The 55,800-nt window shown below is 70.7% G+C and carries 51 protein-coding genes (2 of these 51 only partly in view); 30 read left to right on the top strand and 21 right to left on the bottom strand.

Annotated elements, in window-relative coordinates:
- Positions 1 to 94, bottom strand: the start of a protein-coding gene (locus tag AC0IWM_RS04535; protein WP_471753270.1) for a response regulator. 341 nt of this gene lie to the left of the window's left edge; the window shows 94 of its 435 coding nt (coding positions 1-94); its start codon is at positions 92 to 94; its stop codon lies beyond the left edge, outside the window.
- A gap of 354 nt (positions 95 to 448) precedes the next feature.
- Here AC0IWM_RS04535 and argJ point away from each other — a divergent pair, with 354 nt between their 5' ends.
- The 4 genes from argJ to AC0IWM_RS04515 all read left to right on the top strand — a co-directional run bounded on the left by argJ (position 449) and on the right by AC0IWM_RS04515 (position 4,533).
- Positions 449 to 1,699 (top strand): bifunctional glutamate N-acetyltransferase/amino-acid acetyltransferase ArgJ, encoded by a 1,251-nt coding sequence (gene argJ, locus AC0IWM_RS04530; protein ID WP_471753269.1) that lies wholly within the window; start codon positions 449 to 451, stop codon positions 1,697 to 1,699.
- The gene (locus AC0IWM_RS04525) at positions 1,696 to 2,430 is read left to right on the top strand and encodes an SIMPL domain-containing protein (RefSeq protein ID WP_471753268.1); all 735 of its coding nucleotides are present in this window, start codon (positions 1,696 to 1,698) and stop codon (positions 2,428 to 2,430) included. The genes argJ and AC0IWM_RS04525 overlap by 4 nt, the downstream gene beginning before the upstream one ends.
- Positions 2,427 to 2,855, top strand: a complete 429-nt coding sequence (mutT, locus tag AC0IWM_RS04520; RefSeq protein WP_471753267.1) for an 8-oxo-dGTP diphosphatase MutT — start codon at positions 2,427 to 2,429, stop codon at positions 2,853 to 2,855. Before AC0IWM_RS04525 ends, mutT begins: the two co-directional genes overlap by 4 nt.
- A gap of 64 nt (positions 2,856 to 2,919) precedes the next feature.
- On the top strand, positions 2,920 to 4,533 hold the full coding sequence (locus AC0IWM_RS04515) for a DUF6880 family protein (RefSeq protein WP_471753265.1): 1,614 nt from the start codon (positions 2,920 to 2,922) through the stop codon (positions 4,531 to 4,533).
- 13 nt (positions 4,534 to 4,546) lie between these two features.
- Here AC0IWM_RS04515 and AC0IWM_RS04510 read toward each other — a convergent pair whose 3' ends face one another.
- On the bottom strand, positions 4,547 to 4,906 hold the full coding sequence (locus AC0IWM_RS04510; RefSeq protein WP_471753264.1) for a DUF427 domain-containing protein: 360 nt from the start codon (positions 4,904 to 4,906) through the stop codon (positions 4,547 to 4,549).
- 10 nt (positions 4,907 to 4,916) lie between these two features.
- Entirely contained in the window at positions 4,917 to 5,795 is an 879-nt protein-coding gene (locus AC0IWM_RS04505; protein WP_471753263.1) for a methyltransferase domain-containing protein, read from the bottom strand.
- A gap of 118 nt (positions 5,796 to 5,913) precedes the next feature.
- Here AC0IWM_RS04505 and AC0IWM_RS04500 point away from each other — a divergent pair, with 118 nt between their 5' ends.
- Together AC0IWM_RS04500 and AC0IWM_RS04495 are read left to right on the top strand one after the other, a co-directional pair.
- Positions 5,914 to 6,144, top strand: coding sequence for a hypothetical protein (locus AC0IWM_RS04500; RefSeq protein ID WP_056466319.1), 231 nt, complete (start codon positions 5,914 to 5,916; stop codon positions 6,142 to 6,144).
- A gap of 49 nt (positions 6,145 to 6,193) precedes the next feature.
- On the top strand, positions 6,194 to 6,958 hold the full coding sequence (locus tag AC0IWM_RS04495) for a ComF family protein (protein ID WP_471753262.1): 765 nt from the start codon (positions 6,194 to 6,196) through the stop codon (positions 6,956 to 6,958).
- 58 nt (positions 6,959 to 7,016) lie between these two features.
- Here AC0IWM_RS04495 and AC0IWM_RS04490 read toward each other — a convergent pair whose 3' ends face one another.
- The 3 genes from AC0IWM_RS04490 to AC0IWM_RS04480 form a co-directional block, all read right to left on the bottom strand.
- On the bottom strand, positions 7,017 to 8,273 hold the full coding sequence (locus tag AC0IWM_RS04490) for an MFS transporter (RefSeq protein ID WP_056466318.1): 1,257 nt from the start codon (positions 8,271 to 8,273) through the stop codon (positions 7,017 to 7,019).
- 330 nt (positions 8,274 to 8,603) lie between these two features.
- A complete protein-coding gene (locus tag AC0IWM_RS04485; protein ID WP_471753261.1) occupies positions 8,604 to 11,354 on the bottom strand; it encodes a PAS domain S-box protein in 2,751 nt (916 codons plus the stop codon).
- Positions 11,355 to 11,541: 187 nt separating this feature from the next.
- Positions 11,542 to 11,790: a hypothetical protein gene (locus tag AC0IWM_RS04480; protein ID WP_471753260.1), complete on the bottom strand. Its 249-nt coding sequence runs from the start codon at positions 11,788 to 11,790 to the stop codon at positions 11,542 to 11,544.
- 336 nt (positions 11,791 to 12,126) lie between these two features.
- Between AC0IWM_RS04480 and AC0IWM_RS04475 the strand changes: the two genes are divergently transcribed.
- The gene (locus AC0IWM_RS04475; protein ID WP_056466309.1) at positions 12,127 to 13,050 is read left to right on the top strand and encodes a L,D-transpeptidase; all 924 of its coding nucleotides are present in this window, start codon (positions 12,127 to 12,129) and stop codon (positions 13,048 to 13,050) included.
- A 98-nt stretch (positions 13,051 to 13,148) separates the two neighbouring features.
- Here the strand turns inward: AC0IWM_RS04475 and AC0IWM_RS04470 are convergent, their stop codons facing one another.
- From AC0IWM_RS04470 to AC0IWM_RS04460, 3 genes are all read right to left on the bottom strand, one after another.
- A complete protein-coding gene (locus AC0IWM_RS04470) occupies positions 13,149 to 13,343 on the bottom strand; it encodes a hypothetical protein (RefSeq protein WP_056466305.1) in 195 nt (64 codons plus the stop codon).
- A gap of 171 nt (positions 13,344 to 13,514) precedes the next feature.
- Positions 13,515 to 13,892: a DUF6481 family protein gene (locus AC0IWM_RS04465; protein WP_471753259.1), complete on the bottom strand. Its 378-nt coding sequence runs from the start codon at positions 13,890 to 13,892 to the stop codon at positions 13,515 to 13,517.
- Positions 13,893 to 14,011: 119 nt separating this feature from the next.
- Positions 14,012 to 14,221: a cold-shock protein gene (locus AC0IWM_RS04460; protein ID WP_055947623.1), complete on the bottom strand. Its 210-nt coding sequence runs from the start codon at positions 14,219 to 14,221 to the stop codon at positions 14,012 to 14,014.
- 459 nt (positions 14,222 to 14,680) lie between these two features.
- On the opposite strand from AC0IWM_RS04460, the gene AC0IWM_RS04455 reads away from it, so the two are divergent.
- The gene (locus tag AC0IWM_RS04455; protein WP_471753258.1) at positions 14,681 to 15,691 is read left to right on the top strand and encodes a helix-turn-helix domain-containing protein; all 1,011 of its coding nucleotides are present in this window, start codon (positions 14,681 to 14,683) and stop codon (positions 15,689 to 15,691) included.
- A 20-nt stretch (positions 15,692 to 15,711) separates the two neighbouring features.
- Here the strand turns inward: AC0IWM_RS04455 and AC0IWM_RS04450 are convergent, their stop codons facing one another.
- Complete coding sequence (locus tag AC0IWM_RS04450) at positions 15,712 to 18,342, bottom strand: bifunctional acetate--CoA ligase family protein/GNAT family N-acetyltransferase (RefSeq protein ID WP_471753257.1); 2,631 nt, start codon at positions 18,340 to 18,342, stop codon at positions 15,712 to 15,714.
- 197 nt (positions 18,343 to 18,539) lie between these two features.
- Here AC0IWM_RS04450 and AC0IWM_RS04445 point away from each other — a divergent pair, with 197 nt between their 5' ends.
- The 3 genes from AC0IWM_RS04445 (at position 18,540) to AC0IWM_RS04435 (ending at position 21,382) form a co-directional block, all read left to right on the top strand.
- The gene (locus AC0IWM_RS04445; RefSeq protein WP_471753511.1) at positions 18,540 to 19,151 is read left to right on the top strand and encodes a class II aldolase/adducin family protein; all 612 of its coding nucleotides are present in this window, start codon (positions 18,540 to 18,542) and stop codon (positions 19,149 to 19,151) included.
- A gap of 582 nt (positions 19,152 to 19,733) precedes the next feature.
- Positions 19,734 to 20,228 (top strand): Ros/MucR family transcriptional regulator, encoded by a 495-nt coding sequence (locus AC0IWM_RS04440; protein WP_471753256.1) that lies wholly within the window; start codon positions 19,734 to 19,736, stop codon positions 20,226 to 20,228.
- Positions 20,229 to 20,575: 347 nt separating this feature from the next.
- A complete protein-coding gene (locus AC0IWM_RS04435; RefSeq protein ID WP_471753255.1) occupies positions 20,576 to 21,382 on the top strand; it encodes a restriction endonuclease in 807 nt (268 codons plus the stop codon).
- On the opposite strand, the gene zwf is transcribed toward AC0IWM_RS04435, so the two are convergent.
- The 5 genes from zwf to AC0IWM_RS04410 form a co-directional block, all read right to left on the bottom strand.
- Positions 21,362 to 22,888, bottom strand: coding sequence for a glucose-6-phosphate dehydrogenase (gene zwf, locus AC0IWM_RS04430; RefSeq protein ID WP_471753254.1), 1,527 nt, complete (start codon positions 22,886 to 22,888; stop codon positions 21,362 to 21,364). The two genes, AC0IWM_RS04435 and zwf, sit on opposite strands and share 21 nt — an antisense overlap.
- A 124-nt stretch (positions 22,889 to 23,012) precedes the next feature.
- Entirely contained in the window at positions 23,013 to 24,482 is a 1,470-nt protein-coding gene (locus AC0IWM_RS04425) for an efflux transporter outer membrane subunit (RefSeq protein ID WP_471753253.1), read from the bottom strand.
- Between the two features lie 23 nt (positions 24,483 to 24,505).
- Positions 24,506 to 27,811, bottom strand: a complete 3,306-nt coding sequence (locus AC0IWM_RS04420) for an efflux RND transporter permease subunit (protein WP_471753252.1) — start codon at positions 27,809 to 27,811, stop codon at positions 24,506 to 24,508.
- On the bottom strand, positions 27,808 to 30,933 hold the full coding sequence (locus AC0IWM_RS04415; RefSeq protein ID WP_471753251.1) for an MdtB/MuxB family multidrug efflux RND transporter permease subunit: 3,126 nt from the start codon (positions 30,931 to 30,933) through the stop codon (positions 27,808 to 27,810). Before AC0IWM_RS04415 ends, AC0IWM_RS04420 begins: the two co-directional genes overlap by 4 nt.
- Before the next feature lie 70 nt (positions 30,934 to 31,003).
- The gene (locus AC0IWM_RS04410; protein WP_471753250.1) at positions 31,004 to 32,440 is read right to left on the bottom strand and encodes an MdtA/MuxA family multidrug efflux RND transporter periplasmic adaptor subunit; all 1,437 of its coding nucleotides are present in this window, start codon (positions 32,438 to 32,440) and stop codon (positions 31,004 to 31,006) included.
- 705 nt (positions 32,441 to 33,145) lie between these two features.
- On the opposite strand from AC0IWM_RS04410, the gene AC0IWM_RS04405 reads away from it, so the two are divergent.
- From AC0IWM_RS04405 to AC0IWM_RS04395, 3 genes are all read left to right on the top strand, one after another.
- Entirely contained in the window at positions 33,146 to 34,300 is a 1,155-nt protein-coding gene (locus AC0IWM_RS04405; protein ID WP_471753249.1) for an aminotransferase, read from the top strand.
- 111 nt (positions 34,301 to 34,411) lie between these two features.
- Positions 34,412 to 34,852, top strand: a complete 441-nt coding sequence (locus AC0IWM_RS04400; RefSeq protein WP_471753248.1) for a DUF4112 domain-containing protein — start codon at positions 34,412 to 34,414, stop codon at positions 34,850 to 34,852.
- 25 nt (positions 34,853 to 34,877) lie between these two features.
- Positions 34,878 to 36,011, top strand: a complete 1,134-nt coding sequence (locus tag AC0IWM_RS04395; RefSeq protein WP_471753247.1) for an ABC transporter permease — start codon at positions 34,878 to 34,880, stop codon at positions 36,009 to 36,011.
- 49 nt (positions 36,012 to 36,060) lie between these two features.
- Here AC0IWM_RS04395 and AC0IWM_RS04390 read toward each other — a convergent pair whose 3' ends face one another.
- The gene (locus AC0IWM_RS04390) at positions 36,061 to 36,399 is read right to left on the bottom strand and encodes a hypothetical protein (RefSeq protein WP_471753245.1); all 339 of its coding nucleotides are present in this window, start codon (positions 36,397 to 36,399) and stop codon (positions 36,061 to 36,063) included.
- Between the two features lie 93 nt (positions 36,400 to 36,492).
- Positions 36,493 to 37,152, bottom strand: a complete 660-nt coding sequence (locus tag AC0IWM_RS04385; protein ID WP_471753243.1) for a transglutaminase-like cysteine peptidase — start codon at positions 37,150 to 37,152, stop codon at positions 36,493 to 36,495.
- A 392-nt stretch (positions 37,153 to 37,544) separates the two neighbouring features.
- Between AC0IWM_RS04385 and AC0IWM_RS04380 the strand changes: the two genes are divergently transcribed.
- A complete protein-coding gene (locus AC0IWM_RS04380) occupies positions 37,545 to 37,922 on the top strand; it encodes a hypothetical protein (RefSeq protein ID WP_471753242.1) in 378 nt (125 codons plus the stop codon).
- Between the two features lie 48 nt (positions 37,923 to 37,970).
- Here AC0IWM_RS04380 and AC0IWM_RS04375 read toward each other — a convergent pair whose 3' ends face one another.
- Complete coding sequence (locus AC0IWM_RS04375; protein ID WP_471753241.1) at positions 37,971 to 38,369, bottom strand: DUF3775 domain-containing protein; 399 nt, start codon at positions 38,367 to 38,369, stop codon at positions 37,971 to 37,973.
- A gap of 102 nt (positions 38,370 to 38,471) precedes the next feature.
- Between AC0IWM_RS04375 and AC0IWM_RS04370 the strand changes: the two genes are divergently transcribed.
- The 3 genes from AC0IWM_RS04370 to AC0IWM_RS04360 are packed head-to-tail and all read left to right on the top strand — an operon-like array spanning position 38,472 to position 40,517.
- Positions 38,472 to 39,266: a DUF429 domain-containing protein gene (locus AC0IWM_RS04370; protein WP_471753240.1), complete on the top strand. Its 795-nt coding sequence runs from the start codon at positions 38,472 to 38,474 to the stop codon at positions 39,264 to 39,266.
- Positions 39,267 to 39,273: 7 nt separating this feature from the next.
- The gene (locus AC0IWM_RS04365) at positions 39,274 to 39,789 is read left to right on the top strand and encodes an NUDIX hydrolase (RefSeq protein ID WP_471753239.1); all 516 of its coding nucleotides are present in this window, start codon (positions 39,274 to 39,276) and stop codon (positions 39,787 to 39,789) included.
- Positions 39,790 to 39,845: 56 nt separating this feature from the next.
- Positions 39,846 to 40,517, top strand: coding sequence for a carbonic anhydrase (locus AC0IWM_RS04360; protein WP_471753238.1), 672 nt, complete (start codon positions 39,846 to 39,848; stop codon positions 40,515 to 40,517).
- Between the two features lie 90 nt (positions 40,518 to 40,607).
- On the opposite strand, the gene AC0IWM_RS04355 is transcribed toward AC0IWM_RS04360, so the two are convergent.
- Positions 40,608 to 41,318 (bottom strand): DUF4142 domain-containing protein, encoded by a 711-nt coding sequence (locus AC0IWM_RS04355; protein ID WP_471753237.1) that lies wholly within the window; start codon positions 41,316 to 41,318, stop codon positions 40,608 to 40,610.
- Between the two features lie 329 nt (positions 41,319 to 41,647).
- Here AC0IWM_RS04355 and AC0IWM_RS04350 point away from each other — a divergent pair, with 329 nt between their 5' ends.
- The 7 genes from AC0IWM_RS04350 (at position 41,648) to nudC (ending at position 46,856) form a co-directional block, all read left to right on the top strand.
- Positions 41,648 to 42,505 carry a universal stress protein gene (locus AC0IWM_RS04350; RefSeq protein ID WP_471753236.1) on the top strand — a complete coding sequence of 286 codons (858 nt, stop codon included), beginning with the start codon at positions 41,648 to 41,650 and terminating at the stop codon, positions 42,503 to 42,505.
- 156 nt (positions 42,506 to 42,661) lie between these two features.
- Positions 42,662 to 43,261 carry a hypothetical protein gene (locus AC0IWM_RS04345; RefSeq protein ID WP_471753235.1) on the top strand — a complete coding sequence of 200 codons (600 nt, stop codon included), beginning with the start codon at positions 42,662 to 42,664 and terminating at the stop codon, positions 43,259 to 43,261.
- Between the two features lie 98 nt (positions 43,262 to 43,359).
- A complete protein-coding gene (locus tag AC0IWM_RS04340) occupies positions 43,360 to 43,959 on the top strand; it encodes a hypothetical protein (protein WP_447676921.1) in 600 nt (199 codons plus the stop codon).
- Positions 43,960 to 44,068: 109 nt separating this feature from the next.
- A complete protein-coding gene (locus AC0IWM_RS04335) occupies positions 44,069 to 44,701 on the top strand; it encodes a cytochrome b/b6 domain-containing protein (RefSeq protein ID WP_471753510.1) in 633 nt (210 codons plus the stop codon).
- On the top strand, positions 44,701 to 45,480 hold the full coding sequence (locus AC0IWM_RS04330) for a molybdopterin-dependent oxidoreductase (RefSeq protein WP_471753234.1): 780 nt from the start codon (positions 44,701 to 44,703) through the stop codon (positions 45,478 to 45,480). The genes AC0IWM_RS04335 and AC0IWM_RS04330 overlap by 1 nt, the downstream gene beginning before the upstream one ends.
- A gap of 50 nt (positions 45,481 to 45,530) precedes the next feature.
- Positions 45,531 to 45,947 (top strand): HIT domain-containing protein, encoded by a 417-nt coding sequence (locus AC0IWM_RS04325; protein ID WP_471753233.1) that lies wholly within the window; start codon positions 45,531 to 45,533, stop codon positions 45,945 to 45,947.
- Between the two features lie 3 nt (positions 45,948 to 45,950).
- A complete protein-coding gene (gene nudC / locus AC0IWM_RS04320) occupies positions 45,951 to 46,856 on the top strand; it encodes an NAD(+) diphosphatase (RefSeq protein WP_471753232.1) in 906 nt (301 codons plus the stop codon).
- 17 nt (positions 46,857 to 46,873) lie between these two features.
- Here the strand turns inward: nudC and AC0IWM_RS04315 are convergent, their stop codons facing one another.
- Positions 46,874 to 47,830 carry a D-2-hydroxyacid dehydrogenase family protein gene (locus AC0IWM_RS04315; protein ID WP_471753231.1) on the bottom strand — a complete coding sequence of 319 codons (957 nt, stop codon included), beginning with the start codon at positions 47,828 to 47,830 and terminating at the stop codon, positions 46,874 to 46,876.
- A gap of 179 nt (positions 47,831 to 48,009) precedes the next feature.
- Here AC0IWM_RS04315 and AC0IWM_RS04310 point away from each other — a divergent pair, with 179 nt between their 5' ends.
- The 4 genes from AC0IWM_RS04310 (at position 48,010) to AC0IWM_RS04295 (ending at position 54,811) form a co-directional block, all read left to right on the top strand.
- On the top strand, positions 48,010 to 51,315 hold the full coding sequence (locus AC0IWM_RS04310; protein WP_471753509.1) for an error-prone DNA polymerase: 3,306 nt from the start codon (positions 48,010 to 48,012) through the stop codon (positions 51,313 to 51,315).
- 88 nt (positions 51,316 to 51,403) lie between these two features.
- Positions 51,404 to 52,438 (top strand): sensor histidine kinase, encoded by a 1,035-nt coding sequence (locus tag AC0IWM_RS04305; protein WP_471753508.1) that lies wholly within the window; start codon positions 51,404 to 51,406, stop codon positions 52,436 to 52,438.
- 35 nt (positions 52,439 to 52,473) lie between these two features.
- Positions 52,474 to 52,929: a hypothetical protein gene (locus AC0IWM_RS04300; RefSeq protein ID WP_471753230.1), complete on the top strand. Its 456-nt coding sequence runs from the start codon at positions 52,474 to 52,476 to the stop codon at positions 52,927 to 52,929.
- A 265-nt stretch (positions 52,930 to 53,194) separates the two neighbouring features.
- Positions 53,195 to 54,811, top strand: coding sequence for an FAD-dependent oxidoreductase (locus AC0IWM_RS04295; protein ID WP_471753229.1), 1,617 nt, complete (start codon positions 53,195 to 53,197; stop codon positions 54,809 to 54,811).
- A 63-nt stretch (positions 54,812 to 54,874) separates the two neighbouring features.
- Here AC0IWM_RS04295 and fae read toward each other — a convergent pair whose 3' ends face one another.
- A complete protein-coding gene (gene fae, locus AC0IWM_RS04290; RefSeq protein WP_056466213.1) occupies positions 54,875 to 55,414 on the bottom strand; it encodes a formaldehyde-activating enzyme in 540 nt (179 codons plus the stop codon).
- Between the two features lie 204 nt (positions 55,415 to 55,618).
- On the opposite strand from fae, the gene AC0IWM_RS04285 reads away from it, so the two are divergent.
- Positions 55,619 to 55,800: the 5' portion of a hypothetical protein gene (locus AC0IWM_RS04285; protein ID WP_471753228.1), read on the top strand. 34 nt of this gene lie beyond the right edge of the window; only the first 182 of its 216 coding nucleotides appear in the window; its start codon is at positions 55,619 to 55,621; the stop codon falls past the right edge of the window.

Raw genomic sequence — 55,800 nt, 5'->3', positions numbered from 1 at the left:
TCTGGGACGAGACCTCGTCACGCCAATGCTTCTGGCGGCCGGCGATCAGGACCTGGACGCCGTAGGCGCCACCCGGCGAAGTCGGTCGTTCCATCGTCGAGACTCCCCCGCCGCGCCTGGACATCCGTGCCGATCACCTCGGAAACTGTGCGTCGCAGCATGCTATGTCACGTTCGCTCGAACAGACAAGCCCTCTTCCCCGATACGTGGACGACTTTCGGATCCCGCCCTCCCCGTCCCGCCCGGCCCGTCGATCCGGAGGCTCGGGGCGGGCCGCGATGCTGCACCGCCGCGGGCGGGCAAGTGCTTGATCCGCAAGGCCTTGAGGCGCCGGGTCCGGATGCGACGGCCAGATGACGCTCGTCGCGGTTGACGAAGGCGGCGCGGGCGGGGCAACACCGGCCACGCCGCGCGCCCGAGACGGCCGCAGAGAGCCGGAGCCTCGTCCATGTCGTCTGCCAAGAGCCCCCCCGTCTCGCCGCTGGCGCCCCTGACCCAGCCGCAGCTGCCGGCGATTCGCGGCGTCGGGCTCGCGACCGCGCAGGCGGGCATCCGCTATTCCGGCCGTACCGACGTGCTCTACGTGGCGCTCGCCGCGGGCACGCAGGCCGCCGGCGTGTTCACCCGCTCGAAATGCCCCTCGGCCGCGGTGGATTGGTGCCGCGAGGCGCTGGGCAGCGCGGGGGCCCGCGCCCTCGTGGTGAATTCCGGCAACGCCAACGCCTTCACGGGCCTGCGCGGGCGCGAGGCCGTGGCGCTGACGGCCCGAATCGCCGCCGAGGCGGCGCAGTGCCGGCCCGAGGAGATCTTCATCGCCTCGACGGGCGTCATCGGCGAGCCCCTGGACGCCACCAAGTTCGAGAGCGTGCTCGCCGATTGCGCCGGCCGGACCCAGGACGGTGCCGAGGCCTGGGCGGCGGCGGCGCAGGCGATCATGACCACCGACACCTTCCCCAAGCTCGCCACCCGCCGGGCCACGGTCGACGGCGTCACCGTCACCCTCAACGGCATCGCCAAGGGCGCCGGCATGATCGCGCCCGACATGGCCACCATGCTGAGCTTCGTCTTCACCGACGCCACCCTGCCGCAGGACGTGCTCCAGGCACTCCTCTCCGCCGGCACGGCCACGAGCTTCAACTGCGTGACCGTGGACGGCGACACCTCCACCTCCGACACCCTGATGCTGTTCGCGACGGGCACCGCCGGCAACGCCGCGATCTCCACCGCCGACGATCCGCGCCTGTCCGCGTTCCGCGCCGCCCTCGACGACCTCCTGGTGGAGCTGGCCCAGCTCGTCGCCAAGGATGGCGAGGGCGCCCGCAAGTTCGTCACCGTGCGGGTCACGGGCGCGACCAGCGACGCCTCGGCCCATCGGATCGCCATGTCCATCGCCAACTCGCCCCTGGTGAAGACCGCCATCGCGGGCGAGGACGCCAACTGGGGCCGGGTGGTGATGGCCGTCGGCAAGGCCGGCGAACCGGCCGACCGCGACCGCCTCGCGATCTGGTTCGGCGACGTGCGCGTCGCCCGCGAGGGCGCCCGCGACCCGGATTACAGCGAGGACGCTGCGAGCGCGGTGATGCGCGAACCCGACGTCACCGTGCGGGTCGACCTCGGCCTCGGCGAGGGCAGCGCGCGCGTCTGGACCTGCGACCTGACCAAGCTCTACATCGAGATCAACGGAGATTACCGCTCATGAGGCGCGCCGGAGCGTTCGCCCTCCTCGCGCTGGCGCTGCTCGGCGCCGGTGGCGAGGTGCGGGCCGAGGACAGGCCGGGGCCGGCCGAGGGCCGGATCAGCGTCGTCGGGCGCGCCCGCTCCGAGGTGGCGCCGGACTTCGCCTCGGTCGAGATCGGCGTCGAGGCCAAGGGCGCAACCCCCGCCGTCGCCCTCGACGGCGCCAGCACAGCCGCCAAGGCCATCCTGGTCCTGGCCGCCGAGTTTCAGGTGCCGGAGGCGGATCTCGGCACCTCCGCCGTGACGCTGCAGCCGGTCACCCGCTCGGTCCGCCAGGCCGACGGGACCTTCACCGAAAAGCCGGACGGCTACCGGGCCAGCAACACGGTGCGGGTGCGCCTCGCCGATATGGGCCGCCTCGGCGACCTGATGCGCCGGGCCCTCGACGGCGGCGCGAACCGCATCGACGGCGTCAGCTTCGGCCTGCGCGATCCCGATGCGGCCGAGAGCGCCATGCGCAGCGCGGCGATGAAGGACGCGCGGGCCCAGGCCGAGCGGCTGGCCGAGGCGGCCGGCGTCGCCCTCGGGCGGGTGGTGTCGATCCAGTCCCCGGCGGCGGGCAGCTCCCCGCCGGTCGCCTTCGCGGCGCCCGCCCCGATGCGGGCCAAGCGGGGCGGCGCTCCGGTGCCCCTCGTCGCCGGCACGATCGAGACCGCCGCCGACGTCGCCGCGACCTTCGCGATCGCCCCGTGAGCGCCGCGGCGGCCGCGCCCCTGCGCATCCTCCTCGTGGTCGCCGTCGCCCTGGTCGATGCCGACGGACGCGTGCTCCTCGCCCAGCGCCCGCCGGGCAAGCAGCTCGCCGGCCTGTGGGAATTCCCGGGCGGCAAGGTCGACCCGGGCGAGCGGCCGGAGGAGACCCTGATCCGCGAACTCGCCGAGGAGCTCGGCATCAGCGTGCAGGAGGCCTGCCTCGCCCCCCTCACCTTCGCGAGCCACGCCTATCCGGACTTCCACCTCCTGATGCCGCTCTACATCTGCCGGCGCTGGGAAGGCCTGCCGCGCCCCCTGGAAGGCCAGACCCTCAAGTGGGTGCGCCCGCGCGACCTCAAGGACCAGCCGATGCCGCCGGCGGATGCGCCGCTGATCCCCTTCCTGCTGGATCTGCTCGGCCCCTGATCCACTTCTGGGAGACAGATCCCCGGCGGCGCGACCCGCCCCGCCGGGAGAAGGAGCGCGGCGCATGGCACGCAGGGCAGCGGCGAAACCGGCGACGAAGGCGGCTGCCGGTCGGCCGCCCGTCGTCGGCAGGCCCGACGCCGGCAAGTCCGGAGATGGCAAGTCCGGAGATGGCAAGTCCGGAGATGGCAAGTCCGGAGATGGCAAGTCCGGAGATGGCAAGTCCGAAGCTACCAAGTCCACCCCGGCCAAGCCGAAGCGCGCATCGCGAAAGACCACGCCGAGCCCCGAGACCCTGACCGAACTCGGCCTGGAGCGCGTGATCGGCCTCGTCCTGTCCGAGACGGCGCGCAACCCGACCTTCAAGAAGCTGGTGACCGCGGCGGTGGCGAGCCTGCAGGGGCCGGACGCCATCGCGGCGCTGATCGACCGGCGGCTCACCGCCCTGGAGCGGGGCCAGGGCTACATCGACTGGCAGAAGCAGCGCGCCTTCGCGGCCGACCTCGACGCCATGCTCACCACCGTGGTGACCGAGCTCGCCGCCCTGGATCCCCGATCGGCCCTCGACCGGCTGATCCGCTTCCTCGGGGGCGCCGGCGACGTCCTCGGGCGCGCCGAGGATTCGAGCGGACGCATCCACGGCGTCTACGAGCGCGCGGCCGATGCGGCCGCCGCGCTGATCGTCGACCTGCCCGCGGAGGAGGCCGCGGGGGTCGCCACCGGGCTGGTGACCCGCCTTCGCGCGGACGGCCACGGCTTCGTCGAAACCCTGATGCACGATCTGATCCCGCGGCTTCCCGAGGGGGCGCTGGCACCCCTCGATGCCGCCCTCGCGGAGGCTACGCCCCCGGCTCCGGAAGGCCGGACCGGCGGACAGAAGGCCTGGGCGTCCCAGCTGGCCCGCAGCCGCCTCGTGCGGATGCGCCAGGCCCTGGCCGACCGGGCCGGCGACGTCGATGCCTTCATCGCCTTCGAGCAGGCGGTGTCCCCCGAGCAGCCGGACCGGGTGCGGATCGCCGAGCGGCTGCTGGCGGCGGGCCGGGCGGCGGAGGCGCTGGACTGGATCCGCCGGCCGCAGAAGCGCGGGCCGGTGGTGGTCACCCGCGAGGCCCTGCTCACGGGGCATTTCGACCATGACGCTCCGGAGCGGGCGCGCCAGGCCGTGGAGATCCGCATCCTCGACAGCCTCGGGCAGACCGAGGCCGCACAGGCCCTGCGCTGGGAGGCCTTCAGGCGCAACCTCGATCCGGCGATGCTGCGGGCCTACCTCGCCAAGCTGCCCGACTTCGAGGACGACGAGGCGCTGGAGCGCGCCTTCGACCATGCGATGGCCCATCCGGACCGCTACCGAGCGCTGGCCTTCCTGACCCACTGGCCGAATCCGACTCGTGCCGCCCGGCTGGTCATGGCCCATCGCGGCAGCTGGGACGGCACCCGCTACGAGATCCTGGCGCCCGCCGCCGAGGCTCTGGAGCGGACCCAGCCGGAGGCGGCGGCCGAGCTCTACCGCCTGCTCATCGATTCCATCCTCGAGCACGGGCGCAGCGCCGCCTACGGTCACGCCGCCCGCTACCTCGACGCCCTCGAGGGCCTGACGGAGGATCCGGAGGCCTACCGCGGCACGCTGCGCCGCCTGCACGGGCGCAAGGCCGCGTTCTGGTCCCAGGTTCGGGACTGAAGGCCGCGCTCCGTCAGGCTTGCTCGATCGGATCGATCCTGTCCGGGTAGAACGCGAGATGGCCGGCGATGGCGGCCACCGCCGGATAGGGCGCCTCGTAGCTCCAGACCGCGTCCGGCCGCTCGGCCTCCGGTGTGGTCAGCGTGAAGTAGCTGGCATCGCCCTTGTACGGGCAGTGGCTGCGGCGGGCGCTCGGGGCGAAGTGCTCCCAGCGGGCGTCGGCCCGCGGGACGTAGAAGACCGGCGGATAGTCCGCCTCGGTGAGCACGAGGGCGGACTCGGTCTCGGCGAGGAGCGTCCCCGCGAGCCGGATCCGCAGCCGGCCCGGATGCGGCGCGATGGTGATCGGATGGTCGGGTCCGGGCTGTCTCATGGTTCGCGTCTCACGGGTTTCGTCCTTCGGGCTTGCGTTCGGTGGTGCCCAGGGCCTCGGCGAGGCGCGTCTGGGCGCTGCCGGGCTTCAGGGGCTTCTGCTGGCTCTCGTGCGGAGCCCAGCCCGAGAGCCACAGGATCTCGAAGCTGGCGCGGATGCGCCCGTCGGGATCGGCGAAGCGCTCGGCATAGAGGGCGGCGGCACGCAGGAGCGTGTCGCGGCGCAGGGGGGTGCGGCGGCGGTCGACGAGGACGTTGGTCAGCCCCATGGCGCGCAGGTCGTGCATCAGCGCGAACGGGTCGCGGTAGCGCACCGTGACGGTCTCGACATCGGTGACCGGCAGGGCGAAGCCGGCCCGCTGCAGCAGGCTGCCCATCTCGCGGACCTCGGCGAAGGGGGCGACGCGCGGGCTGACACCGCCATCGACCTCGCTCTCCGCCTGCCCGAAGACCTGCCGCAGCTCCGTCAGGGTCCGGCCGCCGAGGAGGCAGCCGACGAACAGCCCGTCGGGGCGCAGGGTCCGGCGCAGCTGCGCCAGGGCGCCGGGCAGGTCGTTGACGTGCTGCAGGGCGAGGAGCGAGACGGCGAGGTCGAACCGGCCCGGCGCCAGCGGCAGGGCCTCGGGGTCGGCGAGAACCGCGCCGGTCTCCGCGCGGGGCGCGAGCCGGGTGAGGTGCCCGACCCGGCCGGAATCGCGCAGGCGCTCGGCGGCGAGCGACGACGGAGTGCCGAGATCGACGGCCTCGGCAAAGGTCCGCAGCACCGCCCCGAGGCGGTCCTCCAGATCGTCGACGACCCTGCGCAGCAGGAAGTCGGCATAGCCGGCCCGATGGGCACGGGCGAGGCGGCGGCGGGCGAGGCCCGTATCGAACAGCGGTGGCGCGGTCATCACGATCTAGATGGCGCGCCGGGATCGTGCGCGCCAGCGGCAAAGGGGACGGAACGTGACTCCGCCCCTCGCTGTTGAGGCCCAGCGATTCGACGACGAATCGAGGAGATCAGACGCCATGAAGTCCATTCTGTTCGGCGCGGCCCTCACCCTCGCGGGGATCAGCCTCGCCGCCACCGGCGCCGAGGCCAAGGGCTGCATCAAGGGTGCCCTCGTCGGCGGCGTCGCCGGCCACGTGGCGGGCCATGGGGTGCTCGGCGCCGCGGCTGGCTGCGTCGTCGGCCGCCACCAGGCCAACAAGCGCGACCGCGAGCAGAACCAGGCTCAGCCGCAGCAGCAGGCCCGCTGAGCACAATCACAGATCGTATCCCGGCGATGCGGGTGGTAGGGTGGCCGTCATGGCTCCCGTCGCCCGCCTCGTCGCGCTCCGACTGCGCGCCTCGCTTCGAGGCGCGCTCGCGTTGGTCTATCCGCCGACCTGCCCGGGCTGCGGCGGCGCCATCGCCGACCCGCACGCCCTCTGCGCGCGCTGCTGGTCGGGTCTGCGACTGATCGAGCAGCCGTGCTGCGCCCGCTTCGGCACGCCCTTCGGCATCGACCACGGCACCGGCACCCTGCTCTCCCCGCGCGCCATCGCGGATCCGCCGGTCTTCGGACAGGCGCGGGCGGTGGCCCTCTACGAGGGCGTCGCCCGCGACCTCGTCCACCGCCTGAAATACGAGGACCGCCTGGATCTCTGTCCCGTGCTCGCCGGGATGATGGCGGGCGCCGGCGCCGACCTCCTGACCCGGGCGGATTGCCTCGTGCCGGTGCCGCTGCACCGGTGGCGCCTGTGGCGGCGGCGCTTCAACCAGGCCGCCCTCCTGGCGCGGCGGATCGGCCGCATCGCCGGGCGGCCTGCCGAGCCGGGCTACCTCGCCCGCGTGAAGGCGACGCGCCCGCAGGTGGGCCTGAGCCGGGTGGCCCGGGCGACGAACCTCCAGGGCGCCTTCCGGGTGCCCAAGGCGATGCGGCCCCGATTGCAGGGCCGACGCCTCCTCCTGATCGACGACGTGATGACCACCGGCGCGACGGCCAACGCCGCCGCGCGGGTCCTCCTGCGCGGCGGCGCGGCTTCGGTGGATGTCCTGACCTTCGCGCTGGTGGCGGAGGAGATCGGCTGAGCGCCGGACCCGAAGGCCGGACATCGTCCGCCCGGGGCGTCCCGGCCGGCGCCGCCGCTCAGGCGGTGAGCGGATCGAGGCGGCCGGCCTCGGCGCGCTCGGGCGTGCTCGGCGCCAGCACCTTGCCGCGCGGGCCGACCCAGGTCCCGACCCATCTGCGCTGCCACACCAGCAGGCAGACCAGGACCAGGGCGGCGAAGACCGCGTAGCCGACGAAGCCGAGGGCGAAGGAGCCGGTATACTGCTTCGACAGGCCCATCACGTTGGGCAGGATCGCGCCGCCGAGGGCCCCGACCTCGCCGATCATCGAGCCGGCCACCGCCGTGTTGGCGGGCCAGCGTAGGGGCACGAGCTGGAACAGGGCGCCGTTGCCGGCCCCGAGGGCAGCGAAGCACAGCATGAACAGCGCCGTGGTCAGCGCCAGCGAGGGCGAGGCCGTGAGGAGCAGGAACGAGCCGACGGCGGCGAGCAGCACCACCGACAGCACCAGGATGCCGCCGAGCCGGTCGGCGAAGTAGCCGCCGACGACGCGGATGCCGGAGCCCATCAGGGCCGCCAGCATGGTGAGGCGGCCGGCCTCGACCTTGGTCACGGCGAACTGCTCGTAGAAGAAGGTCGGCAGGAAGTTCGACAGACCGATGAAGCCGCCGAAGGTGATGATGTAGATGAGGTTGAAGGCCCAGCCGTCCTTCTGGAACAGGCAGGAGACGTGCTCCTTGAAGGACTGGTGCTCGGCGTCCGGCGGTTCCTTGGCGAAGACGATCATCACGATCAGCGGGATCGCCATGACGCAGCCGGCAAAGCCGTAGACGGTCTGCCAGCCATAGGCCTGGGCCAGGGGCGGCGCGAACAGCACGGCGAGCACGGTACCGGAATTGCCGGCTCCGGCGATGCCCATCGCGAGGCCCTTGTGCTCCTTGGGGAACCAGCCCGAGCCGAGGGACAGGGCGACGCCGAAGGAGGCGCCGGCGATGCCGAGGAGCACGCCCATGGCGAGCACCTCGTCGTAGGTGTTCACGTAGAAGAAGCCGAAGGCCATCGCGAACATGATCACCGTCATCTCGGTGATCGCGGCGTTCTTGCGGCCGATATACTGGGCCAGGATCCCGAGCGGGAAGCGCATGATCGCGCCCGCCAGGATCGGCAGCGAGATCATGAACCCGGTCTGGGCAGGGGTCAGCTTGTAGGTCTCGGTGATGAACGGACCCATGGCGCCGTTGAGCACCCAGATCGCGAAGCAGAAATCGAAGTAGAGGAAGGCGGCGAACAAAGTCGGAGGATGACCGGATTTCATCACGGTCTTGAAGCTGGCCATGGAGTGCGTCTCGAGGTTCGCGGCCGCAGGGGCCGTTCATGCCAAGGGATCCGGACTCACGCCGTCCGCGTGCGGAGCGCCTTTGCTCCGCGTGTCGCCGACCGGCGACGAATCGGGCCAAGCACCGAACGTGCCAGAGCTTCGGACGCCGTCCCCGCCCACGCCTGCCCGATCCGCAGGCATCCGATTGCCGTCGGCAGCGGCGCCCGGCTGCCGCACGAGGCGGCACTGCCCAGGAAACGCCCTGGATTCGCGGGTCTCGGACTCAGGCGGGCCTCGGACTCAGGCAGGCCTCGACTCAGACAGGCTTGGGCTCAGACAGGCTTGGGCTCAGCCGTCGGCCTGGAAGGCCGCCAGGGGTGCGCTGATGACGCAGGTGACGCCGTCGGCGGGGAAGTCGAGGGCGATGGTGCCGCCGACCTGCCCGGCGAGCCCGCGCTCGATGAAGCGCGAGCCGAACCCCTTGCGGGTCGGCCGCGTCACCGGCGGGCCGCCGATCTCGGCCCAGGAGAAGGCGAGGCTGGGCTCGCCGGCCTCGTCGCGCACGTCCCAGCGGATCGCCACATGGCCGTTCTCCTCGGAGAGCGCCCCGTACTTGGCCGCGTTGGTGGCGAGTTCGTGCAGCATCAGCGCCAGCGACAGGGCCGGCTTGGCGCCGATCTCGAGTTCGGGTCCTTCGAGGCGGAAACGGCCGTCCCGGTCCTCGTGCAGCTTCAGGGCCCCGCGCACCACCGGGCCGATCAGGGTGCTGCCGAGGGCGCCTCCCATCAGGAGGTCGTGCGCCTGACCCAGCGCGATGAGGCGGCCGGCGAGCACCTCCTTGGCCGTATCGACGTCGACGGCCGTGCGCATGGTCTGGGTCGCGATCGACTGGACCATGGCCAGCAGGTTCTTCATGCGGTGGCTGAGTTCGCGGTTGACCAGTTCCTGCTGCTCCTCGGCCCGCAGGCGGGCCACGGCGGCGCGGGTGCGGTCGACGACGTTGCGCACGAAGTCGAGGATGTCCGGCGTCCAGTCGCGCCACTTCGAATCGTGCAGGCAGAACACCGCCACGAGCTGCCCGCGCTCCATCAGCGGCAGGTTGATCACCGTGCGCACGTCGAGGGCGCGGAAGGCCGCCGACCGGTCCGCGGTGCGCGGATCGGTCTCCACGTCCGCGATGACGACGGCCAGCCCCTGGCGCAACTCCGGCAGGTAGGAGCCGTAATCGGCGTAGCGATGGCGGCCGACCAGGGTGCCGGCCCCCGGCAGGGTCCAGTCCCGGACGATGTCGAGATAGGCCCCGGAATCGTCGAGCACGCCGTAGGCCGCGCGGGTCAGCCCGAGGGTGCGGCCGGCGATCTCGGCGGCCACGAAGGCGATCTCGCCGGGGTCCTGCAATTCGCGCAGGCGTTCGCCGAGCTCAACCAGGGCCGCCTGGCGCTCCTCGGCCCGCTTGCGTTCGGTGATGTCCACCGAGGCCCCCGGAAACCGCAGCGGCGTCCCGTCGGCGGCCCGCACCAGGCTCCCGCGGGCGATCACCCAGCGATGGGAGCCGTCCGGCTGGAGGATGCGGTACTCGCAGGCGAATTCCTTGGCGCCCGCGAAGAGGCGGTCGAGCTCGGCCTGGAACCGCGGCATGTCGTCGGGATGGAAGTTGCGGATGTAATCCGCCAGGGGCGCCCCGAGGGCGGCGCGCTCGGGATCGACGGTGTAGATCCGGGCGAAGTTCGGATCGGCGTAGATCACGTCCTCGCGCAGGTCCCAGTCCCAGGTGCCGATCATGCCGGACGCGTTGAGGGCGAGGCTCAGGCGCTCCTCGCTCCGGCGCAGGCGGGCATTGGCCGCCTTGCGCTCGGTGATGTCCGTCAGGGTCAGGACGGCGCCCTGCACCACGCCGTCCTCGACGATGGGCGCGTTGTTGGTGATGACGGCGATGGGCGAGCCGTCCTGTCGGAAGAAGGTCGCCTCGCGGTCGCGCAGGGCGACGCCGCTGCGCAGAGACCGCACGACCTCGCACTCCTCCCGCGGGAAGGGCCGGCCGTCGGGGTGGTGGTGATGCGCCGTGTCGTGGAGGTTGCGGCCGATCAGGCTGCCGCGGGGCCAGCCCAGCATCGCCTCGGCGGCGGGATTGGCGAAGGTGACGACGTCGTCCTCGCTCAGGCGGACCACCGCCTCGCTGAGGTGGTCGGTGACGGTCTGGAGCAGGGCCGTCTGCTTGCGCAGGGCCTCGGTGGCCCGGCGCTCGGCCGTGCGGTCGCGCAGGATCTTGAGGTAGCCGATGTGGTAGTCCGCCTCGTCCCTGAGGGGCATCATCTCGCCCATGCCCCAGAAGCGCGAGCCGTCCTTGCGCAGGTGCCAACGCTCGTCGTTGGCCCGGCCGAGCTCGCGGGCGACCCGCATCTCGTGCTCGGGCACGCCGCGCGCCCGGTCCTCCGGCGTGAAGAAGAGGTCGGCGGGCCGACCCATCATCTCGGCCTCGCTCCAGCCGAGGACGCTCTCGGCCCCGACATTCCAGCTCGTGATCCGGCCGGCGAGGTCCAGGGTGACGATGCCGTAATCGATGGCGCTGCCGATGATCGCCGCGTTGTGCCGGTCGCTCGCGCGGCGTTCCTTCAGGGCGCGCCGCAGGCCGAGCTCGGTCATGACCCGACCGGCCAAGGTGCGCAGGATGAAGCCCTGCGCCTCGGTCAGCTCGCGCGGCTTCGTGTCGAGGACGCACAGGGTGCCCAGGGCCGTTCCCTCCGGCGTGCGAAGGGGCATGCCGGCATAGAAGCGCACGTGCGGCGCACCGGTGACGAGGGGGTTCGCGTCCGTGCGCGGATCCCGGGTGGTGTCGGGAATGACGAAGAGGCCGTCCTGCTGCACCGCGTGGGCGCAGATCGACTCGGTGAGGGAGGTCTCGGGACGCGGGAAGCCGACCCTGGCCTTGAACCACTGACGGTCGGTATCCACCAGCGAGATCAGGCAGACCGGCATCTCCAGCATCCGGGAGGCCAGCGTGACGATGTCCTCGAACGCGTCCTCGGGGGCAGTGTCCAGGATGTCGTAGCGCGCGAGGGCCTCGGGCCCCGTCTCGGGCGCGTCGCCGATCCTACTCAAGCATTCCTCCGGCCACGCTCCCGCCGACGCGCCTTGCCCCAACCGAGGTGGCCGTTCCCACGATCCGACGCGTGGCCCGACCAGCTTTAACCAAGCCCAGGCGATTGTCCTACGCTCAAGCGCGCACGCGGCATCGATTTCGCGTGAGCCCCTCCTGCGCGGCGCGGATCGCGGCGCCCGTCTCCGGTCACCGGCAGACCGTGACGCCGCGGACCACCCAGCCCTCCCCGGCCTGCCAGAGCTTGCGACGGGTGCGCTGGCAGGTGGGGTTCTCCGGCTCGGTCGAGGTCCAGCTCGTCACCGGTGCGGCCGGCTCCGGCGCGGGTGGGGTGCGGCTGCGGCCGGCCTGGCTCTCGCCAGGCACCAGGGTGACGAGCAGCAACGCCGCGAGCGCCGCATGGGGCGCGCGGTTACGGGGACGCGGAGGGACCGGCACGGGTCGCGTTCCATGTATTCGAGAAGGGGGGTCGGCGTGTGAGCAGCTATGTCGGCACGGCCCGGGATTTTGCAACCGGCCTGCAACCGGATCGCGGCACGGGCCACCATTTTTTCTTCGACATGGTGAAAGCGCGATACCGTCGTATTCGCACGGGTCTTCGAAAGGTTTGCCGGATGGTTTCTAGAGGCGGTGATTGTGCCCGCACTGCATCGCCCGCGAACTTTAGCGCCCTTGCAGGGCTGCCCTTCGTCCGCACGACGTGACGGCCCTGCGTCGACTTGCTAGGCCCGGGCTCGAACGACCCTTCTCTGACGACTTCCCGAGCACCGCCCCATGTCTCACACGACCCGCCGCACGCTTCTCTCCGGGGCGACGACGAGCCTCGCGCTCCTCACGCCCGTCGGGTCCGCCCTCGCGCAGGGACGCGGCCTCTTCGGCGGCGCCATCGACGGCGATGGCGCCTACGACGACGAGCGCCTCTATCGCGACGAGGACGGGCGGCTCTACCGGCGCCGGGGCGGCCAGTACGTGCCCTACTCCGAGCGCGGGGCCGAGCGCGATCTCGACCCGGTGCGGAGCCAGCGCGGCCGGCCCGCCGTGGCGGACGATCCGGATGCGGACCTCTACGCCCCGCGCCAGGTGCCGCCGGCCTCGGCCCAGCAGGCCGCGCCGGCCAAGCCCGTCGACAACGGTCCCATCGACTTCAACCGCGCCTACGCGGCGATCACCGACGAGCCCTTCCCGGTCTATGCCTTCAACTGGCGCAAGGCGAACCCGTCCTTCCTGCGCCAGGAGGTCGCCTATACGGGCTCGGAGACCCCGGGCACGATCGTGATCGATCCCCGGGCCCACCACCTCTTCCTCGTCCAGCCGAACGGCCGGGCGCGACGCTACGGCGTCGGCGTCGGCAAGCAGGGCTTCTCGTGGTCCGGCGCCTCGACGGTGAACTCGAAGCAGATGTGGCCGGACTGGTATCCGCCCAAGGAGATGATCGCGCGCACGCCGAAGCTGGCGCGCTCCGTGTCCCAGCTCCAGAGCGGTCTCGGCGTACCCGGCGGCGCGCGCAATCCCCTCGGCGCGCGGGCGCATTATCTCTGGCAGGGCAACAAGGACACCCTCTACCGCATCCACGGAACCCTCGAGCCGGAATCGATCGGCAAGAGCGTCTCGTCGGGCTGCATCCGGATGATCAACCAGGACGTCATCGACCTCTACGGCCGGGTCGAGATCGGCTCCCGCGTGGTGGTGCTGGGCTGACGCGAACGGCCTCCCCCTCATGGTGTTGAGGGGGAGGCCGTTGCCGTCGAATCTCGCTGGAATGAGCCGCGCCTGCGCCGGGCGCGGCGGCGCGCCCCTCAGGCCTCGGTGATCTCGCCCTCGCGCACCGCGCGCTCGCTGCTGCCGGATTTGATCCGGTAGAACGGCTCGCCAGTCTGGTCCTCGGGAACGAGGCGGATGATCTCGAAGACGTCGGTGATGTCGGTCTTCGGGGCGGTATAGCCGATCTGGGCGCGGCGCACGCGCTGGCCGATCTTGAACTTGTGGGACATGGCGCTGGTCTCCTCGGTGGAGGTCTGGCGGACCGGGGTCGCGCCAAGGGTGGTTCCGCCGGCCGCGGCGGACCCGGTGATGCGAGCCCGTCCCGTGGGACGCGCCGTCGGACGGGTTCGCGCCGAACCCGCCGCGTCTCGTTGCAGGATCACAGGATCCCGCTGCCGTGCTTAACGGCGCGCCTTGGCCTTGCGGGCCGCGTAGCGTGCATCGCGCTGGGCCTTCTGCTCCAGGCGGGCGGCAGCGGCCTGGGCAACCTTCTCCTCGGCGGCGCGGACTTCCTCGGCGGCCTGACGCTCGCGATCGGCCTCGGCCTCGGCGGCGCGCTGAGCCTCAGCCTCGAGCCGGGCCTGCTCGCGAGCCGCTACGCGAATCTCGCGCTCCCGGGCGATTTGCGCCCGCTCCGCCTTGCGGGCGACCACGACCGGATCATCCGCTGCCGGGCGGTCGCGGAAGCGGGCCAGCGCCGCGGCACGGGCTTCGGTCGCGGCCTTGAGGCGGTCGGTCATCGAGTTCGGGTTGAATTGGCTCACACAGGATCCTGTCATGCGGGAGGCCGCCCTCGGCGCGCTCCCCTGGAATCGGGTCTCAGAACACGAGCAAGCCGCCTCCCGTTCGGGAAGCGGCTCTCGAAACAGGTCGGGCTCCACGTGGGAGCCCGCCGTGATCAGACGGTCTGGAGGCTGCCGGCGGACTGCTTGCCGCTGCGCTTGTCGGTTTCCATCTCGTAGGAGACCTTCTGGCCTTCCGCGAGGCCGCGCATGCCGGCGCGCTCGACGGCCGAGATGTGCACGAACACGTCGCTTCCGCCGTTATCCGGCTGGATGAAACCGAAACCCTTTGTCTCGTTGAACCACTTAACAGTACCGACAGCCATCGTATTCCTTCGCCCTTGCGGGCTTCATCTACCGGAGGTCCACGCGATCATGCGCGGCCGTCTCCGTCATCAATTCAAGACATGAGAATCCCTGGCTCGATTTCATAAACGAAACCGCGCCGCCGAGGTTCTGCCGTTGAATTGATATCGAATATGTACGCGCTCAGCCGCCGATTAGCAAATCGAAAGTCAAATCAGGCGCCGCCTTCCGCGAATTTCGATGGAAAAAGGTGCGGCGACGGCAGGTTGTCGATCGCGATCTCCTCGGCAATTCCAGCGTAAATCCGGGTCACGCCGCGTCCTGGGCACCGATCCCGCGGTCCGGGCAGCCGGATCAGACCACACCGACCGCGCGCCGGGACTGTCTCCGCGCGAATCGATCCGGCCACGGCGGCGGAACCGGAGGATGCGAACGTCATTGACCACTCCGACCCTTCGCCCACAGTCGTGATCCCAGCCTTGCAAGACTCGCTTTCGGACCAGCATGTCAAAGACGGGACCTTCCCCCTCCGGCAGGTGCGCTTCTCCAGTCACGACTATCCCGAGGCCGACGCCGCACAGGTCTACCAACTGATGTTCGCCAGCTCGGCGCTGGTGACACCGCTGGTCACGCCGTTCCATGTGGAGATCACCAGTTTCTGGTCGGAGCACCTGCGCTTCCATTTCATGGACGGAATCCCGTTTGTCTTCCATCGGCCGGCGCAGAAGCTCGGCTATGACGGCCTCGACGCGATCGTCCTGCAGCATGTCGAGACGGGCGACATCATCGGCAACTTCGACGGCCAGGAGGTGCGGACCGGGGCCGGCTCGGTCTACGTCATCGACTTTTCGCGTCCGACGATCATTCGCGACGCCCAGGGCATCCCGCGCCAGCGGCGCAACTTCGTCGGCATGCCGCGCGCTTTCGCCCGGCGCTGGTTCGGCCCCCTGGACCGGCTCCACGGCCTCGTCATCCCGCCGGATGTCGCCGCCCCCTACACCACGCATCTCCTGCGGATGCGCGAGCGCCTGCCGCGCCTGACGGCCCTCGATGCCGAGACGATGGCCCACACGGCAACGCTGATGGCCCAGGCCGTCACGGCCGCCCTCGGGCATGGCACATCGCTCAGCGATCCGGCCCGGCTCTACCAGAAAGCCCGTCTCTATATCGAGGCGAACCTCGGCAACCCGGACCTGAGCGCCGCCGAAGTCGCACGGCGCATCGGCGCCTCGCGCTCCAAGCTGTTCGCGATGTTCCAGCCGATGGGTGGGGTCGAGTGCTTCATCCGCACGGCCCGGCTCGAACGGATCAGGGAGGCTCTCGGCGCACCGGCCCAGCCGCACCCGATCGCGGTGCTGGCCGAGGAGGTGGGGTTCCGCAGCGCGGCCCAGCTCAGCCGCGTGTTCCGGCAGCATTACGGGATGACGCCGTCGCAGTTCAGCGCCAGCGCCGATCCCGGCGGCGTCCGGCGGATCGCCGAGCGGGCCTGAGGCGGATCGGGCAGCCGCCCCTACAGGGCGAGCGAAACCTTGATCACGCCGCCATCCTCCTTGTCCGGCCGCGCGGTGAAGCCGAGCTGGCGGCAGACCGCGAGCATGGGCCTGTTCTCGCGCAGCACCGTCCCCTCGACCCTTGAGAGGCCCTCCACGCGGGCCCAGTCGATCATCAGGCTCATCAGGGCGTGGCCGAGGCCGGTGCCCTTGCGGTCGCCGCGGATCAGGATCGCGTACTCGCCGCTGTCGTGATTGGCGTCGGCATGGAGCCGCACGGCACCGAGCATCATGCCGGTGGCGGCATCGATGGCCACGAAGGCGATGGCGCGGGCGTAGTCGAGCTGGGTGAGCTTGGCGAGGAAGGCGTGGTTGAAGTCCCGCACCGGCGCGAAGAAGCGCAGGCGCAGGTCCTCGGCGCTGACCGACTGGAAGAAGGTGAGGAACAGCGCCTCGTCCTCCGGCCGCACCGGACGCACCGTGATGGTCTCGCCCCGGAGGTGGAGGGTGCGCTCCCACTCCACCGGATAGGGGCGGATCGCGAAGCGCGGATGGTAGGCGCCCCGGGCGCGCCGTCCGGCCACGGCTTCGGGCGCCACCATCACGCGGGCATCGAGGGCGAGCGCGCCGGTCTCGTCGGCGAGGAGCGGGTTGATGTCGAGCTCGCGCACTTCCGGACAATCGGCGGCCAGCTGCGCGAGCTTCACGAGGACCAGCGCCACCGCGTGGCGGTTCACCGCCGGGACGTCGCGATAGGCCGCCAGGCGCCGGGCGACGCGGGTGCGGTCGATCAGCTCGGAGGCGAGGCGCAGGTCGAGGGGCGGCAGGCCGAGGGCCCGGTCGTCGATGACCTCCACCGCCGTGCCGCCGCGCCCGAACACCACCACGGGCCCGAAGGTCGGGTCCTCGGCGAGGCCCGCGATCAGCTCGCGCTGCTTGCCGCGCCGGATCATCGGCTGCACCGCGAAGCCGGTGATCCGCGCCTCCGGCGCCAGCCGGCGGGCGCGGGCCAGGATGTCGGCGGCGGCCGCCCGCACATCGGCCTCGGCGGTGAGGTCGAGCCGTACGCCGCCGATGTCGGACTTGTGCACGATGTCCGGCGAGACGACCTTGAGCGCCACGGCGCCGCCCCGGGCGATGATGGGCCAGGCGGCCGTCGCGGCGGCATCGATGTCGGGGGCGAGCGTCAGGGGCACGCTGTCGATGCGGTAGGCGGCGAGGAGGTCGGCCACCGCCACCGGATCGAGCCAGGTCTGGCCCTGGGCCACCGCTCGGGCGACGACGGCACGGGCCGCCGCGACGTCGGGCGAGAAGTCGCGCGGCAGCGAATCGGGCGTGCGCATCAGGTCGTCCTGCGCCTCCCGGTAGCGCACGAGGTGCAGGAATCCCTCGACCGCGGCGTCGTCGGTGGAGAAGCGCGGGATGCCGGCGGCGGCGAGGCGGCCGACGGCCTCGGCCTCCTCGCCGATCGTGACCGCGAAGACCGGTTTCCTGCGCGCACCGCTGCGGCGGATGCGGGTGACGGTGTCGGCGATCGCCGCGGCGACCTCGGTGCCGTCCGAGCGCGCCGTCGGCACGTGCACGGCCAGGACCGCGTCGTTGCCGGAATCCGCCAGCAGCGGCGCGAGGGCCTCGGCATAGTCCGCGGCTCCGGCGGCGACGCCGAGATCCACGGGATTTCCCAGCGTCCCGGCCGCCGCGAGCGTGCCGCCGCGATCGGCGAGGCGGTCGGCCGCCAGGGCGCCGATGCCGCGCCCGTTGCCGAGGATCGCGAGGCGGTGGCCCGGGAAGGGGCGCTGGCGCCCGAGGGTCTCCACGGCGGAGAACATCGCGTCCAGGCTCTCCACCGAGAGCAGGCCGGCACGCCGGAACGCGGCCTCGTAGACGGTGTCGGGTCGGGCGAGCGCGCCCGTATGGGTCGCGGCGTGGCGGGTCGGCGCCCGGTGGCGCCCCGCCCGCAGAACCACCACCGGCTTGGCGCGCGCGGCGGCCCGCGCCGCCGACATGAACTTGCGCGCATCGATCACCGCATCGAGGGAGAGCAGGATCGCGCGGGTGCGGATGTCGGCGGCGAAGTGGTCGAGGCAGTCCGCCACGTCGATGTCGCAGGCGATGCCGAGGGAGAGCACCGCCGAGAAGCCCACATCCCGGCGCGCCGCCCACTCGACGATGCCGGCGGCCACGGTGCCCGACTGCGAGACCAGCGCCAAGTCGCCGGCCTTGGGCGCCCGCGCGAGAAGGCTCGCGTCGAGCAGCGCGCCCGGCACGGACAGGCCGATGCTGCCGGGGCCGAGCAGGCGCAGGCCGTGGCGGCGCGCTTCCGCCCGGGCCGCCTCGCAGACGGCGTCGCTGACGTCCGGCGTCAGGATCACGGCGCTGGCCGCGCCCCGTCGCCCGGCTTCCGCGACCCGATCGGGGATCTCGGCGGCGGGAGTCGCCAGGATCACGAGGTCCGGCGCCTCCGGCAGGCCGGCGAAATCCGGGACCATTCCGGCCGCCATGTCCGGTCCGAGCCGGTGGATCGGCCCGGGAAAGCCGCCGCGGCGCAGGTTGGCCAGGACGGCCTCGGCCAACCCGTCCGGCCCCGCCTCGAGACCGGCCAGGGCGATCGCGCGCGGGGCGACCAGCGCCTCGAAGCGGTACGTACTCATCAGGCGGGACGCCTCTGCTCGGGTGACGGGGCCACCGCCCCTGAACCGGGCCGGACGGCGAGCGCATCCGGCAGGCGGTGTTATAGACCGCCCGCGCCCGACCGGTAGGGCGCTCGCGCCCGGAGACCCGCATGGCGAAGCCCCTCACCTCCCCCGAAGCCGCGGATGCGGCGGCCCGCGCCGGCATCGTCGCGACGATGCGCGACCTCATCACCCTCGGGCTGAGCCAAGGCACTTCCGGCAACGTCTCGGTGCGGGCAGGCGCGGGCTTCCTCGTCACGCCGTCCGGGATCCCGGCCGAGTCCCTGGAGCCGGCGGACATCGTGGCGATGGACTTCGACGGCGGCCACGCGCACCCCCTCGCGCCTTCGTCCGAATGGCGCTTCCACCGCGACATCCTCGCGGCGCGGCCGGAGATCAGCGCGGTCGTGCACGCGCACCCGACCCACTGCACCGCCTTCGCGATGTGCGGGCAGGAGATCCCGGCGGTGCACTACATGATCGCGGCCGCCGGCGGCCCGACCGTGCGCTGCGCCCCCTACGCCCCCTACGGCACCGAGGCCCTGTCCGCCGCGGCCCTCGCGGCCCTGGAGGGGCGGACGGCCTGCCTCCTGGCCAATCACGGCATGATCGCCATCGGCGCGGACCTTCCGAAGGCACTCTGGCTCGCGGTCGAGATGGAGGCCCTCTGCCGACAATACGCGGTGGCATTGCAGGTCGGGACGCCGATCGTCCTGGCGGACGACGAGATCTGGCGAACAGTCGAGCGGTTCAAGTCCTACGGTCCGCGCAACCGAAGCGATGACTAACCTGGTGCGAGACGACTTGGGCGCGTGCCGAGATCATCCGTTTCGGCTCATTCACATCGCCCCGACATAAATCTTTGTGGGAAAATGCGCACCGATAGGACAGAAATTCTGCCCTATCGCGAGCCTGCACGCGCAGGAACGCAATAGAATTTTGTATTCAAGAGCTTTTTTAGTCCTTCGCCCCGTTTTGCGAGATTGCGGCGCAATAGACCTTCTTCGTATCAGATCTAGCGCTGCATCTGATCCCTATCAGTTCAATCTAGGCATTCAGTAAAATAAATTTTACCGCCTGGCTCTAGCGACATATAGGCGTTGGATAACGATCCACCGAACTCTGTGCAGAAAGGTAGAAAATTGAGCAAAATCAGTCTGGATTTTCGGAATGGCTATTGCTGCTGATCTATTCCAGTTCAACAGCAAGATACCGGACGCGAGCTTTACGACACCTGACTGGGCTCTTGCGTTTTGCTTGTCTTCATCATAGCTACCGACAAGTCACAACCATCCCGCTACATCCCAAACCTCCGAAACAGCGGATCGCCCTGGGGGTGGCGGTAGCCGAAACGCAACGAGAGAGTCAGAATGAGCGCTGAGAACGGACCCCTGCCGGACTACATCGAACTCGCGGCGGACATCGTATCTGCATTTGTGAGCAACAACTCGGTTCCGATCGCGGACCTGCCGGCTCTGATCGGCTCGGTCTACCTCACCCTCGGCAAGCTGAATCAGGTCGGGACCGAGGAGAAGGCAGAACCCCTGACCCCCGCCGTCTCGATCAAGCGCTCGATCACGCCCGACTTCATCGTCTGCCTGGAAGACGGGAAGAAGTTCAAGTCGCTCAAGCGCCACCTGCGCACGCGCTACGAAATGACTCCTGAGCAGTATCGCACCAAGTGGAACCTCCCGAGCGACTATCCGATGGTCGCCCCGAACTACGCAGCTGCCCGCTCGGAACTCGCCAAGAACATGGGCCTCGGTCAGCAGCGCCGAAAGCAGGAGACCGTTCCGGCCGCCGAGATCGAGGCTGCCGCACCGGCCCCGCGCGGACGCCGTCCCCGGGTCGCCTCCCAGGGCTGAGGCCGGGCGCGCGATTGGCGGGCCGAGACTGACGGATCAGAGGGCCGGGGCCGGACACCCCGGCCCTCTCCGTTTTATCCACAGGTTATCCAATCTCTCTTGACCGAATGCCCGGCCCTCCGGCGAATGCTGTGCGGTCCAGAGATCAGGCCGGTATTCGCAACGGCAGGCGACCCGGCATTCACACTTCCATCCTGGCAGCGTCGGCATCGCCGAGCCGCCCGACGCGCGCGCGAGGTCCCGGGGCCGCTCTCCGTTAGAGATCGCGCAACCCTCCGCTGGCACGGTCGCGCTCGACGATGCCGGCGGTCGGACGATCGCGGCACCCCTCGGGTTGGAACCACCGCATGTCGGGCCGATCGTGCCTCGTGGCGCGCCTGTTCTGGACTTCCGTGATCGGCGGCGGCTGCGCCCTGTGGTTCGGGCAACCCGGCGCCGTCGGCACCGGCCTCGCGCTCGCCGGCGTCCTCCTCCACCATCTCGACCGGCCGCGCCGCCTGCGCCGCCTGATCCGAAGGATCGCGCGGCCGCACGCGGCGACCCTGGCCCTGCGGCGGCGGCAGGAATGCTTCGTCGATGCCTACGGCAACCTGATCAGCGACGGATGGGAGCGCGAGCGTACCTATTTCGCGGAGCGCACCGTGTTGCCGAAGCTCGAAGCGCGTGGCCATGGCGACGCGGCGGTCGGCGCCTGGGACGAGATTCTCGCCATCATCGAGCGGGTGGCGGATGGCGTGCACTTGCCGGACGAGAGCGACGCGCCGACGGAGGGCATCGCCTACGAGCGCTACTGCGCGGAGCGCCTGCGGGAGGGGGGCTGGAACGCCCGCGCGACCCAGGCCAGCGGCGATCAGGGCGCCGACATCGTCGCCGAGCAGGGCGGGGTCCGCCTCGTGGTCCAGTGCAAGCGCTACGGGCGCCCGGTGGGCAACGGCGCCGTGCAGGAGATCGCCGCGGCGATGCGCTACTGGTCGGGCGACATGGCGGCGGTGGTCTCCAATGCCGGGTTCACGCCCGCGGCGCGAAAGCTCGCCGCCGCCACCGGTGTCCTGCTGCTGCATCACGACGCCCTCGCCGATCTGCAGCCGGCGACACCAGCGACGCCGTCGCGTGGGCGGCGGCGCCCGGCGCGTTCAACCCTCGCCGAGCGGTAGCCAGCGGTGACCCTGCGCCGCCAACAGCGCGGTCGCGCCCTCCGGGCCGTCGCTGCCGGCGGCATAGGGCTCCACCGGCGCCTCGGCCCAGGCCTCGAGCAGCGGATCGACCACCGCCCAGGCGGCCTCGATGCTGTCGGCGCGCTGGAACAGGGTCGCGTCGCCGATCAGGCAATCGTAGAGCAGCGTCTCGTAGCCGACGCTCGGCGTCTCGCGGAAGAAGTCGCCGTAGTCGAAGGCGGCTGTGACCCGGCCGAGATCCAGGCGCGGCCCGGGCCGCTTGGCATTCATGACGATGTCCATCCCCTGCTCGGGATCGATGCGGAACCGCAGGACGTCGGGCGTCACGGGCGCGTCGGGGGTCGCGAAGGGCGATGATGCCGGCGGTCGGAAATGAAGCGCGATCTCGGTGACGCGATCGGTCATCCGCTTGCCGGTGCGCAGGTAGAACGGCACGCCCTTCCAGCGCGGATTGTCGATGGCGAGCTCGAGGGCGACGTAGGTCTCGGTCCGGGACTCCTGGGCGACGTTCGGTTCGTCACGGTAGGCCGGCACCGCGTGCCCGTGCTCTTGGCCGGCACCGTACTGCCCGCGCACCGCCTGCGCGGGCTGGACCGGCTGCACCGCCTGGATCAGGCGGGCCTTCTCGTCGCGGACATCCTCGGCATCCAGGGTCCTGGGCGGCTCCATCGCCACCATGCAGAGCAGCTGGAACAGGTGGTTGGGCACCATGTCGCGCAGGGCACCGGTGGGCTCGTAGAAGGCGCCGCGCTCCTCGACGCCGATGGTCTCCGCCGCGGTGATCTCCACATGGTCGATGTGGTCGCGATGCCAGACCGGGCCGAGGAGGCCGTTGGCGAAGCGGATCGCCAGGATGCTCTGCACCGTCTCCTTGCCGAGGAAGTGGTCGATGCGGAAGAACTGGCTCTCGGCGCCCTGCTTGAGGATGCGGGCGTTGAGCGCCCGCGCCGAAGCGAGGTCGCTGCCGAAGGGCTTCTCGATGACGACCCGGCGGAAGGCGTCCGTCCCTTCCTTCAGGAGGCCGGCCTGACCCAGGGCGTCGACGATCGGTCCGAAGAAGCGGGCGGAGACCGCGAGGTAGAAGATCACGTTGCCAGACAGCGCCTGGGCGAGGCCCGAGAAGGTCTCGGCGGCGGTGAAATCGCCTTGGCGGAAGTGCAGGCGCTCGCGGACGAAGCCCCAGGCCTTGGGATCGATGTGATCGGGATGGAATTCCGAGGTGCGGTCCGTGGTGAAGGACTGCATCGTCTCGGTGAGGTTCTGGCGCCAGCCCTCGTCGGTGTTGGCGTTGTGGTCGACGCCGATGATCCGGAAACCCGGGTCGAGGAGGCCGCCGGCCGCGAGGTTGTAGAGGGCGGGCATCAGCAGCCGCTTCGTCAGGTCGCCGCCGGCTCCGAAGATCACCAGGGTGCAGGGCGGCGCCACCGGGACGGGCTGATGCCCGGGAGCCTCGGCGGGTGCTTTGGCGGGGGGTGTCTGGTCCATGGCCCACGGCCTCCACTGGCGATTGCCGCGCGGCGCGGCGGCAAAATCCGCTCGTCAACCTGCGGCGTCCGGCGACGTTCCGGCCAAGGTCGTGCCGGATCGCACGGGCTGGCCCGATCGGCGCCTATTCGTCGGTGCGGACGGCCTGGCCCGAATCCACCGGCAGACGGGCTTCCTTCAGCTCGTCGCCGCTCGGCAGGCTGCGCACGTCCCAGCCGCCGCCGAGGGCGCGGATCAGCGAGACGGCGGTGGTGAAGCGGTTGAGGCGGATCTGCAGGGCGGTGACCTCGTTGTTGAGGGCCAGCGCCTGCGCCGTGACCACGGTGGTGAAGTTCTGCGTGCCGGCCCGGTACTCGTTCAGGGTGATCTCCACCGCGCGGCGCGCCGAGGCGACCGCCTCGTCCTGGGCCACCTGCTGGCGGGCGAGGATGCGCACGCCGGCCAGCCCGTTCTCGACCTCCGAGAACGCGGTGAGCACGGTCTGGCGGTAATTGGCCACGCTGGCGTCGTAGGCCGCGCGGGTGATGCGCAGGGCCGCCGCGCGGGCGCCGCCATCGTAGAACACCTCCGACCCGGCGGCCGCCACGGACCAGACCTGGTTCACGGCCGAGAACAGGCCGTTGGCCGGGTTGCCCGAGATGCCGCCGGAGGCCGAGAGGGTGACGGTGGGGTAGAACGCCGCCACGGCGACGCCGATCTGCTCGCTCTGGGCCTGCACGTTGCGTTCGGCCTGCGCGACGTCGGGGCGCCGCTCGAGGAGCGTCGAGGGAATGCCGACCGGCACTGCGGGCGGCCGCGCGGCGAGGAGCGCCACCGGCAGGCTCAGCTCGGAGGGCGGCCGGCCGACGAGGAGCGCGATGGCGTGCTCGAAGGTGGCGCGCTGCAGGCCGACGGCGATGGCCTGGGCCTGGGTGGTCTGGAGCTGGGTCTGGGCCGTGATCACGTCCGAGCGCGCGGCCACGCCGGCATTGTACTGGTTCTCGGTGATCGCGAGGCTCTTCTTGTAGCCCTCGATGTTCTCGTTGAGCACGCGCTGGAGGGAATCCTGGTAGCGCAGCGTCAGGTAGTTGGTGGCCACTTCGGACTGAAGGGTGAGGCGCACCAAAGCGAGTTCCGCGGCGCTGGCCTGGGCCGTGGCGACCTCGCTCTCGATGTTGCGGCGGATGCGTCCGAAGAGGTCGAGCTCCCAGCTCGCCTGCCCCTGGAGCGAGACGTTGGTGCGCTCGATCCCGAGGGAGCGGGACCGCGAGATGCTCGGAGCGCCCGTGACCGTGGGAAAGAGGGCGGCGCGGGCCTGGGCGACGAAGGCGCGCGCCTGCTCGTAGGCGGAGACCTGGGCCCGCAGACTCTGGTTGTCGACGTCGACGAGGCGGATCAGCCGGTCGAGGGTGGGGTCGCGAAACACCCGCCACCAGTCGCCGCGCTCGGCCCCGTCATTGGGCGCGGCCGGTCGCCAGCCCTTGCGGCTCGCCACGGAGGCGGCGCTGTCCTCGCGGGGGCCGCCCTGCTTGAACGCCAGGGGCGTCTCCACCGAGGGACGCGAATAGTCCGGCCCGACCATGCAGCCGGAGACGAGCCCGGACAGGGCCAGCATCGCGGGGAATCCGGGGCGCAGCCTCATTCGGCGGGGCTCAGCGCAGCGCCGGACGCCGGTGCGCGGCGGCGCAGCCGGTCGAGATAGAGGTAGACGACGGGGGTGGTGTAGAGGGTCAGGATCTGGCTCACGATCAGGCCGCCGACGATGGCGATGCCGAGGGGCCGCCGCAGTTCGGAGCCCTCCCCGCCGGCGAGGATGAGGGGCAATGCACCGAGCATCGCGGCGAGCGTTGTCATCATGATCGGTCGGAAGCGCAAGAGGCAGGCCTCGAAGATCGCGTCCTGGGGGGAGGCCCCGCGGGTGCGCTCGGCATCGAGGGCGAAGTCGATCATCATGATCGCGTTCTTCTTCACGATGCCGATGAGCAGGAAGACCGCGATCAGCGCGATGACGGTGAACTCGGTCCCCGAGACGAGGAGCGCCAGGAGGGCGCCGATCCCGGCCGAGGGCAGGGTCGACAGGATCGTGATCGGGTGGACGAAGCTCTCGTAGAGGATCCCGAGGATCGTGTAGACGGCCACGAGAGCGGCCAGGATCAGCAGCGGCTGGCGCGAGGAGGATTCCTGGAAGCTCTTGGCGGAGCCGGCGAATTCGCCGTGGATCGTGGCGGGCAGGCGCAGGTCGGTGATCGCCGCGTCGATGGCGGCGGTGGCATCCGACAGGCTCTTGCCCGCCACGAGGTTGAACGAGATCGTGGTCGCGACGAACAGGCCCTGATGGCTCACCTGGACCGGCGCGTTGCCGGTCTCCAGCCGGGCGAAGGCCGAGAGCGGGATCATCGTTTCCTTGGAACTCGACACCGGCGCGCTGGAGGAGGCGCCCCCCTTGCCGCCCGCGATGGCGTTGGCGGCGGCGTTGCGGGCCGAGTCGGTGGCGATGGAGGCGGCGCTGGCATCGGCGGTCGCCGTCGAACCCACGGCGCCGGTGGTGGCCGCCGCGGCGGGGGCACCCGCCACCGTGCCGGCCACCGCGTTGGTGGTGGCCGAGCCCCGCGCCTTGCCGCCCGAGGTCGAGACGTAGAGCATCTTCAGGGTGTCGGGGCTCTGGAGGTAGCGCGGGGCGATCTCCATCACGACGTGGTACTGGTTCAGCGGGTTGTAGATCGTCGAGACCTGGCGCTGGCCGAAGGCGTCGTAGAGCGTGTTGTCGATCTTGTCCGGCGTCAGGCCGTAGCGGAAGGCGCTGGCGCGGTCGATGACGAGGCGGCTCTCGAGGCCGCCCTCCTGCTGGTCCGAGGTGACGTCGGCGAAGATCGGGTTCTTCTGCAGGGCCTGCACCAGCTTCGGCGCGGCCTGGTACAGCTCCTCGGCGGTGTCGCCCTGGAGGGTGTACTGGTACTGGGCGAAGCTCTGGCGGCCGCCCATGCGCAGGTCCTGGCGCGGGAACAGGTAGAGCCGGGCGCCGGCGACGCGGGACAGCTTCGGGCGCAGGCGCGCCATCACGGCGGTGATCGATTCGCGCTCGCCCCGGGGCTTCAGGCCGACGAAGACGTTGGCCGAGTTGGTGCCGCGCCCGCCGGTGAAGCCGACGACGCTGTCGACGGACGGATCGGCCTGCACGATGGCGGTGGCCTGCTCCAGCTTCTGCTTCATCGACTGGAACGAGATGCGCTGGTCGGCCTGGATGCCGCCCATCATCTGCCCGGTATCCTGCTCGGGGAAGAAGCCCTTCGGGACGATGATGTAGAGGTAGACGTTGAGCCCCACCGTCGCCAGCAGGGTCAGGGCCACCAGCCGCCGGTGCCGCATGGCGATACGCAGGGTGCGCTCGTAGCCGGCCAGCATCCCGTCGAACCCGGCCTCCAGGGCACGCACGAGCCAGTTCGGCCGCTCCGTCCCGTGCGCGGCCTCGCGCCGGAGCAGGAGCGCGCACATCATCGGCGTGGTGGTGAGGGACAGCACGAGCGAGATCAGGATCGCCAGCGACAGGGTGACGGCGAATTCCTGGAACAGTCGGCCGACGATGCCGCCCATCAGCAGGATCGGCAGGAACACCGCCACCAGGGACAGGCTCATGGAGATGACGGTGAAGCCGACCTCGTGGGAGCCGAGGAGGGCCGCCTCGACCCGCGGCCGGCCCTGCTCGATGTGCCGCTGGATGTTCTCCAGGACCACGATGGCGTCGTCGACGACGAAGCCCGTGGCGATGATCAGCGCCATCAGCGACAGGATGTCGAGGCTGTAGTCGAGCAGGTACATCGCCGAGAAGGTGCCGACGATGGAGATCGGCACGGCCACCGCCGGGATCAGGGTGGCGCGTCCCGAGCGCAGGAACAGGAACACCACGAAGATCACGAGGACGACCGCGATGACCAGCGTCTCCTCGGTCTCGGCCAGCGAGGCGCGGATCGTGGCGCTGCGGTCGCCCGTGATCGTGAGGTCGATGTCGCCGGGCAGCGCCGCCTTCACCTGCGGGATCGCGGCCTTGAGCCCCTTGATCGTCTCGACGACGTTGGAGCCGGGCTGCTTGTAGATGAACAGGATCACGCCCGGCTTGCCGTTGACGAGGCCGAGGTTGCGCCGGTCCTCCACCGAATCCTCGATGGTGCCGACATCGGTGAGGCGCACGGCGGCGCCGTTGCGATAGGCCACGACGAGGTCGCGGTAATCGGCGGCCACCCGGCCCTGGTCGTTGGCGTAGAGTTGGTAGTGGCGCGTCTCGGTCTCGATCGCGCCCTTGGGGGAGTTGGCGTTGGCCGAGGCCAGGGCCGCGCGGATGCCTTCGAGTCCGATGCCGTAGTTGAACAGGGCGGTCGGATCGAGCGCCACCCGCACCGCCGGGAGCGACGAGCCGCCGATGTCGACGTTCCCGACCCCGGGGAGCTGGGACATCTTCTGCTGCACCACCGTGGCGGCGGAATCGTAGAGCTGGCCCGGCGTCAGGGTGTTCGAGGTGAGGCCGAGGATCAGGATCGGCGCGTCGGCGGGGTTGAACTTCCGGTAGGTCGGGTTCGAGCGCAGGGCCGTCGGCAGGTCGGCCCGGGCGGCGTTGATCGCCGCCTGGACGTCGCGGGCCGCGCCGTCGATGTCGCGGTTGAGCCCGAACATCAGCACGAGGCGCACCGAGCCGAGCGAACTCGTCGAGGTCATCTCGGTGACGTCGGCGATCGAGCCGAGGCGCCGCTCCAGCGGCGCCGCCACCGTGGTGGCCATGGTCTCCGGCGAGGCGCCGGCCATCTGCGCCTGGACCAGGATGACGGGGAAATCCACCTGCGGCAGCGGCGCCACCGGCAGCTTCAGGAAGGCGAAAATGCCGGCGAGCAGCACGCCGATGGTCAGCAGCGTGGTGGCGACGGGCCGCCGGATGAACGGCTCGGAGACGTTCACGGCAGCGCCTCGACGCTGTCGGCGCCGCCGGCGCGGCGACCGGAGAGGCGGCGCTCCAGGCGATCGAAGGCGAGGTAGATCACCGGGGTGGTGAACAGGGTCAGCACCTGGCTCACGATGAGGCCGCCGGCGATGACGATGCCCAGGGGCTGGCGCAGCTCGGAGCCCACGCCGGTGCCGACGATGAGCGGCACGGCCGCGAACAGCGCCGCCAGCGTGGTCATCAGGATCGGCCGGAAGCGCAGGATGCAGGCCTCGTAGATCGCGTCGCGGGGACTCATCCCCTCCTCGCGCTCGGCCTGGAGCGCGAAGTCGATCATCATGATCGCGTTCTTCTTCACGATGCCGATCAGGAGCACGATGCCGATGATCGCGATGATGTCGAGGGAGAGGCCGAACAGCATCAGCCCGATCAAGGCCCCGATGCCGGCCGAGGGCAGCGTCGACAGGATGGTGATCGGGTGGATGAAGCTCTCGTAGAGCACGCCGAGGACGATGTAGACGGTGACGATGGCGGCCAGCACCAAGAAGAGCTGGTTCGAGAGCGCCGACTGGAAGGCGAAGACCGAGCCCTGCGGCACCACGCGGAAGCTCGGCGGCAGGTCGATGGATTGCCGCGCCGCCTCAACCGCCGAGACCGCGTCCCCCAGCGCCGCGCCGGGGGCGAGGTTGAACGACACGGTGGTGGCGGGGAACTGGCCTAGATGGCTGATCAGCAGCGGGGCCCGCCGTTCGCTGACCTGGGCCACCGCCGAGAGCGGGACCTGGCCGGAGGCGACCGTCGAGGACGGCAGGTAGATGTGGTCCAGGCTCTCGATGGTCTTGTGCAGGTCGGGGTCGGCCTCGAGGATGACCCGGTACTGGTTCGACTGGGTGAAGATCGTTGAGATGATGCGCTGGCCGAAGGCGTCGTAGAGGGCGTTGTCGACGGTCGCCGGGGTGATGCCGTAGCGCCCTGCGGTAGGCCGGTCGATGGTGATGTAGGCGGCGAGCCCGCTCGCCTGCAGGTCGCTCGCCACGTCCATGAGGAGCGGCGAGGCCTGCAGTGCCCGCACGAAGCGCGGTACCCAGGTCTCGAACTCCGTCAGGTTCGGGTTCTCCAGGATGACCTGGTACTGGGTCGCGCCGACCGCCGTGTCGATGGTCAGGTCCTGCACCGACTGCAGGTAGAGGCGGATGCCCGCCACGCTCGTGGTGGCCGCCTTCAGCCGCTCGATGATCTCGGGCGCGCGGGCGGTGCGCTCGTCCTGCGGCTTCAGGTTGATGAGGAAGCGGCCGGAATTCAGGGTGACGTTCTGGCCGTCGACCCCGATGAAGGAGGACAGGCTCTGCACGTCCGGGTCCTTCAGCACGATGGCGGCGAGCTTCTGCTGGCGCTCGGCCATGGCGGCGTAAGAGACCGTCTGGTCGGCCTGGGTCACGCCCTGGATGACGCCGGTGTCCTGCACCGGGAAGAACCCCTTCGGGATCACCACGAACAGGTAGACGGTGAGCGCGATCGTGCCGAGGGTGACGAGGAGGGTCAGCGTCTGGTGGCGCAGCACCACACGCAGCATGCGGCCGTAGCCACTGATGATGCCGTCCATGCCCCGGCGGGCGGTGCGGGCGATGACGCCCTCGTGGCGCTCGGATTTCCCGGGCACGTGGGCCTTGAGCAGCCGCGCGCACAGCATCGGCACGAGGGTCAGCGAGACCACCGCCGAGATGATGATGGTGGCCGCCAGCGTGATCGCGAATTCGTGGAACAGGCGCCCGACCACGTCGCCCATGAACAGGAGCGGGATCAGCACCGCGATCAGCGAGACGGTGAGCGAGATGATGGTGAAGCCGATCTCGCGGCTGCCCTTGAGCGCGGCTTCCAGGGGTGAATCGCCCTCCTCCACGTGGCGGGCGATGTTCTCGATCACCACGATGGCGTCGTCGACCACGAAACCGGTGGCGATGGTGAGCGCCATCAGGGACAGGTTGTCGAGGGAGAAGCCGTAGAGGTCCATGATGGCCAGGGAGCCGATCAGGGAGAGGGGCACCGACAGGCTCGGGATCAGGGTCGCGGAGACGCTGCGCAGGAACAGGAAGATCACCAGCACCACGAGCCCGATGGCCAGCGCCAGCTCCACCTGAACGTCGTGCACCGAAGCGCGGATGGTGGTGGTGCGGTCGGTGAGCACGGTGACGCCGATGGCGGCCGGCAGGGTCGCCTGGAGCTGGGGCAGCAGCGCCTTGATCTTGTCGACGGTGGCGATGACGTTGGCGCCGGGCTGGCGCTGGATGTTCAGGATGACGGCCGGCGTCTCGTCCATCCAGGCGCCGAGCTTGGTGTTCTCGGGCCCGTTGACCACGTCGGCCACGTCCGAGAGCCGGACCGGTGCACCGTTCTTGTAGGCGATGATCGCGTTGTCGTAGGCCTTCGGGTCGCGGATCTGGTCGTTGGCGTTGATGGCGTAGGACTGGGTCGGGCCGTCGATGGTGCCCTTGGGCGTGTTGACGTTGAGGTTGGTGACCGTGGTGCGCAGGTCGTCGATGTTGAGGCCGTAGGCCGCCAGGGCGCGGGCGTTGAAGCGGATGCGCACGGCGGGACGCTGGCCGCCACCGGTGCTGACGAGGCCGACGCCGGCCACCTGGGAGATCTTCTGCGCCAGCCGCGTCTCGGCGAGATCGCGCACCTCGGTCAACGGCAGGGTCTTCGAGGTCAGCGCCAGGGTCAGGATCGGCGCGTCGGCCGGATTGACCTTGGCGTAGATCGGGGGTGCGGGCAGGTCGGAGGGCAGGAGGTTGCCGGCCGCGTTGATCGCCGCCTGAACCTGCTGCTCGGCGATGTCGAGGGGCAGGTCCAGGCTGAATTGCAGGGTGATGACGGAGGCCCCGGCCGAGCTTTGCGAGGTCATCTGGTTCAGGTTGGCGAGTTGCCCGAACTGCCGCTCCAGGGGCGCCGTCACCGCCGAGGTCATCACCTCGGGGCTGGCCCCCGGATAGAAGGTCTGGATCTGGATCGTCGGGTAATCCACCGACGGCAGGGCCGAGACCGGCAGGTTCAGGTACGACACCATGCCGACCAGGAGGATCGCCAGCATGAACAGCGTGGTGGCGACCGGCCGCAGGATGAAGAGTCGGGACGGGTTCATGCCGTCGACCCTCTCCCCACCGCGGGGGAAGGATGGGCCTGCGCGCCGAGGGCCTGGGCCGTGTCAACCATCACTCGGCGGGCCTTTGGCGGCGGCGCTCGCGCTTCTGACCCTCGGGGGCGACGGCGTCGGCCTTGGCCGCGTCGGGCTTCTCGCCCTGCGTCACCGGCGCGGCGGCCGGGGTCGCCTGGGTCTCGGCCGGGGCGCCGTCCCGGTGCGGTGGCGTCCGGGGCTTGCCGCCCTCCTCGGTGACGCGCACCGGGGCGCCGTCGCGCAGGCGGTCGGTGCCGTCCACGACCACGCGGTCGCCGTTGCTCAACCCCTCGGTGACCACCGTCCGCGGGCCGTCCGCCTCGCCGAGCTTGACCGGCCGGACCACGACCTTGTCGTCGCCCTGCATCAGGTAGACGTAGGTGCCCGGCGTCCCCCGCAGGATCGCCGCGGTCGGCACGATGGGCGCGTCGCGCACCGTATCGACGGTGAGCTTGGCGTTGACGAACTGGTTCGGGAACAGGGCGTCGTCCTGATTCTCGAAGATCGCCCGCAGCTTCACGGTGCCGGTGGTGGTGTCGATCTGGTTGTCCACGGTGTCGAGGACGCCCGTGGCGATGGCGTTGGTGTCGCCGCGGTCGTAGGCCGTCACCGCGAGCTTGGCGCCCGAGCGCACCCGGCGCATCACCCGCGCGACGTCGTCCTCCGGCAGGGTGAAGACCACGGAGATCGGATGGAGCTGGGTGACCACCACGATGCTGGTCGAGGCGGCGGTGATGTAGTTGCCCTGGTCGATCTGGCGCAGGCCGACGCGGCCCTCCACCGGCGAGACGATGCGGGTGTAGGTGATGTTGAGCCTCTGCTGGTCGACGAGGGCCTGGTCGGCCGCCACCGTGCCCTCGTTCTGCTTGACGAGGGCGCCCTGGGTGTCGACGTTCTGCTTCGAGATCGAGTCCTGCTGACTCAGCCGCTGGAAGCGGGCGAGGTCGAGCTTCGAGTTCTGCAGCAGCGCCTGATCGCGCATGAGCTGGCCCTGGTACTGGGCGAGCTGAGCCTCGTAGGGCCGTGAATCGATCTGGGCGAGGAAGTCGCCCTTCTTGACGGTCTGGCCCTCGCGGAACCCGATCTCGGTGAGGTACCCGCTGATCTGCGAGCGCACCGTCACGGTGGCGAGCGGCGTCACGGTGCCGAGGCCGGCGAGGACGATCGGCACGTCGCCGGGTGCGACCGTGGCGATGCCCACGGCCTGGGCCGGCTCGCCGTGCCCGCCGCGGCCGCCACCCTTGCCGCGCCCGGACGGGGCGGCCACCTGGCTCTCCGATTTCGGCGCGAGGAGGTAGCGGTACCCGGCATAGCCGCCGCCCGCGAGGATGAGGAGCAGGACGAACCAGAATCCCGCCCGGCTGCGGCGGCGGACGGGCGGCGTGCTCCGCGCCTCGCGCGGCAGCGCGTCGCCCGGGAGCGCCCCGGGATATTCGCGCGCTGTCTCGGTGCGGATGGGCGAGGTTTCGTTCATGGCCTAACGATCATGGCGTGTTGCGGTCGGCGTTGCGAGCGGAAGAACCGCAAAGTCCTCCGGAGACCAACGGCCCCGGACGCGACGCAATCCCGGGCCGCGCGCCGGGCCTGACCCCGCGCGGCCCGCCGACAGCGATGAGATAAGGTCGCTGGACGCTCCGTGACAGGATCGAACGACGTCGCACCCCGCCCGCCTCTCCGGTGAATCCCGGCCGACATCCGATGGCTCGGAATGGGGTCACGGCACCGGCCGGTCCCAGGTCTCGAAAGCAGTCGCGGCGCGGCATGGAAGACGTCCTAGGCGACCAATGCGACTCCAGTGCGGCCTTCGCGTTTCCGGCGTATTGCTGCGAAGCGGTCGGAACGGAACGGCTGTCGAAAACACCCCTTTCGTCGGCGTCGTGCGACGAAATGAAAAAGGCCGCCGCTGGGGGAGCGACGACCTTTTTTCGAGACGGACCGGAGCGGCGACGACACGCGTACGGAACGAGGGGGCGAAGTCCCGCGCTGGCCATCACCGCTCCAGCCGTGAGTCGAGAGTTACGTGATGGCTGATGAAAGTCAACAATCGTCAGGCGGGCCGGAGATGGGCGGGCGAAGCCGCGTGCGAGGACGCACATTTCTTCGGGGCGAAGGGGCGTGCTACGCCACGCCCTGACACTTTCCCGTCCAGTGAAACCCCGTTCCTCGTGAATCCCGCTCCATGAATCCCGTCCTCGCCGATCTGCCGACGACCATCTTCACGGTGATGTCGGGCCTCGCCCGCGAACTCGGCGCGATCAACCTGGGCCAGGGCTTCCCGGACGATCCGGGACCGGAGGACGTCCGGCGCAGGGCCGCCGACGCCGTGCTGCACGGGGACAACCAGTACCCGCCGATGATGGGCCTGCCCGACCTGCGCCGGGCGATCGCGGCGCATTACGCGCATCACCAGGATCTGGACCTCGACCCGATGGCGGAGGTGATGGTGACCTCGGGCGCCACCGAGGCCATCGCCGCCGCCCTGTTCGCCCTGATCGCGCCGGGCGACGAGGTCGTGCTGTTCGCGCCGCTCTACGACGCCTACCTGCCGCTGGTGCGCCGGGCCGGGGGCGTCGCCCGCATCGTGCCGCTCCAGCCCCCGCATTTCCGCCTCGACGCGGACGCCCTCGCGGAGGCCTTCACGGACCGGACCAAGCTCGTCGTCCTGAACAATCCCCTCAATCCCAGCGCCACGATCTTCGGGCGCGAGGACCTGGCGCTGCTCGCCGCCTTCTGCACGCGGCACGACGTGGTGGCGGTCTGCGACGAGGTCTGGGAGCACATCGTCTTCGACGGCGCTCGGCACTGCCCGTTGATGGCGCTTCCCGGCATGCGCGACCGGACCGTGAAGATCGGATCGGCCGGCAAGATCTTCGGCCTCACCGGCTGGAAGGTCGGCTTCGTGATGGCGGCGCCGGCCCTGATGCGGGTGGTGGCCAACGCGCATCAGTTCCTCACCTTCACGACGCCGCCCGCCCTCCAGGAGGCGGTAGCCTACGGCCTGGCCAAGGAGGACGCCTACTTCACCGGCATGCGCGCGCGCTTCGCGGCCTCCCGCGACCGCCTCGCGAGGGGTCTCGCGGAGCGGGGCTTCCGGGTGCTGCCCTCCTACGGCACCTATTTCCTCAACGTCGATCTCGCGCCGCTCGGCTGCGACGACGACGTGGCGTTCTGCGACGACCTCGTGCGCCGGCACGGCGTCGCCGCGATCCCGATCAGCGCGTTCTATCCCGACGCCTCCGTGCGCCACCTCGTGCGGCTGTGCTTCGCCAAGGCGGACGACGTCCTCGACCGGGCCCTCGACCGGCTCGCCACCGTCGCGCGGCAGGCGGCCTGATGGGCCGGTTCGTGCGGGCGGTGCTTGCGGGCGCGCGGGGCCGGGGCCACATCCCGGAGCATGACCACGCCGCACCGTTTCCCCAGGCTGGACTTGCCCCGGAGCCCGACCATGGACTTCACCCAGACCGCCGGTGTCGCCACGCGCTTCCGGCCGAAGGCGGACGACCGCGAGGCGACGCTGCTGCGCCTGGAGGCGTTCGCGCACCTCATGGACTCGGCCTTCGTGATTCCCGGCATCAACCGGCGGGTGGGCCTCGACGCCCTGGTCGGTCTCGTCCCGGTGGTGGGCGACGTGGCCGGCATGCTGCTGGCCTCCTACATCGTGGTGGAGGCGCGCCGCCTCGGAGCGCCGCGCTGGCTCATCGCCCGGATGGCGCTGAACATCGCGGCCGATGGAGCGCTCGGGGCCGTGCCCCTGGCGGGCGACCTGTTCGATGCGGCGTTCAAGGCCAACCGCCGCAACGTGCGCCTGCTGCGGCGCCACCTCGAGCGCCATGGTGGCCTGCGCCCGAACGAGATCGAGGGCACGGCGACGCGCATCGAGGGCTGACATCCGACGGACAGGGGCGCGCCCGATGAACGAGGTCGTGCGTCCCGAGTCCGCCCAGACGGTCGCCCTGCCCCCGACCGGCCGCGGGCTGTCGCCGCTCAACCGGCGGCGCCTCGCCAATTTCCGGCGCAACCGGCTCGGCTACTGGTCGTTCCTGCTCTTCACGGGCCTCTTCGTCACGAGCCTGTTCGCCGAGTTCATCGCCAACGACCGACCCCTGGTGGTCTCCTACAAGGGCGAGATCCTGTTCCCCGTGGTCGTCGACTACCCGGACGAGAAGTTCGGCGGCTTCTACGCGCGGCCGAACTACCGCTCGGCGGAGACCCGCAAGGAGATCGCCGACAACGGCTGGGCGATCTGGCCGCCGATCCCCTATTCCTACGACACCATCATCGACGGCCTGCCGACCCCCTCCCCGTCGCCCCCGACCTGGATGCTGACGGAGGCCCAGTGCCAGAACGTGGGCAAGCCCTGCGCCGAGCTCGAGAAGCACTGGCTCGGGACCGACAACACCACCCGCGACGTGCTGGCGCGCATCATCTACGGCTTCCGCATCTCGGTGCTGTTCGGGCTGATCCTCGCCCTGATCTCGTCGGTGATCGGCGTGATCGCCGGAGCGGTGCAGGGCTATTTCGGCGGCTGGGTCGACCTCGCCCTGCAGCGCTTCATCGAGGTCTGGAGCGGGATCCCGACCCTCTACCTCATCATCATCATCTCGGCCTTCATCGAGCCGGGCTTCTTCGTGCTGCTGGGCATCCTGCTGCTGTTCTCGTGGGTGTCCCTCGTCGGGGTCGTGCGGGCCGAGTTCCTGCGGGCGCGCAACTTCGAGTACGTGCGCGCCGCCCGGGCGCTCGGCCTCTCGAACATCCGCATCATGAGCCGGCACCTCCTGCCCAACGCCATGGTGGCGACGCTGACCTTCCTGCCCTTCATCCTCAACGGATCGATCGGGACGCTGACCTCCCTCGACTTCCTCGGCTTCGGTCTGCCGCCGGGCTCGGCCTCGCTGGGCGAACTCCTGGCGCAGGGCAAGGACAACATCCAGGCGCCCTGGCTCGGGCTGACCGGGTTCTTCGTGGTGGCGCTGATGCTGAGCCTGCTGGTCTTCGCCGGCGAGGCCGTGCGCGACGCCTTCGACCCGCGCAAATCCTTCACCTGAATCGCCGGCCTCTCGCGCGCGCCCCAGGCGGCGTCGCGATCCAGGTCCGTCAGAGCGGGCGCTGACGCCCGCCGTCGAGGAGCCAGCCCCTGGCACGCAGGAGCAGGGCCGGCCGGACCCGGGCGACGTCGTCGCCGTCGACGAGGGGCGAGGCCGAGAGAGCGGTGAGGTAGGCCTGCTCGCTCGGCCGGCAGGTGCGCAGGGCCGCGTCGGCCGCGATGACCCGGCTGGAGAGGGCGACCTCGAGGGCGAAGTTGCGGTTGAGGCAGGCGCGCCACGACGCGTGGCGCTCGGCCACGCTCGGGGCCTCCTGAGCCGCGGCGGAGGCGACGAAGGCGAGGAGCAGCGCGGGCGCTGCACTGGTGCGGAGAAGATCGCGGAACGTCATGGCGGGGTATCCCGGAGCGGGATCACCCTCGCGCCACCACGCTTAACCGCACCTTAAAGGATCGGGTTTTCCACGATCCCGCACAGGGACGGTTCAGCGGTTGGCGGTGGTGACCGGCGAGGCGGCCCGGCCGAGGGAAACCCAGGCGACGGCGTCCTGGCTCTCGCGCTTGATGAAGGTGTAGCCCGTCTGGCGCCAGGGCAGGATCGTGCTGGTCTTGTTGTCGAGGATGAGGTCGCCACGGTCGGTGATCAGGGTGAGCACGGCATGACCCTCGCCCTTCTCGTCGATCACGACCGTCATTCGCATCGCCCGGCGCGGCAGGCCGGTCTCGGCTAGGAGCTTGCGCTTGAGGAGTTGGAAATCCTCGCAATCGCCCGAGCCGTCCTCGGCGAGGTCCCAGCGATCGGCCACGTGGAGGTGGTCCATGTCGGTGACGGCGACGATGGACTTGTTCACCCGGCGGTTGACCGACACGATGGTATTCCAGATCGTGGGGGTGAGGGTGATCTGGGCGGGCTCGGCGGTGTTCACCGCGCATTCCGTCGCGTAGGTGGCGCAGAAATCGACCCAGGCGGCGATCGGGCGGGTCTGGACGCCGGCGCTGATGGCGCTCGGAACGGTGGGGAGCGCGGCCAGGGTCTGCGCCTCCGCGCCCGGCAGGGCGGCGAGGCCGACGAACAGGGTCGCGGCGCCGAGGGCGGCGACCCGGGACGTCAGAGCCGAGAAACGCTGGGAAAACCCGTACCGCATGACCGCCCTTGGCCCCGTTAAGCTTCTGTTAACGAATGTCCCACGGCCGGCGTTGCACCACAATCGGCGGGTTAAGAAAAGGTTAACGGTGTGGATGACGCTCGGCCTCCCTGGCCGCGCAGCATCCGGCCGATGCCTTCCGGGCCGCCCTGCGCCCGGACGCAGACGCCCTTCGGAAGCATCCGGCAGGCTGAGGTTCGGCCCGTGACAGTCTCTCGCACGGCGATTGTTTTGCCGGTTCAGCGCTGTTCCAGCATCGACCGGGCCGGGACAGGAACGGGTGCTGTCGGCGGGTCGGCCGCGACATTGAAATAGCCTGACGCTTGTCACCCGCAGACGCGGCCCCATCTCCTCCGGCGAGGGCGCGATCAGACCGAGTGGACGAGGCTTTCATGAGTGACGCAGAACGACCCTTCCGGCCCCTCGTGACGCGCCTGGCGCTCGCCGCGGCGCTGTCGGCTGCCGCGATCCCCGCGGCCCGCGCGCAGGAGATGCCCTACGTCAACCCGGAGCGCGGGACGTTCCTGATCCACGGCAATTACTGCGGCCCGGGGAACCGAAGCCCGCGCCCGCCCATCGATGCCCTCGATGTCGCCTGCATGCACCACGACAGTTGCTCGCCGCCGAGGGGGCAGATTCCCACCTGCGCCTGCAACGATCGCCTGCACGCGGAGGCGGAGGCGGTGTCGGAGGATCCGGGCCAGCCCCAGAGCCTGCGCGACACGGCCGGCTTCGTCGCCGACACCGCGCTCGCCCTGCCCTGCCGCTGACGCCGCGCCCAGGGGCGAGCCGCCGGCCCGCCCCCGGTCCGTGCCGCCTCAGGCCTGGGGCAGGTCCGGCGTGATGCCGAGGTTGGACAGGCCCTCGTCGAGAAGGTCGCCCGCATTGGGAATCCCGAGGATCTCGCGGGCGGCGCCCTCGCCGGCGGCCTCCCGCTCACGGGCGAAGCGCACCGCCTCCGCCCATTCCTCGGGCTCCATGTCGCCGCGCCCGATGTAGAGGAGCGCCAGGAGGTCGGCGCGCTCGTCGTCGTTCAGGGCGCCGATCATCGCCCGCAACTCCTCCTCGGTGGCGTCGTCGGTGCCGGAGATGAGCACGTCGGTGGCCCCGTCATCGGTGGGGTTCGAGCCGGAATCGGGGTCGGTCGGCCCTTCCTTCACATCGACGGCGCGCACGCGCAGGATGATTTCGGTGACCTTGTCGACGGCGATGTCCATGAACGCATTCCCGTTTCGGCGGCCGCCGGCAGCGGCGGCCCTTAGCAGCGACAACGGGCCAGGCCCGATCCGGTTCGCGTCGACGGCGTCCGGACTGGGCCGATGACGCGCTGGATCGGCGGCCTCGACGGGTGCCGTGGAGCCTGGGCCGGGGTACTCCTCGACCTCGACGACGCGACCCGCTTCCGCGCCCTGCGGGTCGCGAGGCCGGTCGATCTCCTCGACGGCCCCGAAGCGCCGATCCGCGTCGGGATCGACTGTCCCATCGGCCTGGAGGCGCATGTGACGGGCGGCGGCCGGAGCGCGGACCGGGCGGCGCGCGCCGTCCTGGGCGCCGGGCGCGCGAGCGTCTTTCCGGTGCCGGCCCGCGCGGCGGTCTATGCGGCGACCTACGAGGAGGCGAAGGCGCTGTCGCGGGCGCACAGCACGCCGCCCTTCGCGCCCTCGATCCAGTGCTGGAACATCCTTCCCGCCATCCGGGCGGTCGACGCGATGCTGCGGACCCGTCCCGACCTGGTCACGCGCCTCCACGAGGTCCATCCCGAGATCGTGTTCCGCTGCCTCAACGGGGGGCGCCCCCTGGCGGCGGGCAAGAAGGGTCCCATGCGCCGAGCGGGTCTGGCCGAGCGCCGGGCCCTGCTCGCCGGCGCCGGCCTGCCCGAGGGCCTGATCGCGGCGCGCCCCTCAGGGACCGGCGCGGACGACCATCTCGATGCGCTGGCCACCCTCGTGGTGGCCCGAGATCTCGCCGAAGGCCGTGCCCGTCCGCTGCCCGATCCGCCGGGTTCGGACGAAGAAGGTCTTCCCATCGTGATCTGGATGCCGGCCCCTCCGGCGGGTCGCCCCCTGGCCGCAGGCGGATTCCCTGCTAGATCGGAGATCGAAGCGGAGCCGTGAGAGGGACATGACGCAGGATCTGACCGTTCGCGACATCGCCCGGGCGCTGGTGTTCGATCCCGACCACCGCCTCCTGCTCATCGCCTACGAGTCGGTGCGCCCGATCGATCCGGCCCGGCCGGAGGACCGCACCTTCTGGTTCATGCCCGGGGGCGGGCTGGAGGCCGGCGAGACGCATGTGGAGGCCTGCCGCCGCGAACTCTGCGAGGAGATCGGCGTGGCGGATGCCGAGATCGGGCCGCAGGTCGCGTCCTGCGACGGCCCCTTCCACCTGTTCCGGACCTCCCGCTACGCCCGCGAGCGCTACTTCGTCGTCCGCCTGCCCGACGCGACCGTGGACACGAGCCGCCTCGCCGAGACCGAGGACAACCCGGTCCTCGGCACCCGCTGGTGGACGCTGGCCGAACTCGCGGCCACCTCCGAGCGGATCGAGCCGAGCGGCCTGGTCGCGGTCGCCCGCGACATCGTCGCCGGGACGATCCCCCACACACCCGTCGTCCTAAACTGGCGAGAGCAATCCTGACCACCGGCACGCCGCCCGATGGCGTGCCATCCATGACACCCCGAGGGAGGACCCCCATGTTTCCAGAGACGCTGAAAGCCGGCTACCGCTCGTTCATCGACGGACGCCTCACCGACGAGGCCAAGCGCTACGCCAAGCTGGCCGAGGGGCAGAGCCCCCAGGTCCTGATGATCAGCTGCTGCGACAGCCGCGTTTCCCCGGAAGTCATCTTCGACACCGGACCCGGCGAACTCTTCGTGATCCGCAACGTCGCCAACATCGTGCCTCCGCATGAGACCGGCGGCGACTATCACGGCACCTCGGCGGCGATCGAGTTCGCGGTGGAGGGACTGGAGGTCAAGCACATCGTGGTGCTGGGTCACGCCACCTGCGGCGGCATCAAGGCCTACGCCAACCCCGCAAAGCCCTTGTCGAAGGGCGACTTCATCGGCAAGTGGGTCTCCCTGGTCGAGCCCGCCGCCAGCAAGGCCGGCGACACGGACGCCTCCGACTACCTGACTCGCCTCGAATACGCGATGGTCGCGCAGAGCCTCGAGAACCTGATGACCTTCCCGTTCGTGCGCAAGCGGGTGGAGAATGGGCAGTTGGCCCTGCACGGCGCCCATTTCGGCATCGCACGCGGCGAGCTACTCCTGCGCGACCCGGAGACGGGCGAGTTCAAGCCGGCCATCGATCAGGCCGGCCGCAGCCTGAGCCCCGCCGCGATGATCGGCTGCGCCGAGGCCTGAAACGAAGAAGGACGCCGAGACCTGGGGCCGGCGTCCTTCCCGATCGAGGCATCACGCCGGGCACTCAGCCCGACGTGTCGCGGGCAGCGCCTAGCGGGCGCCCGGAAGGCCCTGCGCCATCTGGTAATGGGCCTGCAGGACCGGCAGGGCCTGCTCGGCATGGGCGCGCAGGGCCGGGTTCGGACCCGAGGCGGCGTAGGAGCGGAACATGCCGATCGTCATCTCGTGCGACTGGACCTGCATGCGGCCGTAGAGGCGGTCGAAGCGCGGGCCGGCCGGCGTCTGCGACAGCTCGGCGAGCATCGCCTGTTGCTGCGAGTTCGGCTGGATGATGGTGGTGCCCGCAGTGGTGTCCACGTCACCGCTCAGGGCCCGGCTGCCCGTCGCCGCACCGCGAGCCGCGCCCGAACCGATGCCCTCGACGCCCCCGATGGGACCGCCGCTCAAGGTTCCGCCCACGGCACCGGCGGCGGCGCCCGTGGCCGCACCGACGGCGCCGCCCGCCACCGCGAGCGGGGCCGTGATCAGGCCGCCGAGCCCCTCGTTGCCGCGCACCGCGGCGTAGTTGCCCTCGCCGCCGGCCAGGGCGACGTTGGCGGCGCGGTGGTCACGGATCGCCTCGCGGGCAAAGCGCAGCACCTGCGGATTGCGGCTCTTGTTGAGCGCGATCTGGCTCGACTGGATCTCGAAGGCGTTGGCCTGCATGGCGTCCATGCGGAAGTCACCGCCCATGCCCTGCGCGAAGGCAGGCGCGGAGAGTGCGGTCATCACGGCGGTGAGAGCGAGAGTCTTCTTGATCATGGGTTCCTCTAATCTGACGGGACAGTGCAGCTTGCCAGGCACAAGGCTATTCAATCCCGATGCGGAGCCTGCCTGTCACGGTTGGGGGGCCAACGACGAAGGTTCGATCGGGTTCCAACCTTGAACTGACTCTTTTCTGAGCTCTTCTCGATCGGGACTGAACTTAGAAATGGTCAAGCTTATCGGGGAAATAGCCTGCAGACCGGGTCGCCCCGCCTGCCGGCGCAGGCACTTCGGGAAAACGCTCACCGGCCTCGGTCATCCTGTTTTCCGCAACCACGTTTCGCACTAGCCTGAGCCCATCGTGCCGCCGCGAGGAAGGCTCCCCCATGAAGACCCTGCTCGTTCCCGTCGCCTCCCATGACGCCCTGCCCTCGGTCTTCGAGACCGCGATCCTCACCGCCCGCCGGTTCGGCAGCCTCATCGAGGGCGTCTCCCTGCGGCCGGCCCTGGCCGAGTACGTTCCCGTCGACATGGTCGGGGGCATGACTTGGCTCCGCGACGAGGAGGCCGACAAGGTCGAGGCCGAGCGGGCCGGCGGGCAGTTCATCGACTTCATGAGCCGGGCCGGCGTGCCGCTCGCGGCGGAGGGCCCGTGCAACCCCGAGGCCCTCGCGGCCGGCCCGCGCTACCGCTGGCGACCCGACGTGCCGGCGGGCGACAGCTTCCTCGGACAGTACGCGCGCCTGTTCACCGCCACGGTGGTGGGCCGGCCCGGTGCCGAGGACGGCGCACCGCGCATGACCACCTTCGAAACCGCCCTGTTCGAGAGCGGGCGGCCGATCCTGCTGGCGCCGCCGATCGCCCCCGCGACCCTGGGCGAGGCGATCCTGATCGTCTGGAACGGCTCCACCGAGACGGCCCGGGCCGTGGCCTTCGCGATGCCCTTCCTGCGGCAGGCGAAGCGGATCCGCGTCATCAGCGTCGAGGGCGGGACGGTGCCGGGTCCCACCGCCGAGGAGCTGGCCCGCACCCTGGCCTGCGAGGGAATCAGCGCCGATTTCCGCGCCCATTCGGCCGGCAGGCGGACGCCGGGCGAGGTCTATCTCGCGGAGGCCGAAGCCTTCGGCTGCGACCTGCTGATCAAGGGCGCCTATACCCAAAGTCGTCTGCGCCAGATGATCTTTGGCGGACCGACCAGCCACCTTCTCGCCCATGCGGCGATCCCGATGCTCATGGCTCATTGAACCTCTTGCGCATCGAATTCAGGCCGCGTTGAGCCTTCGGCATACTGAACGCACGGCACAGTGACGCATCCGGATCGCGCGCAATTGACTTGCGCGCGCGAAGGATCGGGAGCAGCGTCCCGGCCGCCGGCACGACCGGTCGCCAGGAACATCTGCATGAAGTCGCTGACCCTCGTCCTCGCCCTGTCCAGCCTCGGCCTCTGCCTGCCGGCGATGGCCGACTCCCCGGTGGTCCGCATCCGGGGCACGATCGAGGCGGTGGACGGCACCAGCGTCACGATCAAGCCGCGCCTCGGGGCGCCCGTGCAGGTCAGGCTCGGCGACGCCGTGCGGGTCGCCACTGCCAACACCGCCAAGATCAGCGACATCCAGCCCGACAGCTACATCGGCACCGCCGCCACGCCGCAGGCGGACGGCACCCTGAAGGCCCTCGAGGTCGCGGTGTTCGCGCCGAGCATGCGCGGCACCGGCGACGGTCACTACCCGTGGGATCTCGAGAGGGAGAACACCATGACCAACGGTGCGGTGGGCGCGCTCTCGGGCACCGCCGACCGGACGATCCGGGTGACCTACAAGGGCGGCGAGAAGACCATCACCGTGCCGGAAGGCGTGCCGGTCGTGGCCCTCACCCCCGGCGATGCCAGCAAGATCAAGCCGGGCGCCCGCGTCGTCGCCTTCACCAAGGCGGATGCCGGCGGCCTCGCCGTGGCCGACCGGATGATCGTCGGCGAGAACGGCACCGTTCCGCCGATGTGAGCGGAGCCTCGGGGCCGACGGAACCGTTTCACGACGCCCGGAGCATCGGGCGGGGCGGGCGCTGGTTGCCCGCTCACGAACAACCCAGGAGGGACGCCATGATGAAGACGCTGCTCACCGGCCTCGCCGTCGGCCTCGCGCTCGCCGCCGCACCGGCACGCGCCGCCGATGTGGTGCGCTACCGCGGCACCATCGAATCCGTCGACGGATCGACCGTGACGATCAAGCCCCGCATGGGCGAGAGCAAGACCGTGACCTTCGGGGACGACACCAAGATCCTGGCCGCCAGCACCGGCAAGCTGTCCGACATCAAGTCCGAGAGCTACATCGGCACCGCCGCGATCCCGCAGCCCGACGGCACCCAGAAGGCCCTGCAGGTCACGGTCTTCGCCTCCTCCCTGCGCGGCACCGCCGACGGCCACTATCCGTGGGACCTCGGCTCCAACTCGACCATGACCAACGGCGCCATCGGCAGCCTGTCCGGCACCGAGGGGCGCACCATGCTGGTCAAGTACCAGGGCGGCGAGAAGAAGGTGGTGGTGCCCGAGGACGTGCCGGTGACCCTCGTCGACCCGGGCGAGAAGAGCATCGTGGTGGCGGGCGAGAAGGTCGTGGCCTTCACCAAGGCGGGCGCCGATGGCAAGCTCAACGCCGTCGTCCTGATCGTCGGCCGCAACGGCACCGTCCCGTCGATGTGATCCCGTCCCCGGCCCTGTCCGCAGCCGCGGGCGGGGCCGGGGTCACCGCCTTCCGAGAGACGTCCCGTCTAGAAACCAAGCGCGCCGAGACACCGAGGTCCCGTTGACGATCGTCCCCGAAACCCCGTCGCGGCTCGTGGTCATCCACCCCCTCGTGGTGCGGATCACCCACTGGATCAACGCGGTCGCGGTGTTCTGCATGCTGTTCAGCGGCTGGGCGATCTACAACGCCTCGCCGCTGTTTCCCTTCGTCTTCCCGAAATGGGCGACCCTCGGCGGCTGGCTCGGCGGCGCACTCGCCTGGCACTTCGCCGCCATGTGGCTCTTCGCCCTCAATGGCCTCGCCTACCTCGTCTACGGACTCATCGCCCGGCACTTCGCCACCGCCTTCCTGCCCCTGAGCCCGGGCGCGGTCTGGCGCGACGCCCGCGCCGCCCTGGCGCTGCGGCTCAGCCACCGGGTCGGCCGCTACAACGCGGTGCAGCGCCTCGCCTACGTGGTCGCCATCGCGCTCGGCCTCCTCCTGGTCGCCTCCGGATGCGCCCTATGGAAGCCCGTACAGTGGCAGGCCCTGGCGAATCTGTTCGGTGGCTACGAATGGGCGCGGCGCGTCCATTTCGGCGCCATGGCGGGCCTCGCCGGCTTCATCCTCCTGCACCTCGCCCTCGTGGTCATCGTGCCGAGCACCTTGCTGGCGATGATCACCGGCCGCGCCCGCGTCACCGAGGAGACCGTCCGCTGATGCCGCGCGACCTCGACGATGCCGCTCGGCTCAAGGCCCTGCGCCGCGACCTCGCCCCCGACCTCGCTCGCCTGGAGCGCCGGATGGTGCTGCGCGGCGGCCTCTCGCTGGGCGCCCTGACCCTGCTCTCCGGCTGCGATCTCTCCACGGGCAGCAACGGCACCCTGGCCGACCGGATGCTCTGGGCGATGTCGCGGGCCAACGACCGGGTCCAGCAATGGCTGTTCGATCCGGCGACCCTGGCCCCGACCTACCCGGCCTCGATGATCGACAGCCCCTTCCGCTTCAACGCCTTCTACCCGCCCGACAGCATCCCGGAGATCGACGAGGCGACTTGGAAGCTCGAAGTCTCCGGCCTCGTCGACGACAAGGCGCCCTGGACGCTGGCGAAGCTGCGGGCCCTGCCGCAGGAGAGCCAGATCACCCGCCACATCTGCATCGAGGGCTGGAGCCAGATCGGGCAGTGGAGCGGCGTGCCGCTGCGGACCTTCCTCGAGCGGAGCGGCGCCGATCTCACCGCCAGGTATGTCGGCTTCAAGTGCGCCGACCGCTACTACGGCAGTCTGGACATGCCGAGCGCCCTGCACCCGCAGACGATCCTGGCCCTCGACTTCGCCGGCCAGCCCCTCGCGCCCGAATACGGCTATCCGCTCCGGGTCCGGGTGCCGACGAAGCTCGGCTTCAAGAGCCCCAAGCACATCGCGGCGGTCTTCGTGACCAACGACTATCCGGGCGGCTACTGGGAGGACCAGGGCTACAACTGGTTCAGCGGGATCTGAAGCCGGCCACCCCTCGCATCGGCCACGGTTCCGCTCTACATCGCCTCGCGATGAGCACCGACTTCACCCTCGATCCGCAACTGGCCGCCGACACCGTGCATGTGGGCGACCTCGCCCTGTGCAGCGTCCTCCTGATGGACGACGCCCGCTTTCCCTGGCTGATCCTCGTACCGCGGCGGACCGGCGCCAGCGAACTCACCGACCTGTCGCCGGCCGATGCGCAGGCACTCATGGACGAGATGCGGATCGCCACCGGCGTGATGCTGACCCTTGCTAAGCCCGACAAGGTCAACGTCGCGGCTTTGGGCAACATCGTGGCCCAGCTCCATGTCCACGTGATCGGACGCTTCCGCTCCGATCCCGCCTGGCCGAAGCCGGTCTGGGGTCTCGGCGCCGCGACCCCCTACCCGCACCATGCCCGCGCCCAGATGATCGAGCGCATCGGCGCCCTGTTCGCGGCGGCCTGAGGCATGGCCGATTCCCTGGGCCGGCTCGGCTACGTCCACAACCGCCTCGTGCGCCATTCCGCCGAGAGCGCGTCCGCGATCCCCGACCTCACCGCGCCCCGTGCCCGCATCGTCCTCCTGGCCGGCGACCGCGTCGTCCTCGCGGGCGACACGGCACTCCTGACGCCGGAGGCGGCCGCCCGGACGGGCCCGCGCAGCCTGACGCTCTATCTCGGGCGCCTCGAGGGCGACCCGGTCTTCGCCGCTACCGTACCGGCGGAGATGGCCGAGACCCTCGATGCCGACCCGGACTTCCGCACCAACGACCTGCGCAGCCTCGCCGGCGAGGGCCGGATCGCGCCCCACGAACTCGGGCTCCTCGCCACCGCGAAGTCGCTGCTCGGCTGGCACGCGCGCCACGGCTTCTGCGCGAATTGCGGAAGCCCGACCACCCTCGCGGCCGGCGGCTACCGCCGCGAATGCACGGCCTGCGGGACGCACCACTTTCCCCGCACCGACCCGGTGGTGATCATGCTGATCACCCGGGGCGATTCCTGCTTGCTCGGGCGCTCGCCGCGCTTCCACGAGAGCATGTATTCCTGCCTCGCCGGCTTCCTCGAGCCCGGCGAGACCGTCGAGGACGCCGTGCGGCGCGAGACCTTCGAGGAGGTCGGCCTGACCATCGGGGCGGTGCGCTACCACGCCTCGCAGCCCTGGCCGTTCCCGTCCTCGCTGATGATCGGCTGCGTGGCCGAAAGCCTCGACGCGGCCATCACCCTCGACCCGGAGGAGCTCGCCGACGCGCAATGGTTCTCGCGGGACACCGTCGCGGCGATGCTCGAGGGCCGCCATCCCGACGGCCTGACCACGCCGCCGCCGCTCGCGATCGCCAACCTGCTGATGCGGGCCTTCGTCGAGGGGCGGGCCTGAAGCCCCTTACCGGCCGCCTACCCCAGGACGCGGATCGGCGCCCCGTCGAGGAACGCGCGGATGTCCTCCACGATCTCGGGGAAGTAGGTGCGGTAGTTCCGCTCCGTGACGTAGCCGAGATGCGGCGTCGCCAGCACGTTGGGCAGGGTGCGCCAGGGTGAATCCGGCGGCAGCGGCTCGGTCTCGAAGACGTCGAGGCCGGCGCCGGCGATCCGGTTCTCGGTGAGGGCCGCCAGCAGCGCGGCCTCGTCCACGATCGCGGCGCGGGAGGTGTTGATCAGGAATGCGTCCGGCCGCATCCGGCGCAGCGCCGCGTCGTCGACGAGGCCGCGGGTGCGCTCGCCGAGGACGAGGTGGATCGAGACGACGTGGCTCACCGCCAGCAGCGCCTCCAGGGAGGGCGCGAGGGCGACGCCCTCGGCGGCGGCCCGCTCGGCCGTGAGGTTGGGGCTCCAGGCGCCGACCTCCATCCCGAAGGCCTGACCGATCCGGGCGACGCGGGCGCCCGTCTTGCCGAGGCCGAGGAGACCGAGACGGCGGCCGGCCAGGTCGCTGCCGACGCTGCCCTGCCAGGGGCCGCCCGTCCGCAGGGCCTGCACCTCGGGGACGAGGTGCCGGGCGAGGCCGAGGATGAGCGCCCAGGTCAGCTCCACCGGCGGCTCGGGGTGGCTGGCGGTGCCGCAGACCGTGACGCCGTGCGCCCTCGCGGCGGCCAGGTCGATCGACAGGTTGCGCATCCCGCTGGTCAGGAGGAGCCGCAGCTTCGGCAGCCGCGCGAAGAGCTCGGCCGGGAACGGCGTGCGCTCGCGCATCATCACCACGATCTCGCAATCCTGGATCGCGTCGACGAGCGCGTCCCGCGTCGCGAAGGTGGTGCGCAGGTCCCGCAAGGTGAGGCGGTCCGCCAGGCCAGACCAATCCGCCATGGTGGGGCCGACGCCCTGGTAATCGTCGAGGATCGCGCAGCGGAGCATGGGACATCCTGTCTGGGGAGGACCGGGCTAGCGCACCCCGAACAGCTTGGCCAGCCGCCTTGGGGACTTTGACTCCTCGGCGCGAAACCTGCACGCCGGGATCCGAAACGATCACGATTCGTTCTCAGCCACGAGTCGGGTGCGGCGGAGCCGGGAGGGAGATGACGTCGATGTCCGGGCTGCCCGCCTATGCCGAGCTCGCCGTCACCACGAACTTTTCCTTCCTGCGCGGGGCCTCGCATCCCGGCGAGATGGTGGGTCAGGCCGCCGAGCTCGGCCTGCACGCCATCGGCATCGCAGACAGGAACACCCTGGCGGGGGTGGTGCGCGGCCATGCCGAGGCGAAGCGGCGGGCCGCGGCCGGCGAGCCCGGCATCCGCTTCCTGCCCGGCGTGCGCCTCGTCACGCAGGAGGGCTTCGAGGCCGTGGCCTACCCGATGGACCGGGCCGCCTACGGCCGCCTGTGCCGGCTCCTCACCCTCGGCAACCGCCGCTCCGAGAAGGGCCTATGCCGGTTCGACTTTTCGGAGCTCCTGGCCGCCAGCGAAGGCCAGATGCTGATCGCGGTCCCGCCGGAGCGCCTCGGGGACGACGCTCCCTTCCTCGGCCATGTCCGCCAGCTCGCCGCCGAAGCCCCCGGCCGGGTCGCCCTGGCGGGGAGCCACCGGCGGCGCGGCGACGAGCGCCGCCGCCTCGGGCGCCTCGCCGAACTGGGGCTACGCCTCGGCGCGCCCCTGGTGGCGGTGTCGGACGCGCTCTACCACCATCCCGACCGGCGTCCCCTGCAGGACATCGTCGCCTGCATCCGCGAGGGCTGTACGCTGAACGGGGCGGGCTACCGCCTGGAGGCCAATGCCGAGCGCCACCTGCGGCCGGCCGAAGAGATGGCGCGCCTGTTCGCCGACCATCCCGAGGCCGTCGCCCGCACGATCGAGATCGCGCAGGCCTGCGACTTTTCCCTCGACGAACTCAAGTACGAGTATCCCGACGAGCCAGTCCCCCCCGGCTTCGGGGCGCAGGATTACCTCGCCCACCGGGTCATGGAGCGCGCAGGCTGGCGCTATCCCGACGGCATACCCGAACAAATCATGAACACGATCCAGGACGAGCTGCGCCTCATCGCGAAGATGGACTATGCGCGCTACTTCCTCACCCTGTTCGACATCGTCGAGTTCGCGCGCAAGCGGGGTATCCTGTGCCAGGGGCGCGGCTCGGCCGCCAATTCCGCGGTCTGCTACTGCCTCGGCATCACGGCGGTCGACCCCACCGAGATCCGCCTGCTCTTCGCCCGCTTCATCTCGGAGAACCGGGCCGAGCCCCCCGACATCGACGTGGATTTCGAGCACGAGCGCCGCGAGGAGGTGATCCAGTATCTCTACGACCGCTACGGCCGCGACCGCGCCGCGATCTGCGCCACGGTGATCCACTACCGCCCGCGCAGCGCCATCCGGGAAGTCGGCAAGGTCCTGGGGTTGCCCCCCGACATCACCGGCGTGATGGCCGACACGGTCTGGGGCTCCTGGGGCAAGGACCTGCCCGACGCGCATATCCGTCAGGCCGGCCTCGACCCGGACAACCCGTCGATCCGGCAGGCGCTGGAACTCGCCCATGCGCTGATCGGCTTCCCGCGCCACCTGTCGCAGCATGTCGGCGGCTTCGTGCTGACCCGCGGCCGCCTCGACGAGACCGTACCGGTGGGCAACGCCGCCATGGCGGACCGCACCTTCATCGAGTGGGACAAGGACGACATCGACGTGCTCGGCCTGATGAAGGTCGACGTGCTGGCGCTCGGCATGCTGAGCTGCCTGCGCCGGGGCGTGGATTTCCTGGCACGGGACTACGGGCACGACTACCCGACCCTGGCCGACCTGCCGCGCGAGGACGAAGCCACCTACGCGATGCTGGCCAAGGCCGATTCCGTCGGCGTGTTCCAGGTCGAGAGCCGGGCGCAGATGTCGATGCTGCCGCGCCTGAAACCGAAGGAATTCTACGACCTCGTGGTGCAGGTGGCGATCGTCCGGCCGGGGCCGATCCAGGGCGACATGGTCCACCCCTACCTGCGCCGGCGCCAGGGGCTGGAGCCCGTCAGCTACCCCTCCCCCCATCCCGCTCACGGTCCGGCGAACGAACTCGAGGACGTCCTGAAGCGGACCTACGGCGTCCCCCTGTTCCAGGAGCACGCCATGCAGATCGCCATCACCGCGGCCGGCTTCCAGCCGCACGAGGCCGACGGCCTGCGCCGGGCGATGGCGACCTTCCGGCACAACGGCCAGATCGTGAACTTCCGTACCAAGTTCGTGGAGGGCATGGTGGCACGCGGCTACCCCCGCGACTTCACCGAGCGCTGCTTCAAGCAGATCGAGGGCTTCTCCACCTACGGCTTCCCGGAGAGCCACGCGGCGAGCTTCGCCCTGCTGGTCTACGCCTCGGCCTGGATGAAGTGCCGGCATCCCGACGTCTTCCTGGCCGCGATCCTGAATTCCCAGCCGATGGGCTTCTACCAGCCGGCGCAGCTCGTGCGCGACGCCCGCGCCCACGGGGTCGAGGTGCGCGGCGTCGACGTCAATGCCAGCGCCTGGGACTGCACCCTGGAGCCGGCCTCGGAACCGCCGCCGCCCGGCATCGCGCGCCGCTTCGCCGTGCGCCTCGGCCTGCGCCAGGTGAGCGGCGTGCCGCGGGCCGCGATGCACCGCCTCGTCGCGTTGCGGGGCAACGGCTACGCCAGCATCGAGGGCCTGCAGGCGGCCCTCGCCCTGCCCCGCAACGCCCTGGAGCGGCTGGCCGAGGCGGATGCGTTCCGCTCCCTCGACCTCGACCGGCGGGCCGCCCTGTGGGCGGTGCGAGCCCTGGAGGGCAGCTCCGCCCGCAAGGCCGCCCTGCGGGCCGATGGCGACCGGCGGGCGCATCTCCTCGACGCGCCGATGCCGCTCTTCGCCTTCCACGCCGATGACGGACTGTTCCGGGGCGAGCCCGCCGTGGCCCTGCCCGCCATGGCGGCCTCCGAGCACGTGGCGGAGGATTACGCCGCCACCGGCCTTTCCCTGAAGGGCCACCCGGTGGCGTTCTTCCGGACGCGGCTCGCCCGGATCGGCGCGATCCCCGCCCGCGACCACCACGACGGTACCCGCGTCGCGAACAACGCCCGGGTCACCGTGGCGGGCCTCGTCCTCACCCGGCAGCGGCCGGGCACGGCGCGCGGCACCGTGTTCCTGACTCTGGAGGACGAGACCGGCATCGCCAACGTCATCGTCTGGCGCGACGTGTTCGAGGCCAACCGCGCGACCGCCATGGGCGCGCGGTTCCTCGCGGTGCGCGGCCGGGTGCAGCGCCAGGGCCTCGTGGTGCACCTGCTGGCCGAGCAGTTCCGCGACCTCTCGGCGGCCCTGCGCGACCTGCGCGCCGGAGGCCTGCGGCTGCCGCCCGAGACCACCGATTTCGGCGTGCCGGAGGATCGGCGCATTTACCGCAGCCGCGATTTCCATTGAGGCCGAATCGCGGCCGCGGACCGGAGCCGCTGGTCACGGGGACCGGCCCAGACTAGAGCAGTTCCAATCCCTGACGAGACCGACGACCCTGTTCCGATCATCGACACACGTATCCTGGTGGAAAGGCTGGCAGGTCGTCCATGCGACCGAGCGGCTGCGCGCTCGTCCGTGGCTCGGCGAGGGCGCCGCCGTGGCCGCGTCGAGCCTCGCCCTCGGCCTGCGCTTCGCCCTCGACGACGTGCTGCCGCCGGGCTTCCCCTACCTGACGTTCTTCCCGGCCGTGATCCTCACGACCTTCTTCTTCGGCCTGCGGCCGGGCATCACCTGCGCCGCCCTCAGCGGGCTCGCCGCCTGGTACTTCTTCATCCCGCCGGCCAGCACCTTCATCATCGACGGGCCGACCGCCTTGGCCCTGTGCTTCTACGTCTTCATCGTCGCCGTCGACATCGCGCTGATCCACGTCATGCACCGGGCGGGCGAGCGGCTGCGCGCCGAGCGGCAGATCTCGGCAGGCCTCTACGAGCAGCAACGCACGATGTTCCAGGAGCTGCAGCACCGGGTCGCCAACAACATGCAGTTCGTGGCCGCCCTGCTGACCCTGCAGAAGCGCAAGGTCGGCAACGATCCGAAGGCGGCGCTCACCGCCCTCGACGAGGCGCGGGTGCGGCTCGAAACCATCTCGCGCATCCACCGCCGCCTCTACGACCCGAGCAGCATCGAGCGCCCGGTCGGGCAGTACCTCAAGGAACTCTGCACCGACCTCCTCGACGCCACGGGGGCGCAGAACATCGTCTGCCTCGTCGATACGCCGCCCCTGCGCTTCGATCTCACCCAGCTCACCACCCTGTCGCTCCTCGTGGTCGAGGTGGTGACCAACGCCCTGAAGCACGCCTTCCCGGACGGCCGGCGCGGCACCGTCACGATCCAGCTCGAACGGCTCGATGCGGAGCGCCTGCAGCTCACCATCGCGGATGACGGGCGCGGCATGCCGGCGGATTTCGATCCGGACACCACCCGCAGCCTCGGCTTCCGCATCGCGCAGGGCCTCGCCGGACAGCTCGGCGGCCAGCTCGCCTACAGCAATGCGGGCGGCACGGTGGTCCGGCTCGCCTTCACCCCCTGACACCCCCCTTCCGACCGGACAGCCGGAGCCCGACCATGCGACCGCGCAGCGCCCTCCTTCCCCTCCTCCTCGGCGCGAGCCTGCTCGGCCCCAGCCTCGCGCGCGCCGACGCGTGCGATGGCCTCGCCGCGCGGATCGCCGGCGCGATGGGCGGCAAGGTCGGCCGGCGCACCGGCCCCAGCATCGACCTTCGGGTCCCCGGCGGCCTCAAGCTCGACCTCACCTGCCGGGCCGAGCCCATCGTGCAGGCGGCCTCCTCCGACCCGACGCCCTCGGCGGCCTACTTCGCCGACCTCGCCCTGGCGGCCGAGATCGTGGTCGGCGAGAGCGCTAGCGCGGTCCAGACCGCCATCGCCACGGCGCACGCCACCGCCCTGAAGGAACGGCGCAAGTCCTTCATCCAGCAGAACGGCTGGTCGGCGAGCTGCTACACCGACAGCAGCGGCTCGATCCGCACGCTCTGCTCGGTGGGGCGGATCCCGCCGGGCTGATCCGCGCCGCGGCGCGCACGATGCGCGTCGCAGCTCCGCGAGCCTTCGCTGCCGGCCTCCGGAGGCGGCGGAACCGTATCCGGCGCCGCTGGGCCAGCAACGCCCGCGGCATCGTAGGAGGCCGTGCAGGCATTCGTCATGCGCCCGCAGGCAAGCTCGTGAACGAGCGACCGGGGCGGTGATTTTTCGCGTTCGCACAGCTTGTCTGTCACGGAGGTGTGATCGATGCTGCATTGCACCGACCCCGATCCGACGGAAGCCACACATGGAAACGATTGGCCGTGACCTGCGCGAGATGCAGCGCGTCCCCCTCGCCGCCTCTCACGTCACCGCTCTTCGGACCGCCGGAACGGAGCGGCTCTACCCGGCCGGGACGTTCCTGGCTCGTGCCGGCGAACCGGCCGACCGCTTCGTCTATGTCGAGGACGGCGAGGTCGAGGTGGTCAACCCGTTCACGGACGAACGCCACCTTCCCTCCACCCTCGGACCGACGCAGTTCATGGGCGAGATCGCGTTCCTGAACGGCGGCAACTGGTCGATGCCCATGCGGGCGGTGCGGGATACCCGGGTGGTCGAGGTGCCGCGGCTCGAGATGCTGCGGCTGATGTCCGAGATCCCCGAGATGTCGGACATCGTCATCACGGTCCTGGCGGCACGGCGGCGGCGGCAGCTCGACTCGCAGGACGGCACCCTGGTGCTCATCGGCGAGGACGCCGATCGGGCCGTCCGCCGCATCGCGGAATTCGCGAGCCGCAACCGGCTGCCCTATCGCTCCTACGCCCTGGGCAGTCCGGAGGCCGCGGCCGTCGCGACGAGTTGCGCGATTGCCTCCGACCGGCCGGCCGTGATCTTCGGCCGTGAGATCGTCGTGGCGGACCCGACCCCCGACAAGGTCGCGCAGCTGCTGGGCCTCAACCACGACCTCATCGACGACGAGGCCTTCGACGTGCTCATCGTGGGTGGGGGCCCGGCCGGCGTGGCCGCCGGCGTCTATGCCGGCGCGGAAGGCCTACATGCCCTGGTGATCGAGGATATCGCGATCGGCGGGCAGGCCGGCACGTCGAGCCGGATCGAGAATTACATGGGCTTTCCGACCGGCATCTCCGGGGCGGACCTCGTCTGGCGGGGCGAGGTGCAGGCGCTGAAGTTCGGTACGCGGTTCGCGATGCCGCGCCGGGTCGCCAAGCTGGAACGCCTCGCGGACGGCACCTTCTGCGCGACCTTCGACAACGACCAGCGCGTTCGCGGGCACGCCGTCGTGGTGGCCACCGGCGTCCAGTACCGCCGCCTGCCGATCGATCGCCTCGAATCCTTCGAGGGCGCCGGCGTCTACTACGCCGCGACCGAGATCGAGGCCCGCTACTGCAAGAACGCCGAGATCGTCATCATCGGCGGCGGCAACTCGGCGGGTCAGGCGGCGATGTTTCTCAGCCGCTCGGCCGGGCATGTCCGCCTGCTGGTGCGTGGGCCCTCGCTCGCGACCTCGATGTCCAGCTACCTCTCCAGCCGCCTGGAGGCGGACCCGGCGATCACCATCGAGTACGGCGCCGAGATCAGCGCCTTCCACGGCACGGACCGGCTCGACGCCGTGACGATCCGCAATGTCGGCAACGGAAGCATCCGTACCCTCCCGACCTGCGCGGTGTTCGTGATGGTGGGGGCCGCCCCCAACACCCGCTGGCTCTCGGGCCTCGTCGACCTAGACCACCACGGCTTCGTACTGACCGGGGAGGCCATCGGCGCGACCTCGCCCTACGCCACCTCGCAGCCCGGGATCTTCGCGGTCGGCGACGTCCGCGCCGGTTCCGTCAAGCGGGTGGCGTCGTCGGTGGGCGAGGGCTCGGTCGTCATCTCAAAGGTCTGGGAGCATGTCCGCGCCTGAATCGTCTCGGCGCGGTTCACGGACGCGCGGATGCCCAGGCATCCGCGCCCTCTCCCGAACGACTCAGTACTCGATCACGTCTTCCAGGGCGTAGTGCTTGACCGTCTTTCGGTTGGCGATGAGCTCGTCGATCGTCGGCTCGCCCTTCATGGCGCGGGCGATGGCGAGTTTCGTCGCCTCGTAATTCGTCCGGTAGAGGTCCTTGCGGTCGACGTTCGGGTCGGATCCGCAGCGCTCGTCCAGCCAGATCATGATGATCATGCAGAGTTCATCGAGCCCGTCCTTGGGCAGGACGCCCTCGATCACGCAGTCGATGATGGCGTCGCCGGTGGCCGCCTGGACCACACCGCCGAGCAATTCGGCATACTCGGCGGTATGAATCGTGACCTTCGTCGTCATGATCGTGGCCGGGCGCACGAGCTGGTTGAGGTCGCGCACCACGAACATCCGGGTGTGGCCCTGGACCTGGCCCATCATGCCGGCGAAGGCGTGGCCCGCCGGACCGCGGGTCGAGCCGATCAGCACCTCGGGCATCGCGTCGGTGTACTGTCCTTCGGCCGCGAGCACGGTCGCCTCGCCGGTCCGGAACCAGATCTCGGACATGGGGTCTTCCTCCACTGTATGGTTGCCATGCCCGGAGGCCGGGATGGGTCGGGGCGCACAAACACCAGGGGGCGGCACGGCGTCAATCGCGGGCCGACTTCCCCGGCCCCTGGCCTCGCGCCGGCGGATCGGTCATGCAGGACCGGTCATGCGGGATCGCCGTCGACCGGGAGAGTCGGCGGCGCGGGAGAGGTGCGGGAGCCCATGAGCGGAGAACGGGACTGGAGCATCGCGGTGGCGGCCGCGCCCGACGGCGTCCGGATCGAGATCGGGCTGCCCGGCATGAGCGGGGCGCCGGTCGCGGCGATCCTGGCCCTCGACCGGGACGAGGCCCGCACCCTGGCGCGGGCCTTGCTGGCGGCCTCCGGCGACGCGATGGAGCGGAC

Source organism: Methylobacterium sp. AC433, assembly GCF_979253015.1.
The sequence above is the reverse complement of the archived record's forward strand: the minus strand, read 5'-3'. Positions and strand labels throughout refer to the sequence as shown.

Excerpts from the sequence above, each read along its gene's own strand:
- AC0IWM_RS04470 (WP_056466305.1), bottom strand. The coding sequence starts at position 13,343 with ATGTCCCACAAGTTCAAGATCGGCCAGCGCGTGCGCCGCGCCCAGATC.
- AC0IWM_RS04295 (WP_471753229.1), top strand. The coding sequence starts at position 53,195 with ATGGAAACGATTGGCCGTGACCTGCGCGAGATGCAGCGCGTCCCCCTC.
- zwf (WP_471753254.1), bottom strand. The coding sequence starts at position 22,888 with ATGGACCAGACACCCCCCGCCAAAGCACCCGCCGAGGCTCCCGGGCAT.
- AC0IWM_RS04515 (WP_471753265.1), top strand. The coding sequence starts at position 2,920 with ATGGCACGCAGGGCAGCGGCGAAACCGGCGACGAAGGCGGCTGCCGGT.
- AC0IWM_RS04425 (WP_471753253.1), bottom strand. The coding sequence starts at position 24,482 with ATGCTGGCCCTGTCCGGGCTCGTCTCCGGCTGCATGGTCGGGCCGGAC.
- AC0IWM_RS04300 (WP_471753230.1), top strand. The coding sequence starts at position 52,474 with ATGCGACCGCGCAGCGCCCTCCTTCCCCTCCTCCTCGGCGCGAGCCTG.
- fae (WP_056466213.1), bottom strand. The coding sequence starts at position 55,414 with ATGTCCGAGATCTGGTTCCGGACCGGCGAGGCGACCGTGCTCGCGGCC.
- AC0IWM_RS04355 (WP_471753237.1), bottom strand. The coding sequence starts at position 41,318 with ATGATCAAGAAGACTCTCGCTCTCACCGCCGTGATGACCGCACTCTCC.
- AC0IWM_RS04405 (WP_471753249.1), top strand. The coding sequence starts at position 33,146 with ATGAATCCCGTCCTCGCCGATCTGCCGACGACCATCTTCACGGTGATG.
- AC0IWM_RS04510 (WP_471753264.1), bottom strand. The coding sequence starts at position 4,906 with ATGAGACAGCCCGGACCCGACCATCCGATCACCATCGCGCCGCATCCG.
- AC0IWM_RS04400 (WP_471753248.1), top strand. The coding sequence starts at position 34,412 with ATGGACTTCACCCAGACCGCCGGTGTCGCCACGCGCTTCCGGCCGAAG.
- AC0IWM_RS04440 (WP_471753256.1), top strand. The coding sequence starts at position 19,734 with ATGAGCGCTGAGAACGGACCCCTGCCGGACTACATCGAACTCGCGGCG.
- AC0IWM_RS04370 (WP_471753240.1), top strand. The coding sequence starts at position 38,472 with ATGACGCGCTGGATCGGCGGCCTCGACGGGTGCCGTGGAGCCTGGGCC.
- AC0IWM_RS04345 (WP_471753235.1), top strand. The coding sequence starts at position 42,662 with ATGAAGTCGCTGACCCTCGTCCTCGCCCTGTCCAGCCTCGGCCTCTGC.
- AC0IWM_RS04495 (WP_471753262.1), top strand. The coding sequence starts at position 6,194 with ATGGCTCCCGTCGCCCGCCTCGTCGCGCTCCGACTGCGCGCCTCGCTT.
- nudC (WP_471753232.1), top strand. The coding sequence starts at position 45,951 with ATGGCCGATTCCCTGGGCCGGCTCGGCTACGTCCACAACCGCCTCGTG.
- argJ (WP_471753269.1), top strand. The coding sequence starts at position 449 with ATGTCGTCTGCCAAGAGCCCCCCCGTCTCGCCGCTGGCGCCCCTGACC.
- AC0IWM_RS04415 (WP_471753251.1), bottom strand. The coding sequence starts at position 30,933 with ATGAACCCGTCCCGACTCTTCATCCTGCGGCCGGTCGCCACCACGCTG.
- AC0IWM_RS04475 (WP_056466309.1), top strand. The coding sequence starts at position 12,127 with ATGTCTCACACGACCCGCCGCACGCTTCTCTCCGGGGCGACGACGAGC.
- AC0IWM_RS04500 (WP_056466319.1), top strand. The coding sequence starts at position 5,914 with ATGAAGTCCATTCTGTTCGGCGCGGCCCTCACCCTCGCGGGGATCAGC.
- AC0IWM_RS04325 (WP_471753233.1), top strand. The coding sequence starts at position 45,531 with ATGAGCACCGACTTCACCCTCGATCCGCAACTGGCCGCCGACACCGTG.
- AC0IWM_RS04390 (WP_471753245.1), bottom strand. The coding sequence starts at position 36,399 with ATGACGTTCCGCGATCTTCTCCGCACCAGTGCAGCGCCCGCGCTGCTC.
- AC0IWM_RS04385 (WP_471753243.1), bottom strand. The coding sequence starts at position 37,152 with ATGCGGTACGGGTTTTCCCAGCGTTTCTCGGCTCTGACGTCCCGGGTC.
- AC0IWM_RS04365 (WP_471753239.1), top strand. The coding sequence starts at position 39,274 with ATGACGCAGGATCTGACCGTTCGCGACATCGCCCGGGCGCTGGTGTTC.
- AC0IWM_RS04525 (WP_471753268.1), top strand. The coding sequence starts at position 1,696 with ATGAGGCGCGCCGGAGCGTTCGCCCTCCTCGCGCTGGCGCTGCTCGGC.
- AC0IWM_RS04360 (WP_471753238.1), top strand. The coding sequence starts at position 39,846 with ATGTTTCCAGAGACGCTGAAAGCCGGCTACCGCTCGTTCATCGACGGA.
- AC0IWM_RS04445 (WP_471753511.1), top strand. The coding sequence starts at position 18,540 with ATGCGCGACCTCATCACCCTCGGGCTGAGCCAAGGCACTTCCGGCAAC.
- AC0IWM_RS04330 (WP_471753234.1), top strand. The coding sequence starts at position 44,701 with ATGCCGCGCGACCTCGACGATGCCGCTCGGCTCAAGGCCCTGCGCCGC.
- AC0IWM_RS04340 (WP_447676921.1), top strand. The coding sequence starts at position 43,360 with ATGATGAAGACGCTGCTCACCGGCCTCGCCGTCGGCCTCGCGCTCGCC.
- AC0IWM_RS04315 (WP_471753231.1), bottom strand. The coding sequence starts at position 47,830 with ATGCTCCGCTGCGCGATCCTCGACGATTACCAGGGCGTCGGCCCCACC.
- AC0IWM_RS04435 (WP_471753255.1), top strand. The coding sequence starts at position 20,576 with ATGTCGGGCCGATCGTGCCTCGTGGCGCGCCTGTTCTGGACTTCCGTG.
- AC0IWM_RS04490 (WP_056466318.1), bottom strand. The coding sequence starts at position 8,273 with ATGGCCAGCTTCAAGACCGTGATGAAATCCGGTCATCCTCCGACTTTG.
- AC0IWM_RS04505 (WP_471753263.1), bottom strand. The coding sequence starts at position 5,795 with ATGACCGCGCCACCGCTGTTCGATACGGGCCTCGCCCGCCGCCGCCTC.
- AC0IWM_RS04450 (WP_471753257.1), bottom strand. The coding sequence starts at position 18,342 with ATGAGTACGTACCGCTTCGAGGCGCTGGTCGCCCCGCGCGCGATCGCC.
- AC0IWM_RS04460 (WP_055947623.1), bottom strand. The coding sequence starts at position 14,221 with ATGGCTGTCGGTACTGTTAAGTGGTTCAACGAGACAAAGGGTTTCGGT.
- AC0IWM_RS04395 (WP_471753247.1), top strand. The coding sequence starts at position 34,878 with ATGAACGAGGTCGTGCGTCCCGAGTCCGCCCAGACGGTCGCCCTGCCC.
- AC0IWM_RS04350 (WP_471753236.1), top strand. The coding sequence starts at position 41,648 with ATGAAGACCCTGCTCGTTCCCGTCGCCTCCCATGACGCCCTGCCCTCG.
- AC0IWM_RS04410 (WP_471753250.1), bottom strand. The coding sequence starts at position 32,440 with ATGAACGAAACCTCGCCCATCCGCACCGAGACAGCGCGCGAATATCCC.
- AC0IWM_RS04465 (WP_471753259.1), bottom strand. The coding sequence starts at position 13,892 with ATGACAGGATCCTGTGTGAGCCAATTCAACCCGAACTCGATGACCGAC.
- AC0IWM_RS04380 (WP_471753242.1), top strand. The coding sequence starts at position 37,545 with ATGAGTGACGCAGAACGACCCTTCCGGCCCCTCGTGACGCGCCTGGCG.
- AC0IWM_RS04375 (WP_471753241.1), bottom strand. The coding sequence starts at position 38,369 with ATGGACATCGCCGTCGACAAGGTCACCGAAATCATCCTGCGCGTGCGC.